Annotated in this window: 58 protein-coding genes and 1 riboswitch (2 of these 59 running past the window's edge); of the genes, 12 read left to right on the forward strand and 46 right to left on the reverse strand. The window is 63.9% G+C overall.

Annotation, left to right across the window (positions count from 1 at the left end):
- The 4 genes from B5M41_RS04075 to B5M41_RS04090 form a co-directional block, all read right to left on the reverse strand.
- Positions 1-522: the 5' portion of an ABC transporter ATP-binding protein gene (locus B5M41_RS04075; protein ID WP_134646191.1), read on the reverse strand. 261 nt of this gene lie to the left of the window's left edge; only the first 522 of its 783 coding nucleotides appear in the window; it begins with the start codon at positions 520-522; its stop codon lies off the left edge, out of view.
- Positions 519-1,490, reverse strand: a complete 972-nt coding sequence (locus B5M41_RS04080; RefSeq protein ID WP_134646189.1) for a branched-chain amino acid ABC transporter permease — start codon at positions 1,488-1,490, stop codon at positions 519-521. The genes B5M41_RS04075 and B5M41_RS04080 overlap by 4 nt, the downstream gene beginning before the upstream one ends.
- Positions 1,491-1,494: 4 nt before the next feature.
- Positions 1,495-2,364: a branched-chain amino acid ABC transporter permease gene (locus tag B5M41_RS04085; RefSeq protein ID WP_134646187.1), complete on the reverse strand. Its 870-nt coding sequence runs from the start codon at positions 2,362-2,364 to the stop codon at positions 1,495-1,497.
- Between the two features lie 92 nt (positions 2,365-2,456).
- On the reverse strand, positions 2,457-3,644 hold the full coding sequence (locus tag B5M41_RS04090; RefSeq protein ID WP_230639989.1) for an ABC transporter substrate-binding protein: 1,188 nt from the start codon (positions 3,642-3,644) through the stop codon (positions 2,457-2,459).
- Positions 3,645-3,869: 225 nt separating this feature from the next.
- On the opposite strand from B5M41_RS04090, the gene B5M41_RS04095 reads away from it, so the two are divergent.
- On the forward strand, positions 3,870-4,574 hold the full coding sequence (locus B5M41_RS04095; protein WP_209020837.1) for a GntR family transcriptional regulator: 705 nt from the start codon (positions 3,870-3,872) through the stop codon (positions 4,572-4,574).
- A 29-nt stretch (positions 4,575-4,603) separates the two neighbouring features.
- Here the strand turns inward: B5M41_RS04095 and treY are convergent, their stop codons facing one another.
- From treY to treZ, 3 genes are all read right to left on the reverse strand, one after another.
- Positions 4,604-7,207, reverse strand: a complete 2,604-nt coding sequence (gene treY / locus B5M41_RS04100; protein WP_134646183.1) for a malto-oligosyltrehalose synthase — start codon at positions 7,205-7,207, stop codon at positions 4,604-4,606.
- A 77-nt stretch (positions 7,208-7,284) separates the two neighbouring features.
- A complete protein-coding gene (locus tag B5M41_RS04105) occupies positions 7,285-7,656 on the reverse strand; it encodes a CBS domain-containing protein (RefSeq protein WP_134646181.1) in 372 nt (123 codons plus the stop codon).
- Positions 7,657-7,718: 62 nt separating this feature from the next.
- Positions 7,719-9,491: a malto-oligosyltrehalose trehalohydrolase gene (gene treZ, locus B5M41_RS04110; RefSeq protein ID WP_134646179.1), complete on the reverse strand. Its 1,773-nt coding sequence runs from the start codon at positions 9,489-9,491 to the stop codon at positions 7,719-7,721.
- Positions 9,492-9,703: 212 nt separating this feature from the next.
- Here treZ and glgX point away from each other — a divergent pair, with 212 nt between their 5' ends.
- Positions 9,704-11,785: a glycogen debranching protein GlgX gene (glgX, locus tag B5M41_RS04115; protein WP_134646177.1), complete on the forward strand. Its 2,082-nt coding sequence runs from the start codon at positions 9,704-9,706 to the stop codon at positions 11,783-11,785.
- Between the two features lie 78 nt (positions 11,786-11,863).
- Here glgX and B5M41_RS04120 read toward each other — a convergent pair whose 3' ends face one another.
- The 4 genes from B5M41_RS04120 to B5M41_RS04135 all read right to left on the reverse strand — a co-directional run bounded on the left by B5M41_RS04120 (position 11,864) and on the right by B5M41_RS04135 (position 13,094).
- Positions 11,864-12,136 (reverse strand): DUF2934 domain-containing protein, encoded by a 273-nt coding sequence (locus B5M41_RS04120; protein ID WP_134646175.1) that lies wholly within the window; start codon positions 12,134-12,136, stop codon positions 11,864-11,866.
- Positions 12,137-12,219: 83 nt separating this feature from the next.
- Complete coding sequence (locus tag B5M41_RS04125; RefSeq protein ID WP_134646251.1) at positions 12,220-12,480, reverse strand: DUF982 domain-containing protein; 261 nt, start codon at positions 12,478-12,480, stop codon at positions 12,220-12,222.
- A gap of 2 nt (positions 12,481-12,482) precedes the next feature.
- Positions 12,483-12,875, reverse strand: coding sequence for a CBS domain-containing protein (locus B5M41_RS04130; protein WP_134646173.1), 393 nt, complete (start codon positions 12,873-12,875; stop codon positions 12,483-12,485).
- A 12-nt stretch (positions 12,876-12,887) separates the two neighbouring features.
- Positions 12,888-13,094: a hypothetical protein gene (locus tag B5M41_RS04135; RefSeq protein ID WP_134646171.1), complete on the reverse strand. Its 207-nt coding sequence runs from the start codon at positions 13,092-13,094 to the stop codon at positions 12,888-12,890.
- Positions 13,095-13,225: 131 nt separating this feature from the next.
- Here B5M41_RS04135 and B5M41_RS04140 point away from each other — a divergent pair, with 131 nt between their 5' ends.
- The gene (locus B5M41_RS04140; RefSeq protein ID WP_134646169.1) at positions 13,226-14,008 is read left to right on the forward strand and encodes an SDR family oxidoreductase; all 783 of its coding nucleotides are present in this window, start codon (positions 13,226-13,228) and stop codon (positions 14,006-14,008) included.
- Positions 14,009-14,020: 12 nt separating this feature from the next.
- Here B5M41_RS04140 and B5M41_RS04145 read toward each other — a convergent pair whose 3' ends face one another.
- Positions 14,021-14,869, reverse strand: a complete 849-nt coding sequence (locus B5M41_RS04145) for a LysR family transcriptional regulator (RefSeq protein WP_134646167.1) — start codon at positions 14,867-14,869, stop codon at positions 14,021-14,023.
- 131 nt (positions 14,870-15,000) lie between these two features.
- Between B5M41_RS04145 and B5M41_RS04150 the strand changes: the two genes are divergently transcribed.
- A complete protein-coding gene (locus B5M41_RS04150; RefSeq protein ID WP_134646165.1) occupies positions 15,001-16,188 on the forward strand; it encodes a cyanate transporter in 1,188 nt (395 codons plus the stop codon).
- Positions 16,189-16,234: 46 nt separating this feature from the next.
- Here B5M41_RS04150 and B5M41_RS04155 read toward each other — a convergent pair whose 3' ends face one another.
- From B5M41_RS04155 to B5M41_RS04255, 21 genes are all read right to left on the reverse strand, one after another.
- Complete coding sequence (locus tag B5M41_RS04155) at positions 16,235-17,071, reverse strand: bifunctional allantoicase/(S)-ureidoglycine aminohydrolase (RefSeq protein ID WP_134646163.1); 837 nt, start codon at positions 17,069-17,071, stop codon at positions 16,235-16,237.
- Positions 17,072-17,142: 71 nt separating this feature from the next.
- On the reverse strand, positions 17,143-17,811 hold the full coding sequence (locus B5M41_RS04160) for an ankyrin repeat domain-containing protein (RefSeq protein WP_230639990.1): 669 nt from the start codon (positions 17,809-17,811) through the stop codon (positions 17,143-17,145).
- Between the two features lie 184 nt (positions 17,812-17,995).
- The gene (locus B5M41_RS04165) at positions 17,996-18,442 is read right to left on the reverse strand and encodes a pseudoazurin (protein WP_134646161.1); all 447 of its coding nucleotides are present in this window, start codon (positions 18,440-18,442) and stop codon (positions 17,996-17,998) included.
- A gap of 151 nt (positions 18,443-18,593) precedes the next feature.
- Positions 18,594-19,199, reverse strand: coding sequence for a thiamine phosphate synthase (locus B5M41_RS04170; RefSeq protein ID WP_134646159.1), 606 nt, complete (start codon positions 19,197-19,199; stop codon positions 18,594-18,596).
- Positions 19,196-19,969, reverse strand: a complete 774-nt coding sequence (locus B5M41_RS04175; RefSeq protein WP_134646157.1) for a thiazole synthase — start codon at positions 19,967-19,969, stop codon at positions 19,196-19,198. The genes B5M41_RS04170 and B5M41_RS04175 overlap by 4 nt, the downstream gene beginning before the upstream one ends.
- 1 nt (position 19,970) lies before the next feature.
- On the reverse strand, positions 19,971-20,168 hold the full coding sequence (thiS, locus tag B5M41_RS04180; protein ID WP_134646155.1) for a sulfur carrier protein ThiS: 198 nt from the start codon (positions 20,166-20,168) through the stop codon (positions 19,971-19,973).
- Positions 20,165-21,145 carry a glycine oxidase ThiO gene (gene thiO, locus B5M41_RS04185; protein ID WP_134646153.1) on the reverse strand — a complete coding sequence of 327 codons (981 nt, stop codon included), beginning with the start codon at positions 21,143-21,145 and terminating at the stop codon, positions 20,165-20,167. The genes thiS and thiO overlap by 4 nt, the downstream gene beginning before the upstream one ends.
- Before the next feature lie 2 nt (positions 21,146-21,147).
- The gene (thiC, locus tag B5M41_RS04190) at positions 21,148-22,971 is read right to left on the reverse strand and encodes a phosphomethylpyrimidine synthase ThiC (RefSeq protein WP_134646151.1); all 1,824 of its coding nucleotides are present in this window, start codon (positions 22,969-22,971) and stop codon (positions 21,148-21,150) included.
- A 91-nt stretch (positions 22,972-23,062) separates the two neighbouring features.
- A riboswitch (TPP riboswitch) is annotated at positions 23,063-23,179 on the reverse strand.
- 223 nt (positions 23,180-23,402) lie between these two features.
- Entirely contained in the window at positions 23,403-24,119 is a 717-nt protein-coding gene (locus B5M41_RS04195) for a Bax inhibitor-1/YccA family protein (protein WP_134646149.1), read from the reverse strand.
- Positions 24,120-24,146: 27 nt separating this feature from the next.
- Entirely contained in the window at positions 24,147-24,920 is a 774-nt protein-coding gene (locus B5M41_RS04200) for an anti-sigma factor family protein (protein ID WP_134646147.1), read from the reverse strand.
- Positions 24,907-25,452, reverse strand: a complete 546-nt coding sequence (locus B5M41_RS04205) for a sigma-70 family RNA polymerase sigma factor (RefSeq protein ID WP_134646145.1) — start codon at positions 25,450-25,452, stop codon at positions 24,907-24,909. Before B5M41_RS04205 ends, B5M41_RS04200 begins: the two co-directional genes overlap by 14 nt.
- 54 nt (positions 25,453-25,506) lie before the next feature.
- Positions 25,507-25,944 carry a YqaA family protein gene (locus B5M41_RS04210; protein WP_134646143.1) on the reverse strand — a complete coding sequence of 146 codons (438 nt, stop codon included), beginning with the start codon at positions 25,942-25,944 and terminating at the stop codon, positions 25,507-25,509.
- A gap of 141 nt (positions 25,945-26,085) precedes the next feature.
- Complete coding sequence (locus tag B5M41_RS04215) at positions 26,086-26,310, reverse strand: hypothetical protein (protein ID WP_134646141.1); 225 nt, start codon at positions 26,308-26,310, stop codon at positions 26,086-26,088.
- A 122-nt stretch (positions 26,311-26,432) separates the two neighbouring features.
- A complete protein-coding gene (locus tag B5M41_RS04220) occupies positions 26,433-27,140 on the reverse strand; it encodes a TfuA-like protein (RefSeq protein WP_134646139.1) in 708 nt (235 codons plus the stop codon).
- Positions 27,137-28,321, reverse strand: a complete 1,185-nt coding sequence (locus B5M41_RS04225; protein WP_134646137.1) for a YcaO-like family protein — start codon at positions 28,319-28,321, stop codon at positions 27,137-27,139. Before B5M41_RS04225 ends, B5M41_RS04220 begins: the two co-directional genes overlap by 4 nt.
- Before the next feature lie 4 nt (positions 28,322-28,325).
- Positions 28,326-28,565 carry a hypothetical protein gene (locus B5M41_RS04230; RefSeq protein ID WP_134646135.1) on the reverse strand — a complete coding sequence of 80 codons (240 nt, stop codon included), beginning with the start codon at positions 28,563-28,565 and terminating at the stop codon, positions 28,326-28,328.
- A 33-nt stretch (positions 28,566-28,598) separates the two neighbouring features.
- Entirely contained in the window at positions 28,599-30,416 is a 1,818-nt protein-coding gene (locus B5M41_RS04235; RefSeq protein ID WP_134646133.1) for a hypothetical protein, read from the reverse strand.
- A gap of 7 nt (positions 30,417-30,423) precedes the next feature.
- A complete protein-coding gene (locus B5M41_RS04240) occupies positions 30,424-30,861 on the reverse strand; it encodes a helix-turn-helix domain-containing protein (RefSeq protein ID WP_134646131.1) in 438 nt (145 codons plus the stop codon).
- Between the two features lie 138 nt (positions 30,862-30,999).
- A complete protein-coding gene (locus tag B5M41_RS04245; protein ID WP_134646129.1) occupies positions 31,000-31,761 on the reverse strand; it encodes an amino acid ABC transporter ATP-binding protein in 762 nt (253 codons plus the stop codon).
- Positions 31,758-32,438, reverse strand: a complete 681-nt coding sequence (locus tag B5M41_RS04250; protein WP_134646127.1) for an ABC transporter permease subunit — start codon at positions 32,436-32,438, stop codon at positions 31,758-31,760. Before B5M41_RS04250 ends, B5M41_RS04245 begins: the two co-directional genes overlap by 4 nt.
- 103 nt (positions 32,439-32,541) lie before the next feature.
- A complete protein-coding gene (locus B5M41_RS04255; protein ID WP_134646125.1) occupies positions 32,542-33,315 on the reverse strand; it encodes an amino acid ABC transporter substrate-binding protein in 774 nt (257 codons plus the stop codon).
- A 161-nt stretch (positions 33,316-33,476) separates the two neighbouring features.
- Between B5M41_RS04255 and B5M41_RS04260 the strand changes: the two genes are divergently transcribed.
- From B5M41_RS04260 to B5M41_RS04285, 6 genes are all read left to right on the forward strand, one after another.
- Positions 33,477-33,650, forward strand: a complete 174-nt coding sequence (locus B5M41_RS04260) for a hypothetical protein (protein ID WP_167718703.1) — start codon at positions 33,477-33,479, stop codon at positions 33,648-33,650.
- 22 nt (positions 33,651-33,672) lie between these two features.
- On the forward strand, positions 33,673-34,839 hold the full coding sequence (locus B5M41_RS04265) for a gluconeogenesis factor YvcK family protein (protein WP_230639991.1): 1,167 nt from the start codon (positions 33,673-33,675) through the stop codon (positions 34,837-34,839).
- A gap of 162 nt (positions 34,840-35,001) precedes the next feature.
- Positions 35,002-35,913: a glycine betaine ABC transporter substrate-binding protein OsmF gene (osmF, locus tag B5M41_RS04270; protein WP_134646123.1), complete on the forward strand. Its 912-nt coding sequence runs from the start codon at positions 35,002-35,004 to the stop codon at positions 35,911-35,913.
- A 51-nt stretch (positions 35,914-35,964) separates the two neighbouring features.
- Positions 35,965-37,125, forward strand: coding sequence for an ABC transporter permease (locus tag B5M41_RS04275; RefSeq protein WP_134646121.1), 1,161 nt, complete (start codon positions 35,965-35,967; stop codon positions 37,123-37,125).
- On the forward strand, positions 37,122-38,060 hold the full coding sequence (locus B5M41_RS04280) for an ABC transporter ATP-binding protein (protein WP_134646119.1): 939 nt from the start codon (positions 37,122-37,124) through the stop codon (positions 38,058-38,060). Before B5M41_RS04275 ends, B5M41_RS04280 begins: the two co-directional genes overlap by 4 nt.
- Positions 38,057-38,800 carry an ABC transporter permease gene (locus B5M41_RS04285; protein WP_134646117.1) on the forward strand — a complete coding sequence of 248 codons (744 nt, stop codon included), beginning with the start codon at positions 38,057-38,059 and terminating at the stop codon, positions 38,798-38,800. The genes B5M41_RS04280 and B5M41_RS04285 overlap by 4 nt, the downstream gene beginning before the upstream one ends.
- 53 nt (positions 38,801-38,853) lie before the next feature.
- Here B5M41_RS04285 and B5M41_RS04290 read toward each other — a convergent pair whose 3' ends face one another.
- The 8 genes from B5M41_RS04290 to B5M41_RS04325 all read right to left on the reverse strand — a co-directional run bounded on the left by B5M41_RS04290 (position 38,854) and on the right by B5M41_RS04325 (position 47,631).
- Positions 38,854-39,171: a Dabb family protein gene (locus tag B5M41_RS04290; protein ID WP_134646115.1), complete on the reverse strand. Its 318-nt coding sequence runs from the start codon at positions 39,169-39,171 to the stop codon at positions 38,854-38,856.
- An 8-nt stretch (positions 39,172-39,179) separates the two neighbouring features.
- Positions 39,180-40,835 carry a GMC family oxidoreductase gene (locus B5M41_RS04295; protein ID WP_134646113.1) on the reverse strand — a complete coding sequence of 552 codons (1,656 nt, stop codon included), beginning with the start codon at positions 40,833-40,835 and terminating at the stop codon, positions 39,180-39,182.
- A 106-nt stretch (positions 40,836-40,941) separates the two neighbouring features.
- A complete protein-coding gene (locus B5M41_RS04300; protein ID WP_134646111.1) occupies positions 40,942-41,721 on the reverse strand; it encodes a 3-ketoacyl-ACP reductase in 780 nt (259 codons plus the stop codon).
- Entirely contained in the window at positions 41,718-43,226 is a 1,509-nt protein-coding gene (locus B5M41_RS04305; protein WP_134646109.1) for a GMC oxidoreductase, read from the reverse strand. Before B5M41_RS04305 ends, B5M41_RS04300 begins: the two co-directional genes overlap by 4 nt.
- Positions 43,227-43,234: 8 nt before the next feature.
- The gene (locus B5M41_RS04310; RefSeq protein ID WP_134646107.1) at positions 43,235-44,350 is read right to left on the reverse strand and encodes an ABC transporter ATP-binding protein; all 1,116 of its coding nucleotides are present in this window, start codon (positions 44,348-44,350) and stop codon (positions 43,235-43,237) included.
- A gap of 3 nt (positions 44,351-44,353) precedes the next feature.
- On the reverse strand, positions 44,354-45,235 hold the full coding sequence (locus B5M41_RS04315) for a carbohydrate ABC transporter permease (RefSeq protein WP_134646105.1): 882 nt from the start codon (positions 45,233-45,235) through the stop codon (positions 44,354-44,356).
- Positions 45,232-46,113, reverse strand: coding sequence for a carbohydrate ABC transporter permease (locus tag B5M41_RS04320; RefSeq protein ID WP_134646103.1), 882 nt, complete (start codon positions 46,111-46,113; stop codon positions 45,232-45,234). The genes B5M41_RS04315 and B5M41_RS04320 overlap by 4 nt, the downstream gene beginning before the upstream one ends.
- A gap of 306 nt (positions 46,114-46,419) precedes the next feature.
- Positions 46,420-47,631, reverse strand: a complete 1,212-nt coding sequence (locus B5M41_RS04325) for an ABC transporter substrate-binding protein (protein ID WP_230640009.1) — start codon at positions 47,629-47,631, stop codon at positions 46,420-46,422.
- A 367-nt stretch (positions 47,632-47,998) separates the two neighbouring features.
- On the opposite strand from B5M41_RS04325, the gene B5M41_RS04330 reads away from it, so the two are divergent.
- A complete protein-coding gene (locus B5M41_RS04330) occupies positions 47,999-49,051 on the forward strand; it encodes a LacI family transcriptional regulator (protein ID WP_269139606.1) in 1,053 nt (350 codons plus the stop codon).
- A 47-nt stretch (positions 49,052-49,098) separates the two neighbouring features.
- Here the strand turns inward: B5M41_RS04330 and B5M41_RS04335 are convergent, their stop codons facing one another.
- The 5 genes from B5M41_RS04335 to B5M41_RS04355 are packed head-to-tail and all read right to left on the reverse strand — an operon-like array spanning position 49,099 to position 55,048.
- Positions 49,099-50,604: an aldehyde dehydrogenase family protein gene (locus tag B5M41_RS04335; RefSeq protein WP_134646099.1), complete on the reverse strand. Its 1,506-nt coding sequence runs from the start codon at positions 50,602-50,604 to the stop codon at positions 49,099-49,101.
- Entirely contained in the window at positions 50,604-51,383 is a 780-nt protein-coding gene (locus B5M41_RS04340; protein WP_134646097.1) for an enoyl-CoA hydratase/isomerase family protein, read from the reverse strand. The genes B5M41_RS04335 and B5M41_RS04340 overlap by 1 nt, the downstream gene beginning before the upstream one ends.
- Positions 51,376-52,989, reverse strand: a complete 1,614-nt coding sequence (locus B5M41_RS04345; RefSeq protein WP_134646095.1) for an acyl CoA:acetate/3-ketoacid CoA transferase — start codon at positions 52,987-52,989, stop codon at positions 51,376-51,378. The genes B5M41_RS04340 and B5M41_RS04345 overlap by 8 nt, the downstream gene beginning before the upstream one ends.
- Before the next feature lie 20 nt (positions 52,990-53,009).
- Entirely contained in the window at positions 53,010-54,011 is a 1,002-nt protein-coding gene (locus tag B5M41_RS04350; RefSeq protein ID WP_134646093.1) for a Gfo/Idh/MocA family protein, read from the reverse strand.
- Positions 54,008-55,048 carry a LacI family DNA-binding transcriptional regulator gene (locus B5M41_RS04355; RefSeq protein ID WP_134646091.1) on the reverse strand — a complete coding sequence of 347 codons (1,041 nt, stop codon included), beginning with the start codon at positions 55,046-55,048 and terminating at the stop codon, positions 54,008-54,010. Before B5M41_RS04355 ends, B5M41_RS04350 begins: the two co-directional genes overlap by 4 nt.
- 278 nt (positions 55,049-55,326) lie before the next feature.
- Here B5M41_RS04355 and B5M41_RS04360 point away from each other — a divergent pair, with 278 nt between their 5' ends.
- Positions 55,327-55,779: the 5' portion of a dihydrodipicolinate synthase family protein gene (locus B5M41_RS04360; protein WP_167718755.1), read on the forward strand. 714 nt of this gene lie beyond the right edge of the window; 453 of the gene's 1,167 nt are visible here — the first part of the coding sequence; the start codon lies at positions 55,327-55,329; its stop codon lies off the right edge, out of view.

Genomic DNA, 55,779 nt, shown 5'->3' on the forward strand with positions numbered 1-55,779 from the left:
GATGACCTTCGGATCGGTGGCAAGGCCGATGGCCATGCCGAGTGCACGCAGATGCCCCTGCGGCAGGTTGGAGGCGAGTTCGTTGCGGATGGCCTGAAGGCCGAGGAAGTCGACGATATCGTCGGCCGAGGCGGCGAAGGCGTCCTCGTCCTCCTTCGCCTGTTTCGTGCCGAGGAAGAAGCCGAGGAGGCTCGCCTTCGAACGCAGATGGTGGGAAACGATGATGTTTTCGCGCACCGTCATCGAGCGGAAGATCGTCGTTTCCTGGAAGGTCCGCACGACGCCCATGCGGGCCACCTTGTGCGGGGCGAGGCTCGATATGCGCTCCCCGTTGAAGATGACCTCGCCCGATGTCGCCGGCACGAAGGAGGAGATCAGCTTGAACAGCGTCGACTTGCCGGCGCCGTTCGGGCCGATGACCGAAAGGATCTCGCCCTTGTTGACGTCGAAGGAGACGTCGTTGACCGCCGTCAGGCCGCCGTAGCGCTTGGTGATGTTCTTGATTTGCAGGATCGGGCTCATGCGCGGCCCTCCTTCTTGTCGAGAAGGCTGAGGACACCGTTCGGCAGGACCAGCATGAGCAGGATCATGATGCCGGAATAGATGAGAAGCTGGTATTCGCGGGCGATCGACAGCAGGTCCCAGCCGAAATAGAGCAGCAGCGTTCCGAGCATCGGGCCGAAGACATAACCGAGGCCGCCGAGGAAGCAGTAGAGCATGAAGTTCACGCTGTCCGCGACCACGAAGGACGACGGGTAGATGGACTGGGCGATGGAGGCGAACATGGCGCCCGCGATGCCGCCGAAGAACGAGGAGATCGCATAGGCGAGCACCCGAAGATAGGCCGTGTTGACGCCGATGGACGCCGAAAGTTCCTCGTTCTGCTGGAGGCTGCGGCAGAGGTGGCCAAGCCTGGAGTTCACGATGCGCCAGAGCACCAGATAGGTGATGATCATCAGCACGACGGCCATGATGTAGAAGCCGAAACGCGGATTGGCGAGCGAGCCGAAGGCCGGGATGATCGTGATGCCGAAGAGCGAGAACTCGCCCGGCAGCGGAATGGACGTGATGCCCTTGGCGCCATTGGTGATCGGCAGAGCAAGCGCCGTGAGCCGCGCGACTTCTGTCAGCACCAGCGTCACCATGGCGAAGTAGACGCCGCGCAGGCGCAGGATCGGCAGGCCGATCAGGACCGAGATCAGCGCGCAGAACAGGCCGGCCAGCGGCAATGTCAGCCAGAACGAGACGCCGGCCTGCGTGACGAGAATGGTCGAGACATAGCCGCCCACCAGCGCATAGGCGCCCTGGCCGATATTGATGCGGCCGATATAGAAGGTCAGCCAGACACCGGCGGCACCGACGGAGAGAAGGGCGACGGAGGTGAGGGTGTAGTAGAAATCCGACCGTCCGGTCGCCTTGATGATGAGCGGCACCAGCACGAAGACGGCGAGAAGGAAGGCGGCGAAGCCGAGGAGTTTTTTCGCGTTCATGGTCTCAACCCCACGGCTTGCCCATCAGCCCCTGCGGGCGGACGGCCAGGAACACCATCAGCGTGGCGAAGATGACGAGATAGGTGATGTCGCCATAGGCCGAGAGCACGGTCAGGCCCACGCTTTCCATCATGCCGAGGATGAAGCCGCCGGCGATCGCGCCCGAAATGACGCCGGCGCCGCCGATCATGATCATGAGGAAGGCCTTGACGGACGTCGGTCCGCCCATGCCGAGATTGACGCCGGTGATGGTGACGAGCAGACCGCCGACGAGGCCGGCGAGCATGGCGCCGAGCGCAAAGCCGATCATGGAATAGCGCGCGACATTCACGCCCATGAGCTGGGCGGCCATCTTGTCCTGCGCCAGCGCACGCATGGCGCGGCCGGTGCGCGAATAGTTCATGAAGCCGATGAAGACGACGATCAGCAGGATGGCGAGGACGCCGATCAGGATACGGTCGTAGGGCATGATGATGCGCATGTCCCAGTTGAACACGCCGTTGACGATCTTCGGCACGCCGCGCTGCTTTTCGCCGAAGGCGAGCAGGATGACGGCATCGAGGAAGAAGGCGATGCCGGCCGCAAGCAACATGGTCGATTCATCGCGCTTGGAACGTCGGATGACCGGCGCGAAGAGGAATTTCTCGATGGCGGCGCCCATGATCGCCAGCACGATGGCCGAAGCGAAGAGGCCGACGATGAAGGGCAAGCCGAGCTGCACCACGACCGTATAGGTGACGAAGCCGCCGAAGACGTACATCTGCCCATGGGCAAAGTTCAGCACGTTCATCAGCGAGAAGATCAGGGTCAGGCCGAGGGCGATCAGCGCGTATTGCGCGCCCAGGTACAGACCGTTAGCGATTATCTGTTCCATCGTGAGCCTCCAATGGAAGGTTCAGGCAAGGTGGGACCCGGCCGGACTGCGCGTGCGCTCCGGGTCCCGTTCTTGGGATGCCTGGGCTCTGATCAGTCGACCTGGCCGACGAACAGCGTTTCGAACTTGCCGCCCTTGAATTCGTTGACGACGAGCGGAACGGAAACCTGACGCTTTTGGCCGAAGGAGGTCATGCCGACATATTTCAGCTTAGCGTCGCCCTTCATGAAGGGGTTGGCGGCTTCGAACGTGTCCATGGTCTTCTTGTATTCCTCGACATTGTCGATTGCCGCCGGGTTCGCCTTCAGCGTTTCGATGATGTATTCGAGGGCATAGACCTTGGTATTGGACTCGTCGTTGTACTCGCCGAACATCTTGGTGTAGCGGTCGACGAATTCCTTCATCGTATCGCTGGCGAGTTCCGGCGTGGATGCGCCGCCGACCGAGATGAAGCCCTCGGCAAGCTCGCCGGCACCTTCCTGCAGAACCGTGGCATCCTGTCCCGTCTCCGTAGAAATGAAGCCGGTATAGCCCAGTTCGCGGGCGGAACGGATGAGCTGCGGCGCGTTGGCGGGAGAGACGCCCGAGAGCACGAGCAGGTCCGGCGAAGCCTGGATGACGGGCAGCAAGACCGGCGTGAAGTCCGTCGTATCCACCTGGTAGGTCACATTGCCGGACACCACTTCGAGGTCCAGCGCCTGTGCGGCTGCAATGCCGGATTCACGCTGGCTGAGCGGATCGGACTCGTTGGCGGCGACAAAGGCCACCTTCTTCACGCCTTTGTTTTCCTTGAGGTATTTGTAGATCGCCGGGCCGGACTGGTAGTTCGCCACCATGCCGAGGATCGCATTGGATGCCGGCGCGGTGAAGAGTTCCTTGGGGAAGGCGTAGGGGAAATACATGATGCCGTTCTGCTCGGCGACCGGGCGAACGGCGGCCGCGCCGTCATCGACGTTCGGGCCGACGACATAATGCACGCCGTCCTGTGCCATCTTCTCCATTCCGGCGATGGCGCGCTTCGGGTCCTTCTGGTCGTCGAAGGGCACGATCTGGATGTTGTAGGTCTTGTCGCCGATCTTCACGCCGCCGAGTTCGTTCAGCCAGGCGGCACGCGTCTCCATGGAGCGCTGGTTGGAGATACCCCAGGCCGCAGCCGGGCCGGAGGTGACGCCGACGAAGCCGATCTTCAAGGTGGCGTTTTCGGCATGGGCCATCAGCGGCATTGACAGGACGGTCGCTGCGGCGAGGGCGGAAAATTTCAGGAATGTACGCTTGTGCATGATGTTCTTCCTCTGGGCCATTGATTATTTTCTATCGGCAAGCGGGCCGCAAATGGCGGTCCTGCTCGGCCTTGGCCTGAACATTGAGCGTATTGTTAACAATCTTGTCAAGTGGGTGTAAACAAATCATATGACGCGGTGTTGACGAAATGGACGCTTGTTGGTGAACCAAATCGGACCTATTTAGAGATATGCGATCCCGAGGCGCATGAGGTGAAATCGGTGGTGAATGTAGACAGGGACGACCTGGTCGAAGCGGACGAGATCGACGAGGGCGATATCGTCGATCGCATTTTCGAAGCGGTGATCGAGCAGAGATTGCCCCCGGGAACGAAGCTCTCCGAGTCCGCGCTGTGCGAGGCGTTCGGCGTCGGACGCATGCGCATTCGCCGCAGCCTGCTTCTGCTCGCGAGCCGCGAAGTCGTGGAACTGCACGCCAATCGCGGCGCCTTCGTCGCGTCGCCGACCGCCGAGCAGGCGCGTGAGGTGTTCGAGGCGCGCCTGGCGCTGGAGCCCAACATCGCCCGCCTCGCCGTCCAGCGCGCGACGGATGAGGATATCGCGCAGCTCAACCGGCATCTCGAAATGGAATATGTCGCCCACAAGGAGCGGCACCGGCATGATGCCATCCGCCTGTCCGGCCAGTTTCATACCCTGATGGCGCAGATCGCCGGCAACGCCGTTCTCCTGCGCACGATGAAGGAACTTGTGACGCGGACGTCGCTGATCATCGGGATCTTCGGGGCGCCCGGCGTCAGCAACTGTCGCGACGACGACCACGCGGCCATTGTCGGGTCTTTCCACACGCGGGATGCCGAAAAGGCGGCGTGGATGATGACGCTGCATCTGCGCCATATCGAAAGCCATCTTCAGCTCGGCTCGCCCGAGACGGGCGCGGTGGATCTCGTCCAGCTCTTCGCCAAGGGCTGACCTGCTCGGCACCCGGCTATCGCGTGATGTTACGCGGAGATCAGAAGCGCGACCGGATCCGTACGGAGAATGTCCGAAAGCGGCAGCGCGCTGCCGAGTGTCAAGGTTCGGTCATCCAGGACCGAGCGGACTGTGCGGCCTTCGAATGCGGGCGGAATCGCAAGCGATATATCGCGGATCGCAGCCTCTGAGAGACACAGTGTTTCCGCACTCATCTTTCCGAAAGCGAGGCGCGGAACCACGGTGATGGCAAAGGCCTCCGTGTTTCCGCGCAGGAATGCCAAGGCTTGATGCCCGCCGTCCGAAAGCTCGAGTGCTTCGTATCGGCCGTGAAAGACCTCTGCAAACCGCATGCGGCAGCCAAGCACCTTAGCCGTCAGCCATTGTTTGTAGTCGGCAAAATGGGTTCGCGAAGGGACGGGCTTCGAGGGTATGCGCAGGGGCTCTATCGCGAGCGTTGTCCTGTTGTCCGGATCGACCAACGAGAAATCGCTGCGTTCGCTTCCCTGATAGATATCAGGAACGCCCGGAGCCGTCAGCTTCACCAGGGTCTGGGCGAGCGCATTGGACAGTCCCGCATCGATGAAGGGCGAAAGCGTCTGCGTGAAGTCCTTGATGAATGCCGTGTCCGACAGCAGGTTCTCCACGTAACCGGTGACGCTCGCCTCATAGTCGGGATCCGGCTCGCTCCAGTTCGTCTGTCGCTTCGCCTCGCGAAGCGCCTTCTCGACATAGGCCTTCATGCGCTCCGGCAGCGCCGCCATCGCGGCGCGGTCATCGCGTCCATCGATCGGCCATGTACCGGCAAGGGCCTGATGGATCAGCCATTGTATATCGGCTGCGGGTGCTGTCCCTTCGTGGTGCGGGAGGGCGCGCCAGCGCTGCATCGCCGCCACCCATTCTTCGGGCGCCTCGCTCAATGTATAGAGGCGCGCGCGCGCATCTTCCCCGCGTTTCGTGTCATGCGTGGAGGTTGCGGAGAGGCCGAGCGGCCAGGCCCCGGCGCGATCCTGCATCGCTGCGTGGAATGCAGCCGGTCCCCCCGGAGGGTGTCCCGGATCGCCGCCCACCTCGTTGAGGGCGATAAAGGCATTCTCGCGGTAGAACAGGGTGTCCTCGAGCGCCTTGGCCATGATCGGCCCGGTCAATTGCTGGAAGCGAGTGCGGAATTCGATGCAGTCCGGTATCTTTTCGCAGGTCTTCTCATCGGTCAGCAGTTCCCAGATGAGGTCGATCGCCTCGCGCACTTCCGGGCGCGCGCGGACCTGCGCTTCGCACCGCGCCGTTGCCAGGATGTCATGATCGCGTGGATCGATGCTTCGCCCGGATGCGAGATAGATGCGATAGACCGGCAAGGCGATGATCACCGCGCAGATCGCCTCGGTCAGCGCGCTCCGCGAGAAATCGGCGTTCAAGCGGTCGGCCACGCGCTTGGCAAGTCTGCCGAGGCGGCGCACTTCGCCGCGGAAATTATCGGCCAGCATCTGCCGCTTGCAGGCATACATCTCATCCGAATAGGCATGCCGGTCGTCATCGCTCTTCAGTGCGTTGAACGCTGCGGCCAGTCGCCCGCCTTCCTTCTCGTCGGCAAAGGCGTCGGCCAGCGCCGTGATGAATTCGTAGCCTGTCGTGCCGGCTATCGGCCAGTCGGAGGGGAGGTGCTCCTGCCGTTCCAGAATTTTCTCGACCAGGATGACGACATCAGGTCCGACTTCCGCACGCAGACGCTCGAGATAACCGCGCGGATCCGCAAGGCCGTCGATATGATCGATCCGCAGACCGTCGACCGTGCCGTCGCGAACGAGGTCCAGGATGAGGCGGTGACTGTCCTCGAACACCCTGTTGTCCTCGACGCGCAGGCCGGCAAGGCCGGCGATCTCGAAGAAGCGCCGGTAGCTGAGGTTTTCGCTCGCCGTCTTCCAGTTCACCAGCCGCCACGGCTGCGCATCGTGGACGGTGGCGATGCGGGCGGGGTCGGATGCGACGGTGGCCAGCTGCGCCTCAAGATCGGCGCGCGCGGACCCGGATGCGAGAACGTCGGAAAGGATCGCTCGCCCCTGCGGGTTCGTGGAAGGCGTGGCGCTGGTGAAAAATGCGTCGGCTGCGTCCAGCACATGTGGGTAGGTATCGGGATGAAGAGGGTAGTAGCTATCGTGATAGCGAAGCGCCAGAGCGTCGCAACCGGGCTCCAGCGCGAGCGTTATCGTTCCATCCGCCAATTCCTCGGCGAAGTCCTTGCCGAGGAAGGGAAGGGTGAGTTTCTCCGTCCAGTCGATGTCGAAGTGGCGCGCGAAGGGGCTTTCCGAGCCCCAGAGGACAAGGCTGCGCCACCAGGGGTTTTCCAGGCTTGCGGCCATGTGGTTCGGCACGATGTCGAGGATCAGGCCCATGTCGTGTGCATGGAGTTCGGCCGCGAGCTGCCGCAGGGCGTCGATACCGCCAAGTGTGGGATCGATTTCATCCACCCGCGTGGCGTCATAGCCATGGGTGGAGCCGCTGACCGCCGTCATCAAGGGAGATGCATAAAGGTGGCTGATGCCGAGCGCATGGAGATAGGGCACGAGCCGGACGGCTTTGCCGAGGGTCATGCCGTTGCGGAACTGGAGGCGATAGGTCGAGAGAAGGCGGGTCATGCTGTCCTTGATCGCCGGATGGGAACGCCGGATGGGCGGCCTGAAACGCGTGCAGGTCCGCTTGGTTCCGCCTGCTTCTAGAGGCCGTGTCGGGCGAAATCCGTCCGCGAAACGACGCCGACCAACCGGTTCTGCCGGTCGAGCACGGCGATCCGGCGCAGATGCAGCGCCTGCATGTTGGCCAATACGGTACGGGCGGACTCGTCATCGAAACAGTAGGTGATATCCGTCGTCATGATGTCGGAGACGAGGGTGGCTTCGGCATTCAAGCCGGGGGCGACGGCCCTCAGGATCACATCCCGATCGGTCAACGTGCCCACGAGGCCGCTTGCATCAACCACCGGCAGAAAGGCGACATCGCACTCAGCCATGATACTCGCGGCAGACTGCAACGTTTCCTCCGGCCGGACGAGGTGGATGTGACGACTCATGATCTCGTGGATCTGCATGGCGGCCTCGTGCTCGAATTCCCGATGTAAACAGATCAACCGGGGGTTTGGTTCCCGTTCTGTCACGTCGGGCGGATCGAGACGGCAATGGAAGGACCGGCGTCACCAACAGCCGGAATTTCGAAAACCGTCTCGCCTGACGAGGATGGCCAGTTCCGTTTGTCGTGGGTGAGGTTCGCGCGAATGGAGAGGGTTTTTTCGGCAAAGTGCCAGTCTATCGCGAGAGTTCCGGGGTCTGAAGCGAGGATGGACGGTTCAGGCGCTTCGCCCTCGGCGAGCAGCGGCCTGATCTTTGCCTGTCGAAGCCGGATGAGAGAGCGTACGAACGCGCCATGCCGCTGCCCTTCCGGCGATGCGGCATGGTTCCAGTCGAGCTTTGACGCGAGGAAGGTCTGCTCGTCGTTCGGATCCGGCAGGTCGTCCGCCGTCTTCCCATCGGACAGGCCGCCGAAATTCTCGGCTTCGTCGATACGGCCCGCGCGTGTCGCTTCGGCAAGCTCGCCATCGAAATCCGCGAAGAAGTGGAATGGGCGGCGCTCACCGAATTCCTCGCCCATGAAGAGCAGCGGCACGGGCGGGGCCAGAAACAGGAGCGCGCTCATCACCCGGTACAGCGCGGGATCGGTCAGCGTCAGCAGGCGCTCGCCAAAGGCGCGGTTGCCGACCTGGTCGTGGTTTTGCAGGAAATTGACGTTGACCTGCTGCGGCAGCGGCTTTTGCGGCAACGGGCCGACCCGGTCGCTTTCCCGATCCTCCGAGACGAAGCCCCGGGCAGTCGCCCGGCGCAGCACGTCATCGGTGTTATCACGATATTTGGCATAGTGGCCGCCGTCTTCCCCGGTGGCGATGATGTGCAGCGCGTGGTGGAACACGTCGTTCCAGGCGGCCGTGTAATGATGGACATTGCCGCCGTCACGGTTCAGCAGGCTCTTGCGTTTCGCCTGATCCTCGACGACGAGATGAACCTGCCGGTCGGTCACGGTCTGCCGGATGGTGGCGGCCATTTCGAGCAGCACATGATGGTTGCTTTCATCGACGATCTCCTCGGTGGCGTCGAAGCGCAGGCCGTCGAAGCGATAGTCGAGCAGCCAGTGCAGCGCGTTGTCGATGAAATAGCGCCGTACCGGTTCCCGTTCGAAGGCGAGTGCCGCGCCCCAGGGCGTGTGGCGTTCGGGGTGGAAGAAGGGAGGCGCGATGCGGTGCAACATGTTTCCGACCGGACCGAAGTGATTGTAGACCACGTCGAGCAGCACCATGATGCCATGGTCGTGCGCCGCATCGACCAGCGCCTTCAGGTCATCGGGCGTGCCATAGGCGGGATGCGGCGCGTAATGCAGCACGCCGTCATAGCCCCAGCCGCGCCGGCCGGAGAAATGGGCGACCGGCATGATTTCGATGGCCGAAATGCCGATATCGTGCAGGTGCGGCAGGTGGTCTATCGCCGCGCGAAAGGTCCCCTGCGGCGTGAACGTGCCGATATGAAGTTCATAGATGACGGCATCTTCCCAGGGCCGTCCTTTCCAGCCTGCGTGGCGCCAGGCGTAGCTTTCGTGATCCGTAACGATCGAGGGGCCTTCAACATCGGCCAGCTGGGCGTGGGAGGCCGGATCAGCGATTTCACTGTCGTCCGCCAGGCGGTAAAGGTAGGGGGAACCGGGCTTCACAAGGTCGGTCTCGACTTCGTGCCATCCATCCGCCTGTGCGTGCATGGCGATCTCATGTCCGCCCGCAATGAGCGTGACCCTATCCTCGGCCGGCGCCCACAGCCGAAACCTTACATGCCCATCCTCCATCATGCTCGGCCCCCAGGTTCGTCGCGTCGGTGATGGTGACATCGCAGCCTTCCTTTCGTTTCAGGGCAGGGCTGCAACCGGGGCCGGCCTTAAAGGTTCCGGAACAATCTCGCTCTTTTCGCGTTGCACCATCGCTCTTTCGACTGCCTCCAGCAGAACCGCACACGAGCACATTTAAACTTCCTCGGGACTTCGCGCTGGGCGGCACCTGACTCCCCCGCGATGCCGCCGGCCGAATGAAGGGGACACACGACATGAGTTATTCGTTTTCCGAGCTCGATTTCATGAAACCGGAGCTCGGGGCCGCCTTTACGGGCGAGGGCACGCATTTTGCGGTCTTCTCCGCCCATGCGGAACAGGTCGAGCTTTGCCTTTTCAGCGATGATGGAAAAGAGGAGACCGCGCGTCTGGCGCTGCCGAAGCGTGAGGGCGATGTGTGGTCCGGTTACATCGCGGGACTACGGCCCGGCGCGGTCTACGGCTACCGGGCCCACGGGCCCTACGATCCAAAGGCCGGGCACCGTTTCAACCCCAACAAGCTGCTGCTCGATCCCTATGCCCAGCAGGTGATGGGAGAACTCCAGTGGGACGATGCGCTCTACGGCTACAAGGTCGGCGATCCCCAGGAGGATCTGTCCTTCGATGATCGCGACAGCGCGCCCTTCATGGTCAAGGGCGTGGTGCAGGATCTGGAATTCGACTGGGCCGGGGATTCCGCCATTCGCCGGCCATGGACCGAGACCATCATCTACGAAACGCACGTGCGCGGGCTGACGATGACCCATCCGGGTGTCCCGGATGAGCTGCGCGGCACCTTCCTCGGCATGGCGAGCGATCCCGTTATCGAACATCTCGTCGATCTCGGCATTTCCGCAATCGAACTGCTGCCGATCCAGTATTTCCCCGATGACCGGTTCCTCCTGGAAAAAGGCCTGCGCAATTACTGGGGCTACCAGACGCTCGGGTTCTTCGCCCCGCAACCGCGCTTCCTTTCGGCGGGCGCCGTCACCGAATTCAAGACGATGGTGAAACGCTTCCACGCGGCCGGCATCGAGGTGATCATGGACGTGGTCTATAACCACACCGCCGAGGGTTCCGAGCGGGGCCCGACCCTGAGCTTCCGCGGCCTCGACAATCTCAGCTACTATCGTCTTTCGCCCGACGATCCGCGTCACTCCTACGATACGACGGGCACGGGCAATACGGTCAACATCGCGCATCCCATGGTGCTGCGCATGGTGCTGGACAGCCTGCGTTACTGGGTTGGCGTGATGCATGTCGACGGTTTCCGGTTCGACCTCGCCAGCACGCTCGGCCGTACACGGCACATCGAATTCGACCGCGAAGGGACCTTCTTCGACGCAATCCGGCAGGACCCGATCCTGTCAGGCGTGAAACTGATCGCGGAACCCTGGGATGTCGGTGACGGCGGCTATCAGGTCGGCGGCTTTCCCCATCCATTCCGCGAATGGAACGACAAGTACCGCGACGACGTCCGCCGCTTCTGGAAGGGCGACGGCGGGCTCGTGCCAGGCGTCGCCGCACGCCTTACCGGGTCTGCGCAGCAGTTCAATCATTCAGACCGCGGCGCAACGTCGTCGGTCAATCTTCTCAGCGCCCATGACGGTTTCACCCTCATGGACACGGTTTCCTACGACAACAAGCACAATGATGCCAATGGCGAGGAAAACCGCGACGGCCATTCCGACAATCACTCGCACAATATGGGCGCGGAAGGCCCGACGGACGATCAGGGTATCCGGGACGCACGCGATCGCCGCCGGCGCAACATGATCGCGACGCTGATGCTAAGCCAGGGTGTGCCGATGCTGCTTGGCGGCGATGAACTCGGCAACAGCCAGGGCGGCAACAACAACGCCTATTGCCAGGACAACGAAATCGGCTGGACCGACTGGAGCGGCGTGGACGATCCGTTCCTGGCATTCTGCAAGGGTGCGATCGCCTTCCGCAAGGCTCACCCCGCCCTTCGACAGGAGCGGTTCCTGACGGGCGAACCCGCCGAGGACGGTACAGTGGAGATCGGTTGGTACCGTCCGGACGGGGCGGCCATGGACGATGCCACGTGGCAGGATGACGAGTTGCGCACGCTCGGGCTCTTCCTTTGCAAGTCTGTCGACGACGAGCGTTCCGACCAGCTCTTCCTGGTCTTCAACGCGGGTGGAGACTGCGAGGTCACGCTGCCGGACGTGAACGGGATCCAGGCGTGGAAGCGTGTGCTGGACACCGGCGCGGCGGAGGAAGGCTTTGCTGAGCATCCCGCCGAAAGCCCCGCCGTGGTCTATGGCGCCAGCGTCGTCGCCTTCGAACCGGCCTGATCGCCCATTTTAGAAGAGACATGGAAAAACACCGACTGGGTTTCCCGCAGTCGGTGTTTTTGCTTAAGAGGCGTTCAGTTAGACGACGTTGCCGCGGCCTATGGTGGGCTTGGATTTCTTCGGCGGGGCGGGCGATGTGTTTCGGGTGACGTTTATAGCCTTTCGGGTCGCATCATCGACCTCGCCCGATCCGGTCTTCTTGAGATGATGCGGCAAAGCGATGCGCTCGAGTTCATCACGCTCCCGTGTCGCCTGTTCCCAGTGCTCCCGATCGTGGCCATGCTCGCGGCCATGCTGTTCCCACAGGCTGTAGGCACGCTTGTTGATCCATTCCTGACGTTCTTCGCTCACGAACTTGTCCCTTCGGATGGCGGTGATTTTTATCATGCCGGTCTTCAGTCTATTGCGGATTATGCCTCCGCCTCACTGCGTCATTATGTCGTTGTCCAGGAATTGACCCGGAAACCCGCCTCCTTTGCTGCCTCGATCAAGGCTTGCCGGGCGAGCGAGGGGTCGTCATCGGTCCCTAGACCCCGTTCGCACGCGCTCATGGCTTCGGAAACCGCATCGGTGCGATCCACCGGCCAATGGTTCTTGAGGCACAGCAGCGCGTCGCGCGTGCTCTGAACGCGCAGCACCTGCCTTTCGCCCTCGAGCACCACGGCTTCGTCCCACAGGCGGTCGGTGGGGAAGATCGTCATTGCCATTTCTCCTTCCCGGCTCCGCCCGCGGACAGATCGACAAGGCTCACGATGCCGACCACACGGTGGTCCGCGTTCACCACCACGAGGCGTCGCACACCGCGCTCACGCATGCGCTCGGCAACGGTGTCGGTGTCGTCCCGTTCATCGCAGACCTCGGGTGAAACCGTCATGAATTCCGCAATCGTGGTCGAGGTGGACAAACCGCGTGCGAGGACGGACACGACGATGTCGCGATCCGTGATGATGCCGACGATGGCGCCGACACCCGGCACCTCGACGGGCAGCGCCCCCACATCGGTTTCAAGCATCAACCGGGCCGCCGACTGCGCGGTGTCGCTGGGCGAGACCGTGACGATCTGCGCGGACATGACGTCCTTTACCTGCATCTGCCGGCCCTCTCAGTGACGTCCGCTGATGAGGCTTTTTCCCGTCACCATGGCGGGGACGACGACTTCGTCCTTTTCCGGACGGGCAAGCGGCATGTCGGAGCGATGTGGCATCATGACCTGCGGCTCAAGCGCGTTGCGCCTTGCATAAGCCTTGCGGGGGTCCGCCTCGCGATCAACTTCGGGTTTGCGGGCGAGCGGCTTCTTTTTCTGACGCACGGTGCACTCCTGCGGAAGGTTGATTACGGACCCTAACGCTACGGATACGGCTTGGTTCCGCGATAATTTCGGGAACCCACACGCCTGCGGGACATTGTGTTCGTTGCTACGCGTTTGGGAAAGGAACAGCCATGCTCTTTGCCGACAAGGTCGCCTTGGTCACCGGCGGTGGTTCCGGGATCGGCAGGGCATCCGCCCATGCCTTTGCCCGTCACGGCGCCAGCGTCGGCATTCTCGGGCGAACCGCAGAGGAGATCGAGCATGTCGCGTTGGAGATCCGTGCGCTTGGCGGGTCGGCCTTGCCGCTCGTTGCGGATGTCAAGGATGAAAGCGCCATGCGCGAAGCAGTGGAGGCTCTCGTCGATGCTTTCGGTGGCGTGGATATCGTGGTCGCCAATGCGGGTGTGAATGGTGTCTGGGCGCCGGTGGATGATCTGAAACCGTCCGAGTGGGACGAAACCATTGCCATCAATCTGCGCGGCACCTTCCTGACGCTCCATTTGACGGTACCCTATCTGAGGAAGGCTGCCGAAGGTTCGATCATCGTCGTCTCATCGATCAACGGGACCCGTACGTTCACGACGCCCGGTGCGCTTGCCTATTCTGCGACCAAGGCCGCGCAGCTCGCCATGGTGCAGCAGCTTGCGCTCGAGCTCGGCAAGGACGGTGTTCGCGTCAATGCCGTCTGTCCCGGCGCAATCGAGACCAGCATCGATGAAAATACGGAGCAGCGGGGGGCGGGAACCTCGGGCATCCCCGTCATCTGGCCGGAAGGCGATATCCCCGTTTCGCACGGCAAGCCGGGAACGGCGGATGATGTCGCTGATGCCATCCTGTTTCTCGCCTCATCCAAGGCGCGCCACATCACCGGTACGCCCTTGTGGATCGATGGCGGGCAGGGCCTGCTGCGCTAGCTCCTTACCGTCTCACGGGCGTTGGAAGTGCCGCTTGAGGATATCGAGCACCTCGTGGGCGAGCTCGCCGACGATACCGGTGCGCTCCCATGCATAAAGTGACGCGACGACCGGTGGCTCGGGGCCGATATCGTCGACCTGCGCGACGCGCCATCCCTTCGTCGCATCGATTGGCAGGAGCGACAGGCCGAGCCCGGCTTCCACCGCCATCAGCACATTGCGCAGGCTGGCGGAGGTAAAGGCGACGTACCAGCGCCGGCTCTTGCGCTCCAGCCTTTCGAACATCGCGTCGCGATAGAGCCCGCCCGGCGGGAAGGTGACAAGCGGCACGGGATCGGATTGCTCCAATGGCGCGTCGCCCGCGGTGAACCAGGCGATGGGTTCGACGAAGCTTGCCCAGCTGTCCGGACTGGGCGTGTCTTCCTTCAGAACGACGATATCCAGTTCGCCGGAACGGTAGCGTCGCGTCAGATCCGAGCGCAGGCCGGTCGTGACATCCAGGCGCGCTTCTTTGTGTCGTCGCGTGAAGGCGGCGAAAGCGCGGGCCATTTCGGGTGTCGCGATATCATCAGGCATGCCGATGCGCACGGACGTCGTTCCGGACATCTCCGCCGCCAGCGTCAGCGCCTCCGTTTGCAGTGTCAGGATCCGCCGGGCATGGCCGAGCAGGCGCTCGCCCGTGACGGTGAGGTGCACCGGGCGCGCGGCGCGATCGACCAGAGGGCGCCCGATGGCTTCTTCGAGACGCGCGATCTGTTGGCTCATCGTCGACTGGGTCATGTGCAGCCGATCGGCCGCGGCCGTGAAGCTGCCGGAATCGGCAATGGCCACGAAGGCCCGGAGAAGGCGCGGATCGAGCATGGCATCTCCATCGCAATCGGGAATGATATCTATCTGAACATCTAATTTGCGCATGATTCAAGCGAATGGTAGCGCTGTCCGATCGGCCGGAGACATTCTCCGGGCGCATCCATTCAGACGAGACACCGGACATGACGCAGCCACGCCCCGGACCTGATATCGCCATGCTGGTGCTGGTTGTCCTGATCGGGCTCAATCTGCGGCCGTTCCTTGCCGCGCCGGCGCCGCTGCTTGCCGACATCGTCGCCGATACGGGCTTGGGCTACGGCGGTATCGCCATGCTCACCCTGCTTCCGATGGTGTTGATGGGGCTCGGCGCCTTCGCCGCGCCGGGTTTACAGGCGCGGATCGGAACGCGCCGTGGTCTGCTGGCTGCGCTCCTCGTTCTTCTTGCCGGCTCCGCGTTGCGTCTCGCCGCCCATGACGGCGTGTCCCTCATCCTGACCGCGGCGCTGTGCGGCATCGGCGTCGCCTTCATACAGGCGGCCTTTCCGGGCATCATCAAGGCGTCCTTCCCCGCCAGCGTGCCCGTCGTGACGGGCCTCTACTCCGCGATGATCATGACGGGCGGCGCCTTCGGGGCGCGGCTGATGCCGGCCTTCATGCAGGCGGGTTACAGCTGGCGGGCGGCGCTCGCCTGGCTCGCGGTGCCGGTGGCGATCGCACTCGTTGCGGCCTGGCGTATCCTCCCGGACGTTCGCTCGCGCATGCCGGACGGCGCGCTCACGCGGCACCTGTTGAGACGGCCGCGCACCTGGCTGCTGATGGCGGCGTTCGGCCTCGTCAATGCCGGCTACACGTCGATGATCGCCTGGCTCTCGCCCTATTACCAGGCGCAGGGCTGGACGAGCGGCGACAGCAGCAGCCTCGTCGCGGTCATGGCCGTCTGTCAGGCTTTTGCCGCCCTGGGGCTACCGGTGCTCGCACGCAGCACGATCGATCGCCGCCCGTGGCTGTTTCTCACGATCGCATTGCAGGCCATGGGGTTTGCCGGATTGTCGGCCTTTCCCTCTTTCGCGCCGGTGGTCTGGGCCGGCCTGTGCGGTGCGGGTCTCGGCGGCGGTTTCGCGCTCGCCATCGTTGCGGCGCTCGATCATCTGCCGCGCCCTGAACAGGCCGGTGCGCTGGCGGCGCTGATGCAGGGCGGCGGCTTTCTCGTCGCGGCGCTCGGGCCTTACGCCATGGCCGTGCTGCACAACCGGACGGGCGGGTTTGCCGCCGGCTGGGCGCTGCATCTCGGCTGTGTGCTGGTGACCGCCTTGCTTTACCTGCGCCTCGACCCGCGATCCTATCCGCAGGCCATGCCGTCGACGCCGTGAAAAACCCGCGCCGGGAATGGCGCGGGCTGGATCGGATCGGCTGATGTCAGCGGCGAAGGCCGCCGGGCCGGAGCGCCATGTGGCGGTTGACGTCCTTGTAGAGGAGATAGCGGAACGGGCCGGGGCCGCCGGCGTAGCAGGCCTGCGGGCAGAAGGCGCGCAGCCACATGAAATCGCCTGCCTCGACCTCCACCCAGTCCTGATTGAGGCGATAGACCGCCTTGCCCTCCAGCACATAGAGGCCATGTTCCATGACGTGCGTTTCGGCAAAGGGGATGACGGCGCCCGGCTGAAGCGTGACGATCGTGACATGCATGTCGTGGCGCAGGTCCGAGGGGTCGACGAAGCGCGTCGTCGCCCAGGCGCCGTTCGTGCCCGGCATGGCGTTGGGCGTGACGTCCTTGTCGTTCAGGATCAGCGGCTCGGGATGCGGCAGGCCTTCGACGGCCTCATAGGCCTTGCGGATCCAGTGGAAGCGGGCATGCGCGCCTGAGCGATTGTGCAGCGACCATTTCAGGCCCGGCGGCAGGAAGGCGTAGCCGCCCGGCTGTAGAACATGCGTGCCGGATGGCAGCGTCAGTTCCACCGCGCCATCGACGACGAACAGCACGCCTTCGGCCTCGGGGTCCTGTTCCGGCCGGTCGCTGCCGCCGCCCGGTGCCACTTCCATGATGTATTGCGAGAAGGTTTCGGCGAAGCCGGAGAGCGGGCGGGCTATGACCCAGAGCCGCGTGTCGTTCCAGAAGGGCAGGTAGCTGGTGACGATGTCCTGCATCACGCCCTTCGGGATCACCGCATAGGCCTCGGTGAACACGGCGCGTCCGGTCAGAAGGTCGCTTTGCGGCGGGTGGCCGCCGAGGGAGGAATAGTAGCTGCGTTGCATCGTCGTCTCAGGCCCTTGGTGTTGCGTGTTTTCAGTTTGTCGTGGAAGCGCTTGCGCGCTTCATGCAGCCGTCACGTCGCGCCGGCGTTTTCCAGCAGCGCCACGATGGCGGCGTAGCCGCGGCTGCGGGCATGGGCGAGCGGCGTCACGCCGTCATTGTCGGCAAGATTGACGTTCGCGCCTGCCTTGATCAGCAGGTCGACGATATCGACATGGCGCTGGCCGCCATCGCTGAGGATGATCGCTTCCAGAAGCGCCGTCCAGCCGAGGCGGTTTACGTGGTCGACATCGACACCGGCCTTGATGAGCGTGTCGACCGTTTCGACATGCCCGCGCTCGGCGGCGGGGATGAGGGCGGTGCCGCCATAGCGGTTGATGCTCTTGAGGTCGGCGCCGTGTTTGAGTGTCAGGTTGAGGATGTCGAGGTGACCGCGTGCGCCGGCATACAGATAGGGGCTGTCGCTGATCGCGTCCTTGGCGTTGACGTCGGCACCGGCCTCGATCAGTGCCCGCGCGGCCTCCACTTTGTTGCCGTGCGTCGCCACGAGCAGCGGCGTTGCGCCGTTCTCATCGCGCGCATCGATCTCCGCTCCCTCTTTCAGAAGCGTGGCGATTGCCGTAGCGTCGTTTGCGGCGGCAGCTTTGTGAAGGTCGGAGGTCATGGCGTTTCCGGCGGCGAGAAGGGGATGGCAAAGCGCTGCAAGAAAAAGCCAGGCGAAGAGCAGGACGGATTTCAGCATGCATGATCCCGTTGACGTATGGGCGGGAAAGCTAGCAGGCATGAGGGGCATTAGAAAATTAAATATATAAATCCCCATCATTCGCATCGTGAAAGTCCGAACGGCCGATTGCTATCCCCTGATACGGAGAACCCGGCACGGATCGCTCCGCACCGGGCCCAACCCCCGCCGCAAAGAAAGTCGTTCAGAGACCCGCCGCAGCGATCTCGGCATCCAGGCGCTCGCGCGCCTTCTTCGGCAGCTTGCCGGTCTTGACCGCATCGAGATTGGCCGGTGCGTCACCGACGACTACGAGGCCAACCATGCCCATGCCGACATGCGGCGTGCACTTGACGCCATAGGCGCCGGCCTTGTCGAAGGTGACCTTGTAGGTCTCGTTCATCTTGCTCTTGAAGGCCGCGGCCCCCTCGGGGATCATGTCCTTGATCGTCTCGACATTGTGCCCCTTGTCCGTCGGGATGAAGGTGACCGTATCCCCCGGCGCGACCTTCACGAAGGCCGGCTCGAACACCATGGCGCCCGCGGCCCCCTTGTTGAGCATGTGCACCTCGAAATCCGCCGACGCTGCCGGAAGCGCCAATGCCAGGATGACCGCTGCCGCGCCGACGATGCTCTTTGCCATGATACGCACTGGAGTTCTCCTTGATGACGAACGTCTCTCGTTCCTGCGCAAGAGGTACCGCCGCGCGAGGCGGCCTTCTTTGACGTTGATCAAACAGGCTGGCGGTCCCGGGCGTGGCGTGCTGTCGCAGGAGATGCCGCCTTTTTCGGCATGGGGACGGTCAGCGCCAGCGTGCCGTGCGCTCGATCCATTCACGCGTCCGCGCTTCGGGATCCGCGTTCAGCGTGATGTCGGTGACGACGGCTGCCACATCCGCACCGTTCTCGAACACCGCCGCAAGCCGGTCCGGGTTCAGCCCGCCGATGGCGACGAGCGGCATGGTGCCGATGCGCGCCTTCCATGTCTTCAGCCGTTCCACGCCCTGCGGCGCCCATTTCATCTTCTTGAGGATCGTCGGCCAGACAGGGCCCAGGGCGATATAGTCCGGCTGTGCGGCGAGCGCGGTTTCCAGCTCCGTTTCGTCATGGCTCGACAGGCCGAGCTTCAGGCCGGCGGCGCGGATGGCCGTAATATCGGCATCGGCGAGATCCTCCTGTCCGAGATGCACGAAGTCGCAGCCTTCTTCGACGGCGGTCTGCCAGTAGTCGTTGATAACAAGCACGCAGCCGTGCCCGGCGCAGGCGATCTTGGCACGGCGGATGTGCTGGCGCAGGTCGTCTTCCGAGACATCCTTCATGCGCAGCTGCACGAGCTTGACGCCGATGGGCACGAGGCGCTCGATCCAGTCGGCGCTGTCGACGATCAGGTAGAACGGATCGAGTTTCATGCGAAGACGGCCTTTCCGATGACGGGGGTGGAGGGAACCGCCATGTCGCGCGGTTCTAGCGGACGGGCCGCATGCGCCAGCCGCCCTGCTTCGAGCGCAAGCGCGAAGGCCTCGGCCATGGCGACCGGGTCGCCGGCGTTCGCAACGGCGGTGTTGAGCAGGACGGCATCGTAACCGAGTTCCATGACGGTTGCCGCATGCGAGGGGCGGCCGATGCCGGCATCGACGATCAGCGGCACGTCGGGGAATTGCGCCCGGAAGCTGCGCAGCGCCTGCGGATTGACCGGCCCCATGGCCGAGCCGATCGGCGCGCACCAGGGCATCAGCACATGGCAGCCGGCTTCCAGAAGCTTTTCCGCCACCACGAGATCGTCCGTCGTGTAGGGGAAAACCTGGAACCCTTCGGCCGTCAGGATGCGTGCCGCCTCGACGAGACCGAAGACATCCGGCTGGAGCGTGTCGTGGTGGCCGATGACCTCCAGCTTGATCCAGTCGGTGCGGAACACGTCGCGCGCCATCTTCGCCGTCAGCACGGCCTCCTGCACGCTGTGGCATCCCGCCGTGTTGGGCAGAACGCGAACGCCAAGCGCGCGGATCATCTCGAAGAACGCGCCGCCCGCCTTGCCGCCCGCGGTCTCGCGGCGCAGCGAGACGGTGACGATTTCCGTCTTCGAGCGCCGCACGGCTTCGGCAAGAATAGCGGGCGAGGGGTAGCGGGCCGTGCCCAGCAGAAGACGCGACCGGACGGTAACGTCGTAGAGCTTCAGCATGTCAGCCTCCCTGCATGGGGGAGAGGATCTCGATCCGGTCCCGCTCGCCGAGCGTGAAGGCGGCGCGATCCTCGCGGTGGACGAGCTCTCCGTTCACCGCTGTCGCGAGCCATTCGCCCTCGTATTCGAGGACATCGAGCAGGGCGGCGAGTGTCGTCGCCGCCACGTCCTGTTCCTCGCCGTTGATGATTAAGGTCATGATGCCAGTCTCTCCTGTTGCCGGGCTTCCGCCAGCAGGCGCCGGGCCACCTCGCCCGCCATGGCGGGCGCCAGCAGGAAGCCGTGGCGGTAAAAGCCGTTGACATGGACGGTGTCGCCGAGCGCCGTGACGCGCGGCAGGTTGTCGGGGTAGGCGGGGCGGATACCCGCGCCGGTTTCGGCCACGCGCGCCTCGCCGAAGGCGGGATGCAGCGCATAGGCGGCGTTCAGCAGTTCCATCATCGAGCGGGCCGTCACCGGGCCGGCATCATCCGTCTCGATCATGGTCGCGCCGACCATGAACCGGTTCTTCTCGCGCGGCACGATGTAGATCGGGTGACGCGGATGGAGGAGGCGGACGGGACGGGAGAGGTTTATCTCTCCGGTCTCGAGATAGAGCATCTCACCGCGCACGCCGCGCAGGTCCGGCAACTGGCCGATGCGGGCTGCACCGGTGCAATCGACGATACGGTCGAAAGCGCCCTTGTCCTTGCTGTCGCCGAAGAGGAAGCGCATGCGCGCCTCCTCAAGCGCGGCGGTCAGGCCGGAGAGCGCCCGGCGCGGGTCGAGATGCGCCTCTGCGCGGAAGAACAACGCCTTGCGGAACCGGCCGGCGAGATCCGGTTCGAGCGCGCCGATCGCCGCTTCGTCCAGCCATTCCCAGCCGGTGGTGCGCGAGGCGAATCGGTCGAGTTCGCCCGTATCGCGCCCGCCGGCGACCACGAGCGTTCCGCGACGCTGGACCTGCCCGGGCAGGGCGGCCTCCCACCAGTCGGCCGCCATTCGTCCGAGCGAGAGCACCGGTTCTTTGGCATTCTCGCGCTCGCACCACGGCGCCAGCATGCCGCCGGCAAAACCGGACGCGCCGGTGCCGACAGCGCCGGCCTTTTCCTGCACAGTGACGTCGAAGCCATGGCGGTAAAGCTGCCATGCGACGGTGAGGCCGGCGACGCCGGCCCCTTTGACCAGGATGCGCATGGTCATTCTCCCGCGGGTGTCGTGCCAAGCGGCATGTAGAGGTCGCCGCCCTCGCGGAACTTCGCCGCCATCGCCTCCAGTCCCTCCTTCTGCGCTTCGGCACGGATGTCGTGGGAGATGCGCATGGAGCAGAATTTCGGACCGCACATGGAGCAGAAATGCGCCACCTTGTGCGCCTCCTTGGGCAGCGTCTCGTCGTGGTAGGAGCGGGCCGTTTCCGGGTCGAGCGAGAGGTTGAACTGGTCTTCCCAGCGGAATTCGAAGCGGGCGCGCGACAGCGCGTCGTCGCGGATCTTCGCCGCCGGATGCCCCTTGGCGAGATCGGCAGCATGGGCGGCGATCTTGTAGGTGATGACACCCACCTTCACGTCGTTGCGGTCGGGCAGGCCGAGATGTTCCTTCGGCGTGACATAGCAGAGCATGGCCGTGCCGAACCAGCCGATCATCGCCGCGCCGATACCGGACGTGATGTGGTCGTAGCCGGGCGCGATATCGGTGGTGAGCGGGCCGAGCGTGTAGAACGGCGCCTCGCCGCAGGTCTTCAGCTGCTTGTCCATGTTCTCCTTGATCTTGTGCATCGGCACATGGCCGGGGCCTTCGATCATGACCTGGCAATCCCTAGCCCAGGCGATCTGCGTGAGTTCGCCGAGCGTTTCGAGTTCGGCGAACTGCGCGGCATCGTTGGCATCGGCAATCGAGCCGGGGCGCAGGCCGTCGCCGAGCGAGAAGGAGACGTCATAGGCGCGGCAGATGTCGCAGATTTCCTCGAAATGCTCGTAGAGGAAGCTCTCGCGGTGGTGATGAAGACACCACTTGGCCATGATCGAGCCGCCGCGCGAGACGATGCCGGTGACACGGTTGACGGTCAGCGGGATGTAATGCAGCCGCACGCCGGCGTGGATGGTGAAGTAGTCCACGCCCTGCTCCGCCTGCTCGATCAGCGTGTCGCGGAAGACTTCCCAGGTCAGGTCCTCGGCGATGCCGTTGACCTTCTCGAGCGCCTGATAGAGCGGCACGGTGCCGATCGGAACCGGCGCGTTGCGAACGATCCATTCGCGGATGTTGTGGATGTTGCGGCCGGTCGACAGGTCCATGACGGTATCGGCGCCCCAGCGGATCGCCCAGACCATCTTCTCGACCTCTTCGGCCATGGAGGAGGTAACGGCGGAATTGCCGATATTGGCGTTGATCTTGACCAGGAAATTGCGGCCGATGATCATCGGCTCGGCTTCCGGGTGGTTGATGTTGGCGGGAATGATCGCCCGACCGCTGGCGACCTCCTGGCGGACGAATTCCGGCGTGACGAAATCGGGAATATGCGCGCCGAAACTGTTGCCGTCGCGAACGAGCGCATCCTTCGCGGCCTTGCGGCCGAGATTTTCCCTGATGGCGATGAATTCCATCTCCGGCGTGATGATGCCGGCGCGGGCATAGGCAAGCTGGGTCACGGCCTTGCCATCCTTCGCCCGGCGCGGGCGGTTGCGGACCGGAAATTCCGGGGTCAGCCGCTCGCCGGTGGCAAAACCATTGTCTTCCGGGCGGATGTGGCGGCCGTCATAGTCTTCGGTATCGCCACGTGCGGAGATCCAGCTTTCGCGCAACCGCGGCAGGCCGCTTTCGATGGCGACGATGTGGTTGGGGTCGGTATAGGCACCCGAGGCGTCGTAGACGATGACGGGCGGTTCACCGGAGGTCGGGTGGAGGGAAATCTCGCGCATCGGCACGCGGATTTCAGGATGCTGTTCGCCGGCAATGTGGATCTTGCGCGAGGCGGGCAGGGCGCCGGTCGTGACGGTCGGGGTAAGCTTCTGGGCGGCAATATTCATCGTGAGGCTCCAAGTTCGGTTTGGAGACCCAGTCCTAGAGCCGGAATGATGGAAGGACGCCACACACGGAATCCGGCTTCACGGATATCCTGCCACAGCGCTTGCACCGTCCCTACGCCAGTATGAACTGGATCAGGTTCAACGGGTCACTGCGCTGCGAAAGCCAGCAGTATCTCAGCCCCTTGTCGGGACCCCCCTGGTGAATGCCTTAAGCAAAAACGCTATGGGCTGATTTGTCAACGGGGTTATTTGTGTAACGTAACGCTTACTGATTCGCGTGCAAATGATGCCTGCAGCTTCCCCCGTCATCCTCGGGTCAAGCCCGAGGATGACGGGGGTGGCTGTGTCCTGGTTGCAGGCAAAAAGAAACGGCGAGGTTATGCCTCGCCGTTCAATCAGACCCGCTGATCAAGAGTCAGCCGCTCTGGTTACTACTCGCGTTCGCCCGTGAAATTCAGCAGCAGCTGGAAGATGTTGACGAAGTTCAGGTAGAGCGAGAGCGCGCCGAACACGGCCATCTTCTGCTGGGATTCCTGGTCGATGTTCTCCGCATATTGTTCCTTGATGTTCTGCGTATCCCAGGCCGTCAGGCCGACGAAGACGAGGATACCGATCACGGAGATCGCGAACTGCAGGGCGCTGGAGCCCAGGAAGATGTTGACGATCGAAGCGATCACGACGCCGATCAGGCCCATGATCAGGAACGAGCCGAACTTCGACAGGTCACGCTTCGTCACATAGCCGTAAAGGCTCGTGGCGCCGAACATGGTTGCGGCGATGAAGAAGGTGCGCGCGATGCTCATGCCGGTGAAGACGAGGAACACCGATGCGAGCGAGAGGCCCATGACGGCGCAGAACGCCCAGAAGGTTATCTGTGCCGTGCTGGCCGACATCGTCTGGATCTTGAACGAGAAGAAGAAGACGAAGGCGAGCGGCGCCAGCATCACCACCCACTTGAGCGGCGACGAGAAGATCGGCACGTAGAGCGCCGGCGTGGAGCCGACGATGAAGGCAACGAGGCCGGTGATAACAAGGCCGGCGCCCATGTAGTTGTAGACGCGCAGCATGTGCTGGCGCAGGCCTTCGTCGAAGAGGGCAGCGGACTGCGCCTGTGCGCCGTAGCCAAATCGCTGTTGTACGGGTTCCATCTCATATCTCCTTGTGGAAACGGTTGATCAGTAGAGCGTGCGCGAAAGTTCGCGCGCGGTTTGCGTCAGGTCGTCGGCCTTGCGGCTTTCGGACACCAGGGCATACGCGACGTCGCCGATCTGCCAGTAGGCGGCCTTGGCATTGTCGGCGTGGAACAGCAGGACATGCTGCACGGCAAACGAGCCCGGGCGCACGGCGAAGAGCGAGAGGCGTTCGTTCGCCTCCGGCTGAAGCACCAGCTCGACGCTCGGGCCATAGGCCGAGGGGAAGACCTGCGTATCGAGGACAGTCCAGCCTTTCGGCAGGTCGGGCAGGACGATGGCGGTCGCCGAACGGATTTCCGCACGGTCGAACGTTTCCGTCTCCGGCTGCGATGCCATCGTGTCGCGCAGAAGCGTCGTCCGGTGGGCGCGCACCGCTTCCTCCACGAAGGCCGGCGGCTGCATCGAGGCGATGACCTCGGTCGCGCCGAAGGGGCCGAAGACGGCATGCGCGACCCAGCCTGCCGCGACGAAGAGCGCGATCGCGGCAGCCCGGCGGAAGACCGCAAGGATGCGGCGGCGTGACAGCGAACGCTCCAGCTGGCGCGCGGCCTCCCGCGTCTCCTGCCGGATCACGGTGCGGTGGTCTGCAAGCGCCAGGCGCAGTTCGTCGCGCACGCGCAGGTCCTTCATGATCTGCGCGGCGACGGCCGGGCGCTCGGACAGGTAGGCCTCTACCTCGATGCGCCGTCCGACGGCCAGCTGGTCGTCGACATAGGCGTTGAGATCGGCTTCGAGGATGGGGTCATTGCTGGTCATCGCCAGTGCCTCCGACAATCCTGAGATGCGTGACGGTCGCGGACGGGCCGCTTTGTTCGAATGTGCGCAGGCGTTCGCGCGCCCGGGCAACGCGTGACATCAGCGTTCCCACGGGAATGCCGAGGGCGGTCGCCGCTTCCTGGTAGGAAAGCTCCTCGATGGCGACGAGGTGCAGGGCCGCGCGTTGCTCTTCGGGAAGCGTGAAGAAGGCGTTGCGCAGCTGCGTGAGGCGCACCGAATGATCCTGACTGGCCGGTATCGCGGTCTCGGCGATTTCGGCCGCACCATCGTGGCGGCGCTGCATCGAACGGCGCTGGCGCAAGCGGTCCACATGCGCATTGTGCAGGATCGACATCAGCCAGTTGCGGACATTCGCGCCGGTGCGGAATGTGCCCTGCCGCTCATAAGCCTTCACCAGCGCGTCGTGTACGAGGTCCTCGGCATCATCCGGATTGCGGACGAGCGAAAGTGCGTAGCGCCTGAGCGCCGCAAGCTGTCCGATCACGTTGAAGCCGGGTGTCTTTGCGTTCATGCCCCAATATACGAGAGCCGCGCGGCTTCCATTCCATCGGCTGCCAAAAAAAAATCAGAGCCAGTGGAGAACGATGGCGGCGAGCAGGAGGTAGCGGCCGAACTTGGCGATGGAGACGACGAGCAGGAAACGGAAAAACGGCTCGCGCATGATGCCGGCGGCCACCGTCAGGGGATCGCCGATGATCGGTGCCCAGCTGAGAAGCAGGCTCCACCAGCCGTATTTGCGATACCAGTTTCCGGCATGCTCGAGGCTTGCGGCGTTGACGGGGAACCAGCGCGCATGGCGGTATCGCTCGATGCCACGGCCAAGCAGCCAGTTGACGACGGAGCCGAGCACGTTGCCCGTTCCCGCGACGATGATCAAAAGGCTGGGTGAACGGCTGCCGGCGGCTAGAAGGCCGACGAGCACCGCTTCGGATTGTGCCGGAAGGATGGTGGCGGCGATGAAGGCGGCCAGGAAAAGGCCGCCATAGGCCGCAAGTGCGCTCATCCGGGCATCTCCGTCATACCGCTCTCCGTCGACGCGCCGCAATGCACGCCCGTCTCCGATAAACGGTACGGCCGGCCTAGGAAAGGGCGTGACAGGTCTTTATCGCGGTATGGGCGGCCGGTCCGGCCTTTGCATTCGTGCTCAGCAGAGGGCGGACCGGTTCATCAGCATGATGTCGTTCGACGTCAGCATGATGCGGGACGGTTCGTCGATCTCGTTCAGCACAGCCCGCAGTGCCGTGTCGAGGCAATATTCGACGGCCTCGACGTCGAGGCCTTTGGCGGTCTCCACGGCGAAGGCGAGCATTCGCGCCAGCGCCATCAGTTCCGCGCCGCGGTCTTCCATTTCGATCGTATCGATTTTCATACGTGCTGGCCCCCGCCGCGTCGAACTTTACCCCTGCCTGTGAGTATAGGCGTGGCGACCGGCTTTGGCGCGTGACTCCGGCGTGACACACGCGGAATGCGAAATTGTATGACGAAAGCGGTTTAAGATTGATCTGCCGCCATACGCCACAGCGACGTGGCGCGGAACGTCCAATCACCGCGTTTTTCGGCCTTTTCGCTTGTCCAAAGTGTCATTTCCCGCACCAGCGCCAGGGCGTCCGCGCGTTTCTGGTTCACGGTCCGCTCGGTCAGGAGTTGTGTCGTGGCCGTCCAGGGCATCCCGTTTTCACGCGTCTTGAGGATCGCGGACCATGTGCGCTCCTTGTAGAAAATCCGGCGCGCGGCGTCGCGAAGGTTTGCAACCTCAGGCGCGGCGATCGTTCGATCCGCCTCCAGCCGGTCGAGCGTCGCATCGACATTGACGAGCGGGAGGGAAAGCGCGGGATATCCGAGTTCCGCCGGGCCATGCAGGATCGCGACATCGGCATCGTCCAACCGGCGTCCGCTCGCATAATCCTCGTAGATCCGTCCTATGCCCACCATGCCGAAGGCAGCGCATTCGGCGGCGCGCAGGGCGCCCATGCTGGCTGCGCCGAAGACGGCAACGCCTTCCTGCAAGGCATACAGGATTTCCTTGTGCCAGACGGGCGCGACATGTTCGAAGCCGCCGTCGATGATGCCGATTGCCGTTGCGCCGGCGCGCACGGCCGCCAGAACGTCGCCGTGAACGGCAGGCGGGCGGACATTCATGACGTCGCCGCAGAGCGTGGCGGCATCGGGCAGGCTGGGGCCGGCGAAGAGGATTTTCATGATGGTGCAAAGGCCATGCGCGACAGCGCCCGGACGCCGATGCTCTGGCGTCTCGCACCTTCCGGGCTCTCGAGGCCCGGCACGACGACCTTGACGACGGAGATCGGCAAGGCGGGATCGCCGAGCGGCACGGCGATGATGGGCGCGATTTGCGCCGCGGCAAGCTTTTCCAGAACCCAGTCGAGCAGCGCTGCGGCGTCGCCCTCCGGCGCGGCGTAATGGGTGGGCGCCCCCGGCGCGGCGTCGAACAGGGCGAGCGTTTCGGCGGCCAGCGGCCGGTTGAACGTTTCCGCGAACAGGTCGTCGCGTGCGCCGCTGATATAGGTAAGGCGTGATTGCGCGACTTCCGTAAGCGCGCGGATCGCGGCTCGGGCCGAGACGGGATGCGTGCCGTAACCGATCGTCACATCATGAAAGAGCGGCTGCCTTTTGCAGGCGAGCCCGGCATTGCCAAGCACGGCAGCATAGGTGGGAATGCCGAGGTCGCTGGTCACGTCGAACAGCCGCAAGGCCAGCCCCGCCTGGTGAAAACGGCTGATAAGGTCGTCGATGACGGGATCGGCGAAAGCGGCAGGATCGATGGCGGTCGACAGGCGTTTTTCCCGCGGCAGCAGGCGCCACAGGCGATCGGCATCGCGCTCGACGCGTTCGAGCAGGCCGTGCAGCACCGCCTCCGTTTCCGAGTTGCCCGAGGCGAGGCCATCGGAGGATTGCCAGAAGCGCGGTGTGAAGTCGGTCCTGTCCAGGCAGGCTGCTTCCTTCGGAACCCAGATACGCTCGCCGGTCACGACATCGCGGCCTGCGAGCCAGTCCAGCGTTTCGTCCTCGCTCAGGAACGGTTGACCGGTCGAGATGAAGATATCGAGCGGCAGGCAGATTTCACCCGCCTCGGCGAAATCCCGCCGCGCAGCGAAGCGGCTGGGCGCGAGCGGCTCGCCTGCGATCGCCCGTTCCAGCGCCTCCATGGCGGCGGATACTTTCGCATCGATATCGGAGATGCCCTTGCCCTGATTGATGACGATCGAGCGGGCGTTCGGGTTCACGGCATTCCAGACGGGGATGCCGAGCTGGTCCAGCCCCGTGAGGCGGGAGATGCGGGTGATGCCGAACCGAGGCAGCAAGGCCTCGATCCGGCTCCAGGTCTGTTCGGGGCCGCAGATGCGGTCCGAATAATGCGGCACCGGCTTAGTTGTCCAGGAAACCGCCGGAAACGTCGAGGAAGCCGCCGGAAACGGAATCGGCCGACTTGGCGAGCGCCGCGAGATTGACGCCCTTGACGACGACGGCGCCGGCCTTGCGCAGATCGTCGGCCGCCTTCAGGTCGCCGGTTGCGGGCGACGTGATCTTGGATACGGTTCCGGCATCGAGATCCGCAATCCAGAGACCGTCGTCACCTTCCACGCCGAGTACAACGATTTTAGCCATTTAAATCTTTCCTTTTCACTTGGTGATAAACGCCTACTTGAAACCTGCTTTTTTCAAGCCCTCGCGGTAGTGCTGCCGGTGCCATTCTTCCTTGATCGGCACCACCGCCATCCAGGCATCGAAGTCGAAATTCGGATTGATGTCATAGGTACGCCGAACGAAGAGCCGCGCCTTCTTGATGTCGCCGAGCATGGCCCAGCAGGCAGCCGAAAGCCGGTGTACCGGATCCTTATCCTTCATCTGTGAAATATAGGCGAGCGCTTCTTCATATCGCCCGAGCGAGTAGGCGGCGCCCGCGGCCGTCCAGAAATATTCGTCGGGCGGGAGAGGATTGAGTTCGATCGCGTGCTCGATCTTCTTCAATCCGTCATCCGGCCGCGAAGCCTGGACAAGCGTGTCGGCATAACTCGCGATGACATTGGCATAATGCGGGCTGAGCGCCTCGGCGCGGTCCAGATAGTGCGCGCTTTCATCGAACTGCCGGGAATAGAGTTTGACGACGCCGAGTTCACGGTATCCGGATGGCAGACGGTCATCGGCGTGAATGGCATCCTGCGCGTGGATTTCGGCCTGATGGAGAAGCGCCTCGTCGCCCCGGGCCGTCACCAGCCATTCGAGGAAGAAGCTGCGGGCAAGGCCGCTCAGTGCGGGCGCGAAGCCGGATTGCAATTGCAGGGCGTCGCGAAAGCTCTTGCGGGCACGACGGATATCCCGCAGGTCGAGGTTTTTCAGCTGGCCCTGGCCGAGCAGGAAGTTGCGATAGGCATTCGCATCGCCCTCGTAGTCGTTGCGCACCAGTTCGTTGTCCTCGATCCCCGTGGCGATTGCGCCGGCGATCCGGTGGGCGATCATCTGGCGCGACCGCAAGAGGCCATCCGATGATAGCGGGAATCGTTCGGCCCAGATCACCTCGTCGCTGCCGAAGAAGATCAACTGGGCAAAGAGCGTGTGGCCGGCCCCTTCGTCCCGCAACCGGGTCTCGAGGATGTAGCTGATCTTGTGGCGCTCATAGGTCGCCGCGCGATCCGTCTGGCCGGCAATCTGTGCGGCCGTGTGCGGCGCGATGATCGATATGGACCGCAACGCGCAAAGCCCGATCGTCACATCCTCGATGAGGGCTTCGGAAAACCCGGTGGCCGCGCGCGACGAGTGGTTCGTGGCAGGCGGCAGCAGGACGATGCGCGGCGGGTTCTGGCGGGCCGGCACCACCTCGATATGGTCCTGAACGGGCAGACAAGCGGAGGGCTGCTGCACAGTCATGATGGCAGGGCGCGTAACGACGCGGCCTGTCAGGACGCTGCGGACCTCATCGTCGTCGGGATTCGTTTCCAGCAGCCGCAACGCCGCGGCGGACCGAACCTGACGCGGGACATCGGCCTGCTGCCGGCTCCTGTCGAGCAAGGCGTCTCGCAGCAGGGCCATGTGGGACGCCCTTTGCAGGGCAATCCACTTGGCCAGGGTCTGCGTGACCGGCCGAATGTTTTTCAGAAAGTCTTCGGTGAGCCGTTCGGCAAGCAGCGTGAGCGGGGCATTCCCGTCTATCGCATCGAGATCGCTCTCGATGGCTTCAGGGCCGCGCGCGATCGTGCCGTCGGTAATCGTGAGGAAGCTGCGCGCAAGTTCGCGCTGGCGCTTCTGCACGCGCGATAGGGTCTGCCGCAGGCTGGCATAGGCGGCAGTCGGATTGGTGTCGTCCCAGAACAGGGCGGCAGCGTCGGCCCGCGGTATGTCCGGCAGGCCGCGCGCTGTAAGATAGCTCAGGATCAGCAGCGCCTTTTCCGGGAAGACGATATCCTCACCGCTCTCATCGAGCAGGCGTAGATGGCCAAGCGTCTTCAGCCGGGCCGGCATGCGGCAATCAGATCCGCTGTTCCGGCGCGGTCTCCGTGCGTTCGCCCGACAGTTCGCTGGCCTTGGAAAGCGCGGTGGCGAGCGAGATGATCGACTTGCGCACGCCTGCGTCCTCGATCTTCAGGAAGGCGCGGTTGAGGTCGAGGCCCTCCTTCGACGAGACGAAGGTGGAGACGTCACCGGTATCGTGGCCGGCGCCCGTGGTCGCACCCGCAGTGTCGTCATCCTGGAAGAAGAAGCTCGGCGGCACACGGAAGACATCCGAAATGGCCTGGAGACGGCTGGCGCTGATGCGGTTCGTGCCCTTCTCGTACTTCTGCACCTGCTGGAACGTCACGCCGAGGCGGTCTGCAAGGGCTTCCTGGCTCATGCCGACCATCAGGCGGCGCAGGCGTACACGGGACCCGACGAACACGTCGATCGGATTGGGGGTCTTCTTGTTCATGAGAGCTTTCTCCACCGTGATCATGCCCCGGGGCATGTCGTGGTCATAATAATCCAGACCACTCTGCTTGAATCGCCCGGCCGATGCAACTGTTACAAGGTAATTTCATCGCTACCGTAACGTGAGGCGGCGTGTCCTCTAGATGTCGTAACTGTGTGGCGCGCTCAAGGATGCAATGAACTTCTTCGTGCGTTCCTGTTGCGGCGTCGAGAAGATGCCGCGCGGCCCGCCCTGTTCCACCACGATGCCCCCATCGAGGAAAACCACCGTATCGGCCACCCGCGAGGCAAGGCGCAGGTCATGGGTGGCCATCACCATCGTCGTGCCTTCGCGCGCAAGGCGGCTCAGGACCTCGACCACCTCTTCCGCCAGCTCGGGATCGAGCGCTGAAGTGGGTTCGTCGCAGAGCAGGACGCGGGGCGATGGCGCAAGCGCACGTGCAATCGCCACGCGCTGTTGCTGGCCGCCGGAAAGCGTTGCCGGCCATGCATCCGCCTTGTGTGCCATGCCGACCTTTTCCAGGAGTTCCATCGCGCGGGCGCGGGCCTTGTCGGCCGGCCATTTCAATACGGTGACGAGACCTTCCATGACATTACCGATGGCGGTCTGGTGCGGGAAGAGCTGGAAGTTCTGGAACACCATGCCGGTCTGGCGGCGCAGCTTCTGGATGGCATCCCAGCCCACCGGTTTTCCGGGGACGAAATCGATCTTCTCGGTGCCGAGGCGGATCGAACCCGAGGTCGGGATTTCCAAGAGGTTGATGCAGCGCAGCAGCGTGCTCTTGCCGCCGCCCGAGGGTCCCACCAGGGCCGTCACGCTGCCTTCGGCCAGCTGAAGGCTGATGTCGCGCAGGACATGGTTGTCGCCGAAGCGCTTTTCGATGTGTTCGAGTTCGATCATGTCCTGGCCTCCAGGAAGCCGCCATAGCGGGCAAAACGCTTCTCCAGCCGCACTTGCAGCGCCGAAAGAACCGAGCTCAGCGCCAGATAGATCAGGGCTGCCTCGATATAGAGGATCAACGGCTCATAGGTGGTGGCGACGATGCGCTGCGCCGTCTGGAAGAGCTCCGGCACGGTGACGGCGGCTGCAAGAGACGTATCCTTCACCAGCGAGATGAAGGTGTTGGAGAGCGGCGGCACGGCGACGCGGGCGGCCTGCGGCAGGATCGTGCGGCGCATGGCCTGCGACCACGTCATGCCGATAGAATAGGCCGCCTCCCACTGTCCGCGGGGAACAGAAGAAATGACGGCGCGGATGATTTCGGACGTATAGGCGCCGACATTCAGGGTGAAGCCGATGAGTGCTGCGGGGAAGGCATCGAGCAGGATGCCGACGCTCGGCAGGCCGTAGAAAATGACGAAGAGCTGCACCAGAAGCGGCGTGCCGCGAAACACCCAGACATAGAAGCGGGCGATGTCGGAGAAGGGGCGTGGCGCAAAGAGCCGGACGACGGCCGTCAGCAGGCCGAGCGCCAGGCCGAGCACGAAGGAAAGAAGGGTGAGCGGAATGGTGAAGACGAGCGCGGCCCAGAGCAGGGGCGCAAGCGAGTCCAGCATCAGTTGAAGCCACGGCGGCACGGCGAAACCTCCGGAAATGCGACTGGCCGGGGGAAATCCCCGGCCAGTCGGAACGCCTATCTATATGCGAGGAACGGACCGCCGCGAAGCGGCCTGGGCAGAATTACTTGGAGACGTCCTGACCGAAATACTTGTCGGAGATCGTCTTGTAGGTGCCGTCGGCCTTGATATCGGCCAGCGCCTTGTTGATCGCTTCCAGGAGTTCCGGCTCGCCCTTGCGGATGATCACGCCGGAATAATCGGCATCGGCCTGCTCGGCGACGACCTTCACATTCGCGTCGGGCTTGTGCTTCTTGAAGTCGAGGAAGGACAGGCTGTCGTTGATCGTCGCGTCGGCGCGGCCGGTCAGCACGAGCTGGATGGATTGGTCGAAACCGTCGGTGCCGACGAGTTCCGCGCCGGCTTCCTGGGCGATCTTGCCGAAGTTGCTGGTCAGCGACTGGGCGGACTTCTTGCCCTTGAGGTCGGCGAAGCCCTTGATGCTGTCGTCGTCGCCACGAACGATCAGAACGGCCTTGGAGGCGATGTAGGGCTCGGAGAAATCGTATTTCTGCTTGCGCGCCTCGGTGATGCCGACCTGGTTGATCACAGCGTCGTAGCGGTTGGCGTCGAGGCCGGCGATCAGGCCGTCCCATTTGCCTTCGAGGAACTCGGCCTTCACGCCGAGCTTCTTGGCGATGGCTTCGCCGATCTCGACGTCGAAGCCGACCAGCTTGCCGTCGGTATCATGGTAGGTAAAGGGCGCGTAGGTGCCTTCGGTGCCGATCTTCAGCGCGCCGGCCGACTGGATGGCGGCCAGATTTTCGCCGGCATGGGCCGGGGCCAGGACGGCCGCCTGAAGGGCTGCGGCGGCGGCAAGTGTCTTCAACCAGTTCATCTCGGGACTCCGTTTCTGGCTTGGATGTTCGATGGGCGATCAATCGCAGAAAACATTGCAAAGCGATGGGCAGAAAACTGCGAATAGTTTCGGCAAATGCAAATATTTTTCTCATTCCCTGTCGCGTGCAACTCTTTTCGGACGGCGCGGAGAAACGAGATATGGGCTCTGCGTCTGCCGTTTCCAGGGTGATTGCAGACGATGGACCGGGTTCGCTTTCATCCTCAAAGGGCTACAGGATTGTCGAGGAGAGGCTGACGGATGCCATTTCCAGCGCGCCGAAGGCGGACTATACCAAGGTTCTGATCGGTGCGGCGTTCAATACAGCGCGATGAGCCGAAACGTATGGGAGACCGCATGGCCGAGGGCCGCCTGCCGCATATCGTTCTCTTTTCCGGCGGCACGGCCTGCCGCTCGACCAATCTTGCGCTCTGTTCCAAGCCGGTGCGGCTGACGCGCATCGTGCCCGCCTGGGATAGCGGCGGCAGTTCCAAGGTCATCCGCGAAAGCCTCGGCCTCCTTGCTGTCGGTGATATCCGGCAGGCGCTGATCACCATGGCCTATGGCGAGGGGCGATCCGGCGACGTGGTGAAGCTTTGCAACGCGCGGCTTACCACCGGTGCGCTGGAGGACGCCCGCACCGAGTTCGCCCTTTATGCGGAGGGGCGTCACCCGCTGCTGGAGCGCATGGAGCCCGGCCTGCGGGGTGCGATCCTGAACTATCTGCGCACGTTCCAGTCCGCTGTTGGCGATGACTTCGACCTGCGCAATGGCAGTATCGGCAACTTCATCCTGACCGGGGCGCATCTTGCCCATAACCGCGATATCAACACGGCCATCTTCGTGTTTCGCAAGCTGTGCGACATTACGGGCAATGTCTGGCCGTCGACGGTTTCGCCTGACGTCACGCTTTCGGCCCGGCTCAAGGACGGCAGGGTGGTCGACGGGCAGCATCGCGTGACAGCGCTGACCGATGAAGAAGGCGCGGCGGGCATCCGCGAGATCGTGCTATCGGCGGGAGAGGATGGCGCGCCGGCCAATGACGCGGTGATCGAGAGCATCGAAAGCGCTGACGCCATCGTCTTCGGGCCGGGCAGCTTTTTCACGAGCGTGCTTCCGCATTTCCTGGTGGATGGCATCGTTGCGGCCATCGTCCGCAATGTGCATGCAAGACGCATCTTCATCGGCAACATCCTGCAATGTCGCGAGACACGCGGAATGGACCTGGCGCGCATGCTGGATGTGACGGCGCAGGTGTGGCACGCGCAGGGCGGCTCGGAGATGCGCCTTTTCACGCATGTGCTGGCGAACCGCCAGTTGCTGCCCTTCGAAAAGAGCGCGGGCGCCTTCGCCTATCTCGGCAACGGCGCGCTGGAGGAGACCTGCGCGCGGCTGGGCGCGGAGGCGGTCGTCGGGGAATTCGAGGACGCCTGGCAGAGGGGCCAGCACGATGGAAGCGTGGTTGCCGATACGCTCATTTCACTTCTGCCGAGCCAGGCAGTTGCATCACCGGCGAGCGCCTGATTTTCCTTTTGTTTGGAAGGTCGCACAAACATTCGTCCGAACGTTCCGGCGCGGTCTGTTTTTTGTCATTTGCTGCCATATATGGAATGCTTTGCCGGGACGGGCATTCCCGAACGTGATGAAAATGCCGTCACGGGTTTTTGCAATACGGAGAGGTTTCACATGCGCCCAGTCGTCAAGTTCATCGGAGCAGCTTTCGCCCTCAGCCTTACGGCCGGTGCAGCAAACGCCCAGGTCGTCGTCTCGTCGAAGATCGACACGGAAGGCGGCGTTCTCGGAAACATCATCCTTGCCGTTCTGAATGCCAACGGCATCCAGACGACGGATCGCGTCCAGCTGGGCGCGACGCCCGTCGTGCGGCAGGCGATCACCGCCGGCGAGATCGACATCTATCCCGAATATACCGGCAATGCCGCCTTCTTTTTCGAGAGGGCGGACGACCCGGCGTGGAAGGATGCGAGCAAGGCCTACGAGCTCGCCAAAACGCTCGATTTCGACGCCAACAAGATCGTCTGGCTGACGCCTTCGCCGGCCAACAACACCTGGGCGATCGCGCTGCGCAAGGATGTCGCCGAGCCCAACAAGCTTGCGACCATGACGGATTTCGGCAAATACGTTGCCGACGGTGGCAAGATCGTGCTGGCGGCGTCCTCCGAATTCGTGAACTCCGCCGCGGCGCTGCCGGCCTTCCAGACGACGTACAGCTTCACGCTGAAGCCGGATCAGCTCATCACGCTTTCGGGCGGTGACACGGCCGCGACCATCGCCGCGGCTGCCAACCAGACGAACGGCGCCAACGCCGCCATGGTCTATGGCACCGACGGCGGCATCGCACCCTCGGGCCTCGTCGTTCTCGAGGACGACAAGGGCGTGCAGCCGGTCTACCAGCCGGCACCGATCATCCGTGAGGAGGTGCTGAAGGCCAACCCGCAGATCGAGGCGCTGCTGAAGCCGGTCTTCGAGAAGCTCGATCTCGTAACATTGCAGGACCTTAATGGGCGCGTGCAGGTCGGCGGCGAGCCGGCCAAGGCGGTTGCCGAGGACTTCCTGAAGAAGAACGGCTTCATCAAGTAATCCGACTTGCCCTCCGCCCGCCCGGGCGGAGGGCCTATCCGAAAGGGGCGCATGGGGTTCAGGATCGACAAGCTCGGCGTGGTGATCGCCGCATTGCTGGCCTATGGCGGCTTTCTGGCGCCCTTCGCCAATTTCCGCGCAAACCGTATCGTGCCGGGCGAGGCGCGGTGGATTATCGAGGCGCTGCCGGCGGGCTACGGCGCGGCGCTGCTTGCCTTCATCGCGGTTGCCATCGCTCTCATCCTCCTGAAAACCCCGACGCTTTTCCGGCTCGTGCTCGGCCTTGTCGCGCTGCTTGCCCTGGCCGTCCTCATCGGCGTCTCCGCCGGGCATCTGACGCCGCCCGAGAACACCTATGCCCGTGTCTCGCCGGCCTCCGGCTTCTGGTTGTCGAGCTTCGCTTTCGCGCTGCTGACGGCCGATGCGCTGGCGCGGCTGCGGCTTTCGCCGCTCGCCCGGATCGGTCTGCTGCTGGCCGTTGCCGCCACGGTCGCGGGCCTTCTCGTGTCCGGCATCTGGGACGGGCTTTCGATCCTCAAGGAATATGGCAGCCGGGCCGAGACCTTCTGGCTGGAGGCGGGGCGTCACGTCGTTCTGGCGCTAGGCTCGCTTGCGGCCGCGTGCCTCGTCGGCCTTCCGCTCGGTATTCTCTGCCACCGCGTTCCCTCGCTGCGCGCCGGCGTGCTGAACGGGCTGAATATCATCCAGACGATCCCGTCCATCGCGCTTTTCGGCCTGTTGATCGCGCCGCTCGGCTGGATCGCGCTCAACGTGCCGGGGGCCTCCGCACTCGGCATCCGCGGCATCGGCGCCGCTCCGGCCTTCGTGGCGCTTTTCCTCTACTCGCTGCTTCCCGTCGTCGCCAACACGGTGGTCGGTCTTGCCGGCGTGCCGCGTGACGCCAACGATGCTGCCCGCGGTATCGGCATGACCGGTCGCCAGCGGCTCTTCGGGGTGGAGCTGCCGCTGGCTTTCCCTGTCATTCTCACCGGCATCCGCATCGTGCTTGTCCAGAACATAGGCCTCGCGACCATCGCGGCGCTTATCGGCGGTGGCGGTTTCGGTGTCTTCGTCTTCCAGGGCATCGGCCAGACCGCCATGGATCTCGTGCTGCTCGGCGCGGTGCCGACCGTGGCGCTCGCCTTCGCCGCCGCCGTGGTGCTCGATGCGGCGACCGAACTTTCCAATTCCAAACGCGGCAGGGCGGCATGATCGAGATCGAGAACATCACCAAGCGCTACGGCGACAACACGGTCGTCGACACTGTCTCGATGACGGTCGAGCCGCGCACGATTACCGTCATCGTCGGCACGTCCGGCTCCGGCAAGACGACGCTGATGCGCATGATCAACCGCCTCGTCGAACCGAGCGAGGGCATGATCCGCATCGACGGCGCGGACAACCGCTCGATCCCCGGCTATGAACTGCGTCGCCATATCGGCTATGCGATCCAGGGCCACGGCCTGTTCCCGCATCGCACGGTCGCCGAAAACATCGCGACGGTTCCGACACTGCTCGGCTGGGACAAGAAACGCATCGCCGCCAAGGTCGAGGAGCTGCTGACGCTGTTCCAGCTCGATCCCGCCGCCTTCGGCCCGCGGTATCCGCATGAGCTCTCGGGCGGTCAGCAGCAGCGGGTCGGCGTGGCGCGTGCGCTCGCCGCCGAGCCGAACATCCTCCTGATGGACGAACCGTTCGGTGCGCTCGACCCTGTCATTCGCGCCAAGGCGCAGGACGATCTTCTGGCGATCCAGAAGCATTTCGGCACCACCATCGTTCTCGTCACTCACGACATGGAGGAGGCGTTCCATCTCGCCGACAAGATCGCCGTGATGGACAAGGGCCGGATCGTACAGTGCGCGGCGCCGGAGGAGATGCTGGTCAACCCCGCGACGGATTTCGTCGAAACCCTGATCGGCGCCGAGGAGCGGCCGTTCCGGCTGCTGTCCATCGGCACCGCGGCGGATGCCGCCGAGGCGGGCGAGGCGCAAGGCGAGCCGATCGCCGCCTCGGTCAGCCAACGCGAGGCCTTGTCTTCGCTGCTCTGGTCGGGCCGCGAGGCTCTGCCGGTGGTCGGCGCGGATGGCGCCTCGCTCGGGCGTGTCACGCTTGCCGGTCTTGCCCGGCGTGCCGCGAGGCCGCAATGAAGCGGTTCCTGCCCAATCTGCTGCGGCTCGCAGCGCTGATCCTGCTGATTGCCTTTCTGGTGCACCCGGAACTTTTCGAGCCGTTGCTGAAGCCGCTGGTGCAGGCGAACGCGCCGGCGATCTACAATCAGGGCAGCCTGCTTTCGCTGACCCTGTCGCATCTCGTCACGGTCTTCACCGCAACCTTCGCCGCAACCCTCGTTGCCGTCGGGCTTGCCGTGCTGGTGACGCGACCGGTGGGCGCGGAGTTCCTGCCGCTCTCGCGCAGCCTTGTGAATATCGGCCAGACCTTTCCGCCGGTCGCCGTGCTGGCGTTGGCGGTTCCGATCGTCGGTTTCGGTGAGAAACCGACGCTGATCGCCCTGTTTCTCTATGGCCTGCTGCCGGTCTTCGAGAATGCCATGACTGGTCTTTCCACGCTGCCGAAGGCGATCGTCGAGGCGGCGCGCGGCACGGGCATGACGGCCTGGCAGCAGCTGACGCGGGTGGAACTGCCGCTGGCGCTGCCTGTCATCCTGGCCGGCATTCGCCTTTCCGTGACGATCAGCCTGGCTACCGCCACCATCGGCTCCACGGTCGCGGCAAAGACATTGGGCGAGGTCATCATCGCCGGGCTGCAATCCAACAACCTGGCCTTCGTGCTGCAGGGCGGCGTCGTCGTCGCGGTGCTGGCGGTGCTGATCTACGACGCCTTCTCGGCCGTCGAACGTGCACTCGCACGCCGGGCTGGTCGGGTCTAGAGCATTTCCAGCCGAAGCGGGATCGCTTCGGCGTCGGACAATGCGGAAACGCTCTAATCGTCCGTTTCGAGATCGTAGACGAGGATGCCGGCAATACCGCCCTCGGCGGCCGCGACGAGCCGGCCGCCGGTGGCCTTGTGCTCCGGGTCCTCAAGATAGGTGTCGCGCGAGAAACTGTCGGCGAAATCGACGATGAAGCCGTCGGAAAAGCCTTTGTCCATGCCGTCTTCGGGGCTGACATTGGTGCCGATGTGGACGGCAAGCATGCCCGGCAGGCGGTCCTTCAGGGCATCGATCTCGTTGAACAGTTCCGTCTTGTAGGCGGTGGAGATGGTCGGCTTGAAGCGGATGAAAACGCAGTGGCGTATCATGGTCTTTCCTATCGGATATTGGCGCGCGCTCTGGGGCGTGCATCGTTGCGCTCATGCTGAAAAACCTGTGCCGGCAGCGCCGGCAAGCCGCGGATGATATCGGCGCCCTTTTCGCCCACCATGATTGTCGGGGCATTGGTGTTGCAGGAGGGAATGCGCGGCATGACGGAGCTATCGCAGACGCGCAGGCCGTCAAGCCCATGGACCTTCAAGTCGAGCCCGACGACGGCATCTGCACCCGTGCCCATCTTGCAGGTGCCGACCGGATGGTGGTCCGTCTTGGCATTTGCGCAGCCGTAATCGAAGAGGTCTTCGTCGGTGACGAATTTCGGCCCGGGTAACCGTTCCGCCATGACGAAGGGTTTCAGCGCCGCCTGCTGCATGATCTCGCGGGCGATCTTCAGGCCCTCGATCGACATTTTGCGATCGTGCGGGTCTTCCCAGTAGTTCGGGTCGATCAGCGGTGCGGCGGCGGGATCGGCCGAGGCGAGCCGCACGGTGCCGCGGGAGCGGGGATGCAGGTAGGCCGAGTTCAAGGTCACGCCGGCATTCTTCAGCTTTTCGACGCCGGCCTCGATGCCGGAGCCGAGGCCGAGATGGAACTGGATATCCGGCGAGCGCGCCTCAGGATCGGCATACCAGAAGCCGCCGGTCTCGAAGAGCGACGAGGCGACGGGTCCGGAGCGGAACAGCACATATTGCAGGCCGGCCCAGAGCGTGCGGTGCAGCCTGGCCACGCCGTCATAGGTGTGGTCGCCGGTGCATTCCGAAATGACGAAGAGATCGAGATGGTCCTGCATGTTCGAACCGACGCCTGGCAGATCGTGTCTTACCTGGACACCGACCGATTTCAGATGATCGGCCGGGCCGATGCCGGATTGTTGCAGCAGTTTCGGCGAGCCAATCGCGCCGGAGGAGACGAGCACTTCGCGTTCGGCGCGGATGGTCTCGACGCTCGTGCCGGTCACCACCTCGACGCCGACGGCGCGCGTGCCCTCGAGCACGATACGGGCGACGCGCGCACCGGTGCGGATTGTCAGGTTTTTCCGATCCTTGATCGGCGAGAGGTAGGAAAGCGACGCGGAGGAGCGGCGGCGATTGCGCTGGGTGAGCTGGTAGAAGCCGACGCCGGCCTGCTGTCGCCCGTTGAAATCATGGTTGTAGGGAATGCCGAGTTCCTGGCCGGCGCGGATATAGGCGTCGCAGATCGGCAGCGCCGAGACCGGCATGGAGACGCCGAGCGGCCCGCCATAGGCATGGTAGTCGTCGGCGAAGCGCTGGTTGTCCTCGGCACGTTTGAAATAGGGCAGGATTTCCCGGTAGCTCCAGCCCTCGCAGCCGTCTTCGCTGGCCCAAAGATCGTAGTCGGCGGCGTTGCCGCGGGTATAGAGCTGCGCGTTGATCGAGGAGCCGCCACCGATGACCTTCGCCTGCGTATAGCGCAGGACCCGGCCCTTCATGTGCTTCTGCGGCACGGTCTCCCAGCCCCAGCTGGCGACGCCCTTGGTCATCTTGGCGAAGCCGGCCGGCATGTGGAACAGCGGGTTCCAGTCGCCGCCGCCGGCTTCGAGCAGGAGCACGCGAACGCTCGGATCCTCGGAAAGCCGGTTCGCCAGAACGCAGCCCGCCGGGCCGGCGCCGGTGATGATGTAATCGTAGGTCATTTTGTTATCCTCAAATTCCGCAGCATCGTGTCGCGTTGGCCGGTGCCTTGCCTTGATCCCTTCTCCCCGAGGGGAGAAGGGACGTGTCTCGACCACCTTCCGCATCTCAAAGCCGGCCGATCGACAGCCCGCCGTCGAGATTGATCACCGAGCCGGTGGCGAAGGCGAATTTGCCGGATGCCAGCGCTGCTGCCGCGGAGCCGATATCGTCGGGTTCGCCCCAGCGCTTCATCGGCACGAGGCCGCCTTCGATGAGCGCGTCGTATTTGGCGGAGACGCCTGATGTCATCTCGGAGCGGATGATGCCGGGGCGGATTTCGAAGACCGAAATGCCGGTATCCGCCAGCCGCAGCGCCAGCCCCTGGCTGAAGGCGGCGAGGCCTGCCTTGGTCATGCAATAGTCGAGCCGTTCGGGAGAGGTCAGGCCGGCCGAGACGGAGGTGATGTTGATGATCGAACGCGGTCCGGTGGCCCGTTTGGAGCCTAGCATCGTCTTCAGCACGGCCTGCGTGAAGAAGACGGTGCCGCGCAGGTTGGTCGAGACGATCGTGTCGAAATGATCCGGGGAAAGATCGAGGAAATCGCCGCGCACGACGGAGGCGATGCCGGCATTGTTGACGAGGCAGGCAATCGCGCCGAGCCGGTCTTCAATGGCAGCGACAGTCGCCGCATGGCCGGAGAGATCGGCAAGATCGCCCTTGAGATAGATCGCGCGGGCGCCAAGCCGGGCGAGGCCGGCGATCACGTTGTCCGTCGTCGCATCGCCATCGCCGATGCCCGTTATGGCAATGTCGAAGCCTTCGGATGCCAGGGCCTGCGCGATGCCGAGGCCGATGCCGCGGCGGCCGCCGGTGACGATGGCGACGGGACGGTCCGGGGTCGTCATGCGGCCAGATCCCTCGATTGGATGTGATCGGCGACACGCAGGGCCTGTGCGGCGACCGTCAGCGCCGGGTTTACTGCCGCCGAGGTCGGCAGGTAGGAGGCATCCACCACAAAGAGGTTCGGATGGTCGTGGGCGCGGCACCAGATATCGAGAGGGGCCGTCGCCGGGTCATTTCCGATGCGCACCGTGCCACACTGATGTGAGGGCGTGCGCTTGTCGAAGGCGCGGGCGAGCACGATGGGGAAGCCGGCCTGCTTCAGCGCGGTCTTCAGTTTGGTCACAAGGTCGAGATGGGCCTGCCAGTTGGTCCGCGTCCATTTCATGACGATCTTCTCGCCATCGACCGTGATGCGGCTTTCGGGATGCGGCAGATCCTCGCTCATCGCGTAGAAATCGATGGCCCGGGTGGCGACCTGCTCCAGCAGCCATTCCGGCGCGGAGGGCAGGTTGGCTTTCAGGATTTTGCCCGACACGCGGCCGAGGAGCTGGACATTGCCGAGCGGCGGGCCGCCGTTGCCGTCCGAAAGGTAATAGTCGTTGAAGCCGAAGCTCTTCTGATAGACGGAGGTGTTTCGATAGAACGGAGAAACGCCGATCACGGCGCTGGAATTGTGGTTCATGAAGTTGCGGCCGACCTGGTCGGAGCTGTTGGCAAGCCCCTTCGGGAAGGCCTCCGAGGCCGAGCGCAGCAGCAGCACTGCGGATTGTACCGCGCCGGCCGACAGGATCACCAGTTTCGGCGAAATGCTCTCCGCCTGATCGCCGTGCATGTAATGCACCGTCGAGATGGTGCGGCCATGCGGGGCGGTGGCAAGCCGCGTCACCCGGGAGTTGGTGCGCAGCTCGACATTGGGATATTTCAGCGCCTCGGCCAGCGCCGTGCTCTCGGCATCCATCTTGCCGTCGTTGCAGTTGGGGTGTGCATCCCAAGGCGTCTTCGCCTTGGCGAGCCAGCGGTCGATATCGACACCGAGCGGCAGCGAATAGGGATGAAGGCCGTTCGCCTTCATTCTTGCGCGGACTTTCGCGATGGCCGGCTCGTCCGGCACGGGCGGAAAGGGATAGGGCGCGGAATGGGGCGGCTCCGTCGGGTCTTCGCCCAACGCGCCGCGCACATTGTAGAGTTTTTCCGCGGCGGAATACCACGGCTCCAGCTCGTCATACGGGAATGGCCATGCCGGAGAAACGCCGTCGCGATGGCGCATCTCCTCGAAATCCTCGCGGCGGTAGCGCACCAGGACCGCGCCGTAGAATTTCGAGTTGCCGCCGACATTATAATAGTTGCCGGGATTGAAGGCGGTGCCGTCGGCCTCGTACCACATCTCCTTCGGCCGGAAATGGCCGCGCTGGAAGATCGCACGCTGGTCGCGGTTCTCCGGGCGATCGGGCAGATGGTCGCCCGCCTCCAGAATGACGATCCTGGCGCCCGTCGGGGCCAGGGCGGCGGCCATGGTGGAGCCGCCGATGCCCGATCCGATGATGACGATGTCCGGCTGCGTGGTCATGGTTTTTCTCAGGCGATGCGAAGCTGACTGGCGGGATCGAAGAACACGGCCTTGTCGAGGTTGAAGGCAAGGCGCGCCGTCTGGCCGGCGGCGATGCGCACGTCGGCGCGAAGCCGCGCGACGATCTCCTTGCCGCCGAGATGGGTGACGGCGAAGGTGTCGGCGCCCGCAGGCTCCACCACCTCGATCAGGCAATCGCCTTCGCCGACGGTACGGGCGTTGCGGTCCGCACCGTCAGGGTCGGTCAGCGCCTCGGGACGGATGCCGAAGATCACGTCCTTGCCCTTGTAGGCGGCAAGTCCGCCCGGTGCATTCGGCACCGACAATACCAGCGGCTCGGCCTGGTGGCGGGCGAGCGACACGGCCATCCCGGAGCCGTTCTGTTCGATGCGCGCCGAGAGGAGATTCATCGCGGGCGAGCCCATGAAGTCGGCGACGAAGGTGTTGGCCGGATTGTTGTAGATCTCGGCCGGCGAACCGAACTGCTGCAACACACCGTCCTTCAGGACGGCGATCTTGGTGGCGAGCGTCATCGCCTCGATCTGGTCGTGCGTCACGTAGACGATGGTGGTCTTCATGCGATGGTGCAGGCGTTTGATTTCCGTGCGCATGTCGACGCGCAGCTTGGCGTCGAGGTTGGACAGCGGCTCGTCGAACAGGAAGAGTTTGGGATCGCGTACCAGCGCCCGGCCCATGGCGACGCGCTGGCGCTGGCCGCCGGAAAGCTGGCCGGGCTTGCGGTCGAGCAGATGGCCGATCTGCAGCATGTCGGCGACCTGTTTGATGGCCTTGTCGCGCTTCTCCTTCGGCACGCCGCGGATTTCCATGCCGAAGGCGATGTTTCCGCCCACCGTCATGTTCGGATAAAGCGCGTAGGACTGGAACACCATGGCGATGTCGCGCTTGGAGGGATGCAGGCCCGCTACCGAGCGGCCATCGATGGCGATGTCGCCGGAGGTGATGGGTTCGAGCCCGGCGATGGTGTTGAGCAGCGTGGACTTGCCGCAGCCGGAGGGCCCGACGAGCACGAGGAAGCCACCCTGCTCGATCTCCAGATTGATGTCCTTGAGGATTTCCAGCGCACCATAGGACTTGCGCAGATTGCTGATTTTCAGGAATGACATGGGCTATCCTTTCACGGCGCCGGACATCAGGCCGCGCACGAAATAGCGTCCGGAGACGACATAGACGATCAGAGTGGGCAATGCGGCGAGGATCGCGCCCGCGAAATGCACGTTGTATTCCTTAACACCCGTCGAGGACTGGACGAGGTTGTTGAGCGCCACCGTCATCGGCGTGGTGTTTGCGCCCGAGAAGGAAGCGCCGAACAGGAAGTCGTTCCAGATGTTGGTGAATTGCCAGATGACGGAGACGACGATGATCGGGCCGGAGGACGGCAGCAGGATGCGGTAGAAGATCTGGAAGAAGCTCGCCCCATCGATCTGCGCCGCGCGCACCAGTTCGGTCGGGAAGTTCTCATAATAGTTGCGGAAATAGAGCGTCGTGAAGCCGATGCCGTAGATGATGTGTACGAAGGTCAGGCCCCAGATCGATCCGGCGAGGCCAAGCATGCCGAGAATGCGCGCCATCGGAATGAGCACGATCTGGAAGGGGATGAAGCAGGATAGAAGCAGCAGGCCGAAGAAGACGTTCGAGCCTTTAAACTGCCATTTGGTGAGCACGTAGCCGTTCAACGCGCCGATGATCGTGGAGATCGCCACGGCCGGCACGACCATCAGGATCGAATTGATGAAGAAGGGACGCAGGCCCGTCGGCTGCACGCCGATCTGCGCCGTCGACCAGGCGGAAATCCACGGCTCGATGGTCCATTGCTGCGGCAGGTTCAGCATGCCGCCCTGGCGGATTTCCTCCAGCGGCTTCAGCGAGTTCACCAGCATCACATAGAGCGGCAGCAGGTAGTAGACGGCAAACAGGATGAGGGCGGAGTAGATCAGCGCGCGCGTCAGCCTGTTGTGCGAGATGACGTTATCAGGGCTGGAGACGCTCATCGGCCTTTGCCTCCGCGGATTTCGGAATAGAGGTAGGGGATGATGATCGAGAAGATCATGACCAGCATGATGATCGCCGACGAGGCGCCGATGCCCATCTGGTTGCGGGTGAAGGTGTAGGAATACATGAATGTCGCCGGCAGTTCGGTCGCCTGGCCGGGGCCCCCGCCGGTGAGCGCCACGACGAGGTCGTAGGCCTTGATGGCGAGGTGGGCGAGCACGACGAAGGCGGACAGGAAGACCGGACGCATCAGGGGAATGATGATGCGGCGGTAGATGGTGGCGGTGGAGGCGCCGTCGATCTGCGCGGCCTTGATGATCTCGTTGTCGACGCCACGCAGGCCGGCGAGGAACATGGCCATCACGAAGCCGGAGGATTGCCAGACGGCGGCGATGACGACGCAATAGATCGCGTAGTTGCGGTCCTTGATCCAGGTGAAGGCGAAGCTTTCCCAGCCCCAGAGATGCATGGTGTTCTCAAGCCCGATGCCGGGATCGAGGAACCACTTCCAGGCGGTGCCGGTCACGATGAAGGAAAGCGCCATCGGATAGAGGTAGATCGGCCGCAGGATGCCTTCGGCGCGGATCTTCTGGTCGAGCAGGATGGCGAGCGCCAGCCCCAGCACCGAGCAGATGACGATGTAGAGCGAGGCGAAGATCGCGAGATTGGAAACCGCCCGCCACCAGTGCGGCAGGGCCCAGAGTTTGTAATAGTTGCTCAGTCCCACGAAATTGTAGGACGGCAACATCCTGCTGTCCGTCAGCGACAGGAAGCCCGTATAGGCGATGAAGCCGTAGACGAAGACGAGCACGATGAGGAAACTGGGTGCCAGCACGAGCTTCGGCAGAAGCTCTTGCAGCCGGCTTCGGCTATCCATGGTCGATACCACCGTTGTTGTTCGCGTGTCGGCGGCGGGGCTAGGCATATGGGGCACTACGTTGCCGTTTCCCCTTCTCCCCGTGGGGAGAAGGTGGCCCGAAAGGTCGGATGAGGGGGCTTGCGCGACAGCTGACGCCAGCGCCACCCCCTCATCCCGCTGCCGCGACCTTCTCCCCGTCGGGGAGAAGGAGCAAGACGCGTTCCCTCAATTCCTATGCGATAATCCTGCCACTGCGATAAGAAAACGACCCTTCTGATTTCCTCTCCCCGTTTGGCGGGGAGAGGCAAGGTGAGGGCTAGCCCCTTACTTCGCGGCCTCGACGGCGGACTTCAGTTCCTCGACGGCTTCCTCGGAGGAAAGCTCGCCGTTGAACTGGCGGGTCACGACGTCGTAGATCGCGTTCTTGACGGAAGCCGGATTGGCGTGGCCGTGGGCCATGGAGCCGTAGAGCGTGCCGTTGGCGTTCGCTTCCGCCAGATCCTTGATGGCCTTCTTGCCGCAGGCGTCGAAGGCTTCGTCCGAGACATCGGTACGGGCCGGTGCGGAACCCTTGACCACGTTGAAGGCCGACTGGAAGGTCGGGCTTTCGATGGCCGAGGCCATGACGAGCTGGGCCGGAACCTTGTCAGCCGCGACCTTGAACATCGCGAACTGGTCGGAGTTGAAGGTGACAGAGCCCTGCGTGCCCGGATAGCGCATGCAGACGAAATCCTCGCCGGGCTTCTTGCCGGCCTTGATGAATTCGCCCTTGGCCCAGTCACCCATGAACTGAACGCCGGCCTTGCCTTCGATGACCATGGCGGATGCCAGGTTCCAGTCGCGGCCCGAGAAGTTGTCGTCCACGTAGGAGCGCAGCTTCGTCATGCGGTCGAAGGCTTCCTTCATCTGGGCGCTGCCCAGCGTTTCCGGATCGAGATCGATGAAGGCCTTCTTGTAGAAGTCGTTGCCGAAGGAGAGCACGACCGCGTCGAAGATCGTCGCGTCCTGCCACGGCTGACCGCCATGGGCGACCGGCGTGATGCCCTGTTCCTTGAACTTGTCGAGCAGGGCGACGAGTTCGTCCCAGTTCGTCGGCTCCTTGCCGCCGGCCTTGTCGAGGGCCGCCTTGTTGATCCACATCCAGTTGGTGGAGTGAACGTTGACGGGTGCGGCGATCCAGTGGCCGTCGTACTTGGAGAACTGCTGCAGAGCCGTCGGGATGACCTTGTCCCAGCCTTCCTTGTTGGCGACCTCATCCAGATTGCCGAGAGCGCCTTCCTTGGCCCAGTCGAGGATGTCGAAGCCGAGCATCTGCACGGCGGTCGGCGCATTGCCGGCCGTGACGCGGGCGCGCAGCACGGTCATGGCTTCCGTACCGCCGCCGCCGGCAACCGGCATGTCGGTCCAGGTGATGCCCTTGGATTCGAGGTCCTTCTTGAGGACTTCGAGCGCTGCGGCTTCGCCGCCCGAGGTCCACCAGTGCAGCACTTCCACATTCTCGGCGGCGCGAGCGGCGGTGCCGCCCAGGCCCATCATGACCGCGGCGATCGCGGTGGTCGTCACAAACTTGCGCATCGTTTTCCTCCCGGTTGCAAGTTCAAGGGCGAGAACCTCCTCCCGCCGATGTCCCCGACGCATGCGGCGTCGGAATTGTCTCTCTGGCTCAATGCCGGTGTAATTTAAAACGTTGTAAATTTCCGAAGTCAAGACGCTGTGGCTTAGCGTCCGGTCACGATTTCAGAAGGCCTGTCATTCGGGATGGCAGCCCATTTTTAGGGCGGGGCCAAACATTGTGCACTGCATTGCAAACGTTATAAATTCCTGTGCGCTGCAAGATTGCAGAGCTTCGGGCGCCTCGATATGGTGCGGGCGATTGATCGTCCCCAGCCGAAGAATTGCAGCCGTGTCTCCAACCGAAAAGTCCGCCGTCCGAGAAGCCGTTTCGAATGTCTCCCGGGCGGGCAAGCCGACGCTGAAAACCATTGCCGAGATGACGGGCCTTGCCATCACGACGGTCTCTCGGGCGCTCGGCAATGCGCCGCAGATTTCGGAGAGCACGCGCCGCCGCGTTCATGCGGTCGCTGCCGAAATCGGCTACCTGCCGGATCGCGCCGCCCAGCGTCTCAAGACCGGCCGTACCAACGTCATCTCCGTGCTGCTCGACCCGCACGAGGAAATCCTCGGCTTCGGCACCTCGATCATGCATGGGCTTGCGCGCGCTTTGCAGGCGACGTCCTACCACCTTATCGTCACGCCGAACTTTCTCGACGGCAGCAATGTCGATGCCGTCAACTACATCATCCGCAACGGCATGGCCGACGGCCTGATCTTTTCGCGCACCGAGCCTTTCGATCCACGCGTGCGGCTGCTTCTGGAAAACGGCTTTCCCTTCGTGACCCATGGGCGCACGGAATTCTCCACGCCGCATGCCTTCGTCGACTACGACAACTTCGCCTTCGCCTATGAAGCGACCAAGCGGCTGATCGCCAAGGGACGGCGCAAGGTCACGATCATCCTGCCGCCCCGGCGGCTGACGTTCCACCAGTATATGCTGCACGGCTTCATGACCGCCGTGCGCGAGGCGGGAGTCGCTTACGAGATCCCCGAGACGCTCGATCTCGACAGCCCCGCCGACATGATCCGCGACCACGTGCGCCGCCGCAGCGCCGAGCCCGACCCGCCGGACGGTTATACCTGTCCCGGCGAGGTCTCCGCGCTCGCGACCATTACCGGCATGAGCGACAATGGCCTCACGCTCTGCGCGGAATACGATATCGTCGCCAAGCAGACGTCGCGCCTGCTCAGCCAGATCCAGCCGAAGGTCGAGACCATCTACGAAGACCTGCCGGCTGCCGGCGAAGCGATGGGGAGGCTGCTCTTGCGCCGCATTGCCGGCGAGAACGCCGAAGACCTGACCATGCTGCTGGGACCGCAATTCGGCTTCCCGACGCCCTGAGCGGGCGGCGCGGCCGGTCCCATTCCTGGTTGTCGGGGCCATCCGGTTCATCGCGGCATCCACCAGCCGGTGCGTGCGCCGATATGCATGTTGAGCGTCTTGGTTTCCGTGTAGTCCTCCACCGCATGACGGCCGAGTTCGCGGCCGAGGCCCGATTGGCGGTAGCCGCCGAAGGGCAGTTCGGACGCACCGTCCATGAAGGTGTTCATCCAGACCGTGCCGGCGCGCACCTTGCGGCCGATGGTCAGGCAGGTGTCGAAATCGCGGCTCCAGACGCCGGCGGACAGGCCGTAGTCGATGGCGTTTGCAATGCGGATCGCCTCTTCCGTCGTGTCGAATGTCAGCACCGACAGGACCGGTCCGAAAACCTCTTCGCGGGCGACGGCCATATCGGGCTTGACGCCGGAGAGGATCGTCGGCGCCATGAACTGGCCGAGACCGAGATCGAGCGCGCCGCCACCGAGTGCGACCGAGGCGCCGGCCTTCGACGCGCTGTCGACATAGGCGCCGATCTTGTCGAGATGCTGCGGCGTGATGATCGCGCCGACCTGGGTCGTGGGATCGAGCGGATCGCCGACCTTGACCTTCTTCGCGAGTTCCGCGATGCGCGCCGTCACGTCATGCGCGATGGACGCGTGCAGGATCAGCCGCGAGCCGGCATTGCAGCATTCGCCGGCATTGAAATAGGCGCCGAAGACGGCGGCGTCGACGAAGGCGTCGAGATCGGCATCCGGGAAGACGATCTGCGGGTTCTTGCCGCCGAGTTCCAGCGAGACCTTCTTGAGCGTCTGCGCTGCATTGGCCATGGTGAGACGGCCGACACCGGTGGAGCCGGTGAAGGAAACCATGTCGACATCGGGATGCGTCGTCATCACGCTGCCTACCTCCGGGCCGGTGCCGGTGACGATGTTGACGACGCCGGCGGGCACGCCGGCCTCGATGAGGATTTCGCCGAGAACCAGCGTGGAGCCGGAGGTCATCTCCGAAGGCTTCACGACCGTCGTGCAGCCTGCCGCCAGCGCAAAAGGTAACTTCTGGCTTACGATCAGGAAGGGGAAGTTCCACGGCGTGATGATCGAGACGACGCCGATGGCCTCGCGCAGCACGACGCCGAGCGTGCCATCGCCGAGCGTGTTGTAGCTTTCGCCGTGCAGGTCGCGGGCGAGGGCCGCGGCATAGCGCCAGATATCCACGGCGCCGCCCAGCTCGGCCTTGGCCTGGCTGATCGGCTTGCCGCTTTCGATCGTGTCGAGAAACGCCAGTTCGTCCGCGCGTGCGGCGATGAGGTCTGCGGCCTTGAGTAAGATGTTGGAGCGCTCCGCCCCGGTCATGTTGGGCCATGGGCCGTTGTCGAAGGCTCTCCGCGCGGCGGCTATCGCGCGCTCGGCATCGGCCTTCGTGCCGGCCGGATAGCGGCTGACGACGACGCCATGACCGGGCGCGACGCGCTCGATTGCGCTGCCAGCACCTTGCGTCCACGCCCCGTCGATCAGCATGCGGAAATCGCGTGCCTTGAAGTTCTCCAGCGCCTTCGGCTTCACATGCGCGGTCATCACCATTCTCCCTTGAAATCTGCGGGGCGCTTGCCCGTGAAGGCGGCGACACCCTCCTTGAGGTCCCCGGTCTTGGCGACGAGGATGGAGCCGAGCGCTTCCACCGCCGCGCCGTTATCCTCACCATTCGCCACGGAAATCATCAGCTTGGAAATTTCCGTCGCGGCCGGCCCGCGTGCAGCGATGCGGGCTGCATAGGCCCGGGCCGCGTCAACGGCCGTGCCCGTTTCGACGACTTGATCGACGATGCCGAGCGCCAGGGCCTCCGCTGCCGTCAGCACCTCGCCGCCCAGCAACATGCGCCGCACGGCTTGTGCGCCGAAGCGCTTGACCAGCCGTTGTGTGCCGGACCAGCCGGGCACCATGCCGAGACCGGCCTCCGGCAGGCCGATCTTCACCTGTGTTTCGGCGATGCGGATATCGGCGACGGCCGCCAGTTCCAGCCCGCCGCCCAGCGCGTGTCCGTTGACCGCGGCGATCAGCGGCATGCGCAGCGTCGCCAGCCGTTCGAAGACCCGGTGGCCGAAGCGCACCCAGGCGTGGCCGAACTCATTGGCCTCCATGCCAGCCCAGGCGCGGATGTCCCCACCGGCGGAGAACGCCTTGCCCTCGCCGGTGAGGATCGCGACGCGCACGGCGGCGTTGGCTTCGACGTCGTCGCAGGCGGCGGAAAGTTCCTTCAGCATGTCGATGTCGAAGGCATTCGCCTTTTCCGGCCGCGCGACGGTCATGATCGCAACGGCGCCCTCGACGCTCACCCTGATGCGCGGCTCAGCCATGGTTGTCCCTCGCCAGTGTGCGCGGGGCCTTCTGCGGCAGCGTCAGGCCGATCGGCGCATCCGTGAAGAGCGCGGCGTCCATCACCTTCATATCCGGCGAGACGATGAGATCGAATTCCGACTGGTCGAGGATATGGGCCTGGAGATCGACGCCGGGCGCGATTTCGGTCAGCACGATGCCTGCGGGCGTCAGCTTCAGCACGCAGCGCTCGGTGACATAGGTGATGTCCTGACCCTGCGCGACGCCGCGCGGGCCCGAGAAGGTGACATGCTCGACGGCATCGACCAGCTTCTTGAGCTTGCCTTCCTTCTCGATGACGAGCTTGCCGTTCTCGATGGCGAGCTTCGCGCCGGCATTGAACATGCCGGAAAAGACGATCTTCTTCGCCCGCGCCGTGATGTCCACGAAGCCGCCGGCGCCGGCCGTCACATGCGGCCGGAAGGAAAGCTTCGAGACATTGACCGAGCCATCCTTGCCGATCTCCAGGAAGGACAGCAGCGACGCATCGAAGCCCGCGCCCTGGAAATAGGTGAACTGGTAGGGAGAGGGCATGAAGGCATCGGCGTTCGAGGCGCAGCCGAAGGCGAAGTCGAGCAGCGGCACGCCGCCAACGGCACCCTGTTCGATCACCCAGGTCACCGCGCCGTGCAGACCCTCTTCCAGCAGGATGCGGGGCACGTTGGCGGAAATGCCGAAGCCGAGATTGACGGCGCTGCCCGCCTCGAGCTCCTGCGCGACACGACGGGCGATGACCTTCTGGATGTTGAATTCAGGCACGCGGAATGTGTCCAGCGGCCGGAAGATCTCGCCTGAAATGGCGGGATCGTAGAGCGTCTGCGTCGTCTGTTTCTGGTCCGGATCGACGACGATATAGTCGACCAGCACGCCGGGGACGCGCACGTCGTGCGGCTTGAGCGCGCCATCCTTGGTGATGCGCTTGACCTGCGCGATGACGATGCCGCCATTGTTGCGGGCGGCCAGCGCCTGGTCGAGCCCGCCGAGATAGGCGCCCTCATGTTCATAGGTCAGGTTGCCGCGCTCGTCGGCCGTCGTGGCGCGGATGATCGCCACCTGCGGTGCTATGGCCTTGAAATAAAGCCATTCCTCGCCGGCAAAGGTGATCTTCTCCACCACCGGTTCCTGCGACGCCGCGGCATTCATGGCGCAGCCTTCGCGGGTGGGATCGACGAAGGTTTCGAGGCCGACCTTGGTGATGACGCCGGGCCGCTTGGCGGCGGCCTCGCGATGCATGTCGAAGAGAATCCCCGAGGGGATATTGTAGGCGGGAATCTCGTTGCCGGTGATCATCTGCCAGATCAGAGGCGGCTCGGACGAGGAGGGGCCGGAGGGATAGGAGCCGCCGATGATCTTCTTCAGGAGGCCCTTCCGGGCGATATGGTCGACACCCTTGATGCCGCTCATGTCGCCGGCTGCGATCGGGTGCAGCGTGGTGATGTTCCTGGGGTGGCCGGTCTCTTCGAAACGCGCGCCGATCGCCTGCAACATGAGGTCCGGGCAGCCGAGGCCCGACGACGAGGAGACCGAAACGACGGCTTCGTCGGGAATGAGGTCTGCGGCCTCGCGCGGTGTGATGTGCTTGCCCATTGTCCGTTCCGAATTTCGTCTCAAATGCCGGGCGCGATCTTGACCGCGCCGCCGTTGCGCGCGGCCTCCACCACGGCAAGCCCCGTCGCCAGCGACCAGATGCCGTCTTCGCCCGTCGCGGAGGGCTTTCCGTTGCCCGCGATGGCGGCATGGAAAGCCGAAAGCGCGGTTTCATAGAGGTTCGCCTGGTCGAGCGGCAGATCGTGCTCGCCGTCGGCATCGCGCAGCGTTACAGACCCGGTCGCGCGCTGCGTCATGACGTTGCGGCCGATCAGCGAGCCTTCGGTGCCATGCACTTCAAGCCCCGTTTCAGCGAATTTCGTCGTGAAGCCATCGTGGAACTGCGCGACCACGCCATTCTGGAAGCGCAACACGCCCATCACGGCGTCTTCCAGCCCGGCCTTGCCCATGCCGCCCGATTGCGAGAGGGCGATCGCTTCCACCGGGTCGCTGTCGAGAACGAAGCGCAGCGTATCCGCGTCGTGTACGGTGATATCGAGAATGACGCCACCGCCGGCTTCGGGCTTTTCGAGGCGCCAGCCCTGCAGATGAGGCGGCAGGTAGACGGCATGGAAGACGCGGGCCGCCAGCGGCGTGCCGATGCGGCCGGCCTTGATGGCCTTGCGCATGGCGCGGTGGGTGGCCGCGTTGCGCAGATGGTGGTTGGTCGCCAGGACGACACCGGCATCCTTCGCGGCCTGCACCATGGCGCGGGCGTCGTCCAGCGACATGGCGAGCGGCTTTTCGCACAGGATATGCTTGCCGGCTTTCGCGGCGGCGAGCGCCTGGTCGCGATGCAGTTCATTGGTCGTGGAGATATAGACGGCATCGATCGCGGGATCGTTCACGAGGTCGTCGAGCGATGTGACGGCCTTGGCGATGCCGTGGTCGTCGGCGTATTTGCGGCCGCGTTCGGCATTGCTGCTCATTACAGAGACGACGTCGCCGCCGGTGGCGCGTATTGCGCCGATCATCCATTCACGGGCAATCGTGCTTGCCCCGATCAAACCCCACCGCGTCATGCAGACATCCTCCCTGCTTTTTCTCCCGCCCCGCAGCTCTGGCGTACGACGAGGCGCACGGAACCGACGATGGCTTCGGGCTCCACCTTGCCCGTATTGATCTGCTTCAGCAGCAGTTGCGCGGCACGGCGGCCCATGCCCTGCGGATCGACGGAAACCGTCGTCAGCGCCGGCACGGCGGTCTCGGCCTCTATCACGTCGTCGAAGCCGACCACTGCAAAGTCGCGGCCGGGCTCCCTGCCGGCGGCGCGCAGTCCGTCACAGACGCCGAAGGCGGCTGCGTCGTTGAAGCAGAGCGCGGCCGTCGGCGGAGCGGGCAGCGACAGGGCGCGCTCGATGGCGGCGACGCCACCGGCGCGCGAGGCCGTCGAGCCGATCACCAGCATATCCGGCGCCTCGAAGCCTGCTTCCACCAGCGCATCGCGCCAGCCCTGCACCCGTTCCGCAAAGACGGTGGTGTTGGCGATGCCGCCGAGAAAGGCGATGCGGCTGTGGCCGAGCGAGACGAGGTGCGCGACGGCGGCCTTCGCGCCGGCATAGTTGTCGGAAACGAGGGAGGAGACCTTGGCGCCCACCACATTGCGCACCACGGATACGACCGGGATGCCGCTGGCGGCCAGCGGTTTCAGGTCGGCGGCTTCCGTTCCCCGCGCGGGCGAGATGATCAGGCCGGAAATGCCGTGTTCGCGCATCGAGGCGACGACCTCGCGCTGGCGATCCACGCTTTCGGCGGAGTTCGACAGGAACTGCACATAGCCGGCGGATTGCATGACCATGTCCATGCCGACGGCGAGCTCGGCGAAGAACGAGTTCGTCAGATCGTTCACGATGATGCCGATGATGCGCGACGAGGCGGACTGGCGCAGGTTTGCCGCACCGCGATTGTAGACATAGCCAAGCTCGCGGATGACCGCGTTCACCTTGGCGCGCGTCGCCTCATTGACGAGCGGGCTTGCCTGCAGGACGAGCGAGACGGTCGACTTCGACACGCCGGCGGCGCGCGCAATGTCGACAACGGTCACCCGGCTTCTGCTCACTGTCATCCTCCCGACATCGAGCTTTTCGCTCGCTTGTTGGCGGGTAATTAATTGGAACGTTCCAAATATGTCAAGTGGATTTTCAGCATCTTGGTGTCGTCGATCTTCTTTAAGGCATCCTGTCGCGCGACGTCAGTGCATCCACGCGCATTTCGGCGGTTTTGATGAAGAGGGCCGTATCGTGACGCAGGTAAGCGCCATGGGTGCGAAGATCGCAATGCCTCTTGAAATTTGGAACGATCTAAATTATTGCGCTTGAAAACCCTTGGGAGGATGTCGTGTCAATCAGCCTTTCCCTGCCGCTCGCCGATGGCGGAACAGAAGCCTATGCCTTGGTGGGCACGCCCACACCGCGCCCGGCAGCCACGCCGTCGTTCAACCGCATCGCCTATGCCGCCGCGCATGTGGTTTCCGATCCGCGCCGCGATACCCGGCCTTGGGAGGCGCCGGCCATCGACTGGGAGCGCACGATGGCCTTTCGCCATCACCTCTGGTCGCTCGGCTTTCGCATTGCCGAGGCGATGGACACCTCACAGCGCGGCATGGGGCTCGACTGGGCCGGTGCGCAGGAACTGATCCGCCGCTCGCTCGCCGAAGCAAGGGCGGTGCCGGGCGCGGACCTCGCTTGCGGTGCCGGCACGGATCACCTCAACCCGGCGGATGCCCGTTCCCTTGATGATGTCATCAGGGCCTATGAGGAGCAGGTCGGTTTTGTCGAAAAGCAGGGTGGG

The organism is Shinella sumterensis, assembly GCF_004514425.2.
Taxonomy (GTDB): domain Bacteria; phylum Pseudomonadota; class Alphaproteobacteria; order Rhizobiales; family Rhizobiaceae; genus Shinella; species Shinella sumterensis.

Coding starts and splice junctions, on each gene's coding strand:
- B5M41_RS04080 (WP_134646189.1), bottom strand. CDS start 1,490: ATGAACGCGAAAAAACTCCTCGGCTTCGCCGCCTTCCTTCTCGCCGTC.
- B5M41_RS04085 (WP_134646187.1), bottom strand. CDS start 2,364: ATGGAACAGATAATCGCTAACGGTCTGTACCTGGGCGCGCAATACGCG.
- B5M41_RS04090 (WP_230639989.1), bottom strand. CDS start 3,644: ATGCACAAGCGTACATTCCTGAAATTTTCCGCCCTCGCCGCAGCGACC.
- treY (WP_134646183.1), bottom strand. CDS start 7,207: ATGACCCGCCTTCTCTCGACCTATCGCCTCCAGTTCCGCAACGGCATG.
- B5M41_RS04105 (WP_134646181.1), bottom strand. CDS start 7,656: ATGCAGATCCACGAGATCATGAGTCGTCACATCCACCTCGTCCGGCCG.
- treZ (WP_134646179.1), bottom strand. CDS start 9,491: ATGTCACCATCACCGACGCGACGAACCTGGGGGCCGAGCATGATGGAG.
- glgX (WP_134646177.1), top strand. CDS start 9,704: ATGAGTTATTCGTTTTCCGAGCTCGATTTCATGAAACCGGAGCTCGGG.
- B5M41_RS04130 (WP_134646173.1), bottom strand. CDS start 12,875: ATGCAGGTAAAGGACGTCATGTCCGCGCAGATCGTCACGGTCTCGCCC.
- B5M41_RS04140 (WP_134646169.1), top strand. CDS start 13,226: ATGCTCTTTGCCGACAAGGTCGCCTTGGTCACCGGCGGTGGTTCCGGG.
- B5M41_RS04145 (WP_134646167.1), bottom strand. CDS start 14,869: ATGCTCGATCCGCGCCTTCTCCGGGCCTTCGTGGCCATTGCCGATTCC.
- B5M41_RS04150 (WP_134646165.1), top strand. CDS start 15,001: ATGACGCAGCCACGCCCCGGACCTGATATCGCCATGCTGGTGCTGGTT.
- B5M41_RS04155 (WP_134646163.1), bottom strand. CDS start 17,071: ATGCAACGCAGCTACTATTCCTCCCTCGGCGGCCACCCGCCGCAAAGC.
- B5M41_RS04160 (WP_230639990.1), bottom strand. CDS start 17,811: ATGCTGAAATCCGTCCTGCTCTTCGCCTGGCTTTTTCTTGCAGCGCTT.
- B5M41_RS04170 (WP_134646159.1), bottom strand. CDS start 19,199: ATGAAACTCGATCCGTTCTACCTGATCGTCGACAGCGCCGACTGGATC.
- B5M41_RS04175 (WP_134646157.1), bottom strand. CDS start 19,969: ATGCTGAAGCTCTACGACGTTACCGTCCGGTCGCGTCTTCTGCTGGGC.
- thiS (WP_134646155.1), bottom strand. CDS start 20,168: ATGACCTTAATCATCAACGGCGAGGAACAGGACGTGGCGGCGACGACA.
- thiO (WP_134646153.1), bottom strand. CDS start 21,145: ATGCGCATCCTGGTCAAAGGGGCCGGCGTCGCCGGCCTCACCGTCGCA.
- thiC (WP_134646151.1), bottom strand. CDS start 22,971: ATGAATATTGCCGCCCAGAAGCTTACCCCGACCGTCACGACCGGCGCC.
- B5M41_RS04195 (WP_134646149.1), bottom strand. CDS start 24,119: ATGGAACCCGTACAACAGCGATTTGGCTACGGCGCACAGGCGCAGTCC.
- B5M41_RS04200 (WP_134646147.1), bottom strand. CDS start 24,920: ATGACCAGCAATGACCCCATCCTCGAAGCCGATCTCAACGCCTATGTC.
- B5M41_RS04205 (WP_134646145.1), bottom strand. CDS start 25,452: ATGAACGCAAAGACACCCGGCTTCAACGTGATCGGACAGCTTGCGGCG.
- B5M41_RS04210 (WP_134646143.1), bottom strand. CDS start 25,944: ATGAGCGCACTTGCGGCCTATGGCGGCCTTTTCCTGGCCGCCTTCATC.
- B5M41_RS04215 (WP_134646141.1), bottom strand. CDS start 26,310: ATGAAAATCGATACGATCGAAATGGAAGACCGCGGCGCGGAACTGATG.
- B5M41_RS04220 (WP_134646139.1), bottom strand. CDS start 27,140: ATGAAAATCCTCTTCGCCGGCCCCAGCCTGCCCGATGCCGCCACGCTC.
- B5M41_RS04230 (WP_134646135.1), bottom strand. CDS start 28,565: ATGGCTAAAATCGTTGTACTCGGCGTGGAAGGTGACGACGGTCTCTGG.
- B5M41_RS04235 (WP_134646133.1), bottom strand. CDS start 30,416: ATGCCGGCCCGGCTGAAGACGCTTGGCCATCTACGCCTGCTCGATGAG.
- B5M41_RS04240 (WP_134646131.1), bottom strand. CDS start 30,861: ATGAACAAGAAGACCCCCAATCCGATCGACGTGTTCGTCGGGTCCCGT.
- B5M41_RS04245 (WP_134646129.1), bottom strand. CDS start 31,761: ATGATCGAACTCGAACACATCGAAAAGCGCTTCGGCGACAACCATGTC.
- B5M41_RS04255 (WP_134646125.1), bottom strand. CDS start 33,315: ATGAACTGGTTGAAGACACTTGCCGCCGCCGCAGCCCTTCAGGCGGCC.
- B5M41_RS04260 (WP_167718703.1), top strand. CDS start 33,477: ATGGGCTCTGCGTCTGCCGTTTCCAGGGTGATTGCAGACGATGGACCG.
- B5M41_RS04265 (WP_230639991.1), top strand. CDS start 33,673: ATGGCCGAGGGCCGCCTGCCGCATATCGTTCTCTTTTCCGGCGGCACG.
- osmF (WP_134646123.1), top strand. CDS start 35,002: ATGCGCCCAGTCGTCAAGTTCATCGGAGCAGCTTTCGCCCTCAGCCTT.
- B5M41_RS04275 (WP_134646121.1), top strand. CDS start 35,965: ATGGGGTTCAGGATCGACAAGCTCGGCGTGGTGATCGCCGCATTGCTG.
- B5M41_RS04280 (WP_134646119.1), top strand. CDS start 37,122: ATGATCGAGATCGAGAACATCACCAAGCGCTACGGCGACAACACGGTC.
- B5M41_RS04285 (WP_134646117.1), top strand. CDS start 38,057: ATGAAGCGGTTCCTGCCCAATCTGCTGCGGCTCGCAGCGCTGATCCTG.
- B5M41_RS04290 (WP_134646115.1), bottom strand. CDS start 39,171: ATGATACGCCACTGCGTTTTCATCCGCTTCAAGCCGACCATCTCCACC.
- B5M41_RS04295 (WP_134646113.1), bottom strand. CDS start 40,835: ATGACCTACGATTACATCATCACCGGCGCCGGCCCGGCGGGCTGCGTT.
- B5M41_RS04300 (WP_134646111.1), bottom strand. CDS start 41,721: ATGACGACCCCGGACCGTCCCGTCGCCATCGTCACCGGCGGCCGCCGC.
- B5M41_RS04305 (WP_134646109.1), bottom strand. CDS start 43,226: ATGACCACGCAGCCGGACATCGTCATCATCGGATCGGGCATCGGCGGC.
- B5M41_RS04310 (WP_134646107.1), bottom strand. CDS start 44,350: ATGTCATTCCTGAAAATCAGCAATCTGCGCAAGTCCTATGGTGCGCTG.
- B5M41_RS04315 (WP_134646105.1), bottom strand. CDS start 45,235: ATGAGCGTCTCCAGCCCTGATAACGTCATCTCGCACAACAGGCTGACG.
- B5M41_RS04320 (WP_134646103.1), bottom strand. CDS start 46,113: ATGGATAGCCGAAGCCGGCTGCAAGAGCTTCTGCCGAAGCTCGTGCTG.
- B5M41_RS04325 (WP_230640009.1), bottom strand. CDS start 47,631: ATGATGGGCCTGGGCGGCACCGCCGCTCGCGCCGCCGAGAATGTGGAA.
- B5M41_RS04335 (WP_134646099.1), bottom strand. CDS start 50,604: ATGACCGCGCATGTGAAGCCGAAGGCGCTGGAGAACTTCAAGGCACGC.
- B5M41_RS04340 (WP_134646097.1), bottom strand. CDS start 51,383: ATGGCTGAGCCGCGCATCAGGGTGAGCGTCGAGGGCGCCGTTGCGATC.
- B5M41_RS04345 (WP_134646095.1), bottom strand. CDS start 52,989: ATGGGCAAGCACATCACACCGCGCGAGGCCGCAGACCTCATTCCCGAC.
- B5M41_RS04350 (WP_134646093.1), bottom strand. CDS start 54,011: ATGACGCGGTGGGGTTTGATCGGGGCAAGCACGATTGCCCGTGAATGG.